Annotated in this window: 50 protein-coding genes (2 of these 50 only partly in view); 22 read left to right on the forward strand and 28 right to left on the reverse strand. The window is 74.6% G+C overall.

All coding sequences use genetic code 11. From position 1 onward, the window contains the following. Positions 1–73, reverse strand: partial view of a hemolysin family protein gene (locus ACPU2J_RS01695; protein WP_423832558.1) — the 5' portion only. Its footprint begins 1,265 nt before the window's first position; only the first 73 of its 1,338 coding nucleotides appear in the window; it begins with the start codon at positions 71–73; its stop codon lies off the left edge, out of view. A 331-nt stretch (positions 74–404) separates the two neighbouring features. Between ACPU2J_RS01695 and ACPU2J_RS01700 the strand changes: the two genes are divergently transcribed. Beyond that, positions 405–1,421 carry a sporulation protein gene (locus ACPU2J_RS01700; protein WP_423834918.1) on the forward strand — a complete coding sequence of 339 codons (1,017 nt, stop codon included), beginning with the start codon at positions 405–407 and terminating at the stop codon, positions 1,419–1,421. A 135-nt stretch (positions 1,422–1,556) separates the two neighbouring features. Beyond that, entirely contained in the window at positions 1,557–1,757 is a 201-nt protein-coding gene (locus ACPU2J_RS01705) for an antitoxin (protein ID WP_420082058.1), read from the forward strand. Positions 1,758–1,761: 4 nt separating this feature from the next. Here ACPU2J_RS01705 and ACPU2J_RS01710 read toward each other — a convergent pair whose 3' ends face one another. Continuing rightward, positions 1,762–2,694 carry a M56 family metallopeptidase gene (locus ACPU2J_RS01710; protein WP_365071923.1) on the reverse strand — a complete coding sequence of 311 codons (933 nt, stop codon included), beginning with the start codon at positions 2,692–2,694 and terminating at the stop codon, positions 1,762–1,764. 4 nt (positions 2,695–2,698) lie between these two features. Then, positions 2,699–3,103, reverse strand: a complete 405-nt coding sequence (locus tag ACPU2J_RS01715; RefSeq protein ID WP_361606422.1) for a BlaI/MecI/CopY family transcriptional regulator — start codon at positions 3,101–3,103, stop codon at positions 2,699–2,701. 232 nt (positions 3,104–3,335) lie between these two features. On the opposite strand from ACPU2J_RS01715, the gene ACPU2J_RS01720 reads away from it, so the two are divergent. Further along, entirely contained in the window at positions 3,336–4,313 is a 978-nt protein-coding gene (locus ACPU2J_RS01720) for a CorA family divalent cation transporter (protein ID WP_423832559.1), read from the forward strand. Between the two features lie 157 nt (positions 4,314–4,470). Continuing rightward, positions 4,471–4,986, forward strand: a complete 516-nt coding sequence (locus tag ACPU2J_RS01725) for a pyridoxamine 5'-phosphate oxidase family protein (RefSeq protein WP_420082056.1) — start codon at positions 4,471–4,473, stop codon at positions 4,984–4,986. A 78-nt stretch (positions 4,987–5,064) separates the two neighbouring features. Here the strand turns inward: ACPU2J_RS01725 and ACPU2J_RS01730 are convergent, their stop codons facing one another. Both ACPU2J_RS01730 and ACPU2J_RS01735 read right to left on the reverse strand, forming a co-directional pair. Continuing rightward, entirely contained in the window at positions 5,065–5,727 is a 663-nt protein-coding gene (locus tag ACPU2J_RS01730) for a hypothetical protein (protein WP_365492208.1), read from the reverse strand. A gap of 225 nt (positions 5,728–5,952) precedes the next feature. Further along, on the reverse strand, positions 5,953–6,498 hold the full coding sequence (locus ACPU2J_RS01735) for a hypothetical protein (RefSeq protein ID WP_420082054.1): 546 nt from the start codon (positions 6,496–6,498) through the stop codon (positions 5,953–5,955). Between the two features lie 301 nt (positions 6,499–6,799). Here ACPU2J_RS01735 and ACPU2J_RS01740 point away from each other — a divergent pair, with 301 nt between their 5' ends. Then, positions 6,800–7,087: a hypothetical protein gene (locus ACPU2J_RS01740; RefSeq protein WP_423832560.1), complete on the forward strand. Its 288-nt coding sequence runs from the start codon at positions 6,800–6,802 to the stop codon at positions 7,085–7,087. Positions 7,088–7,328: 241 nt separating this feature from the next. Here the strand turns inward: ACPU2J_RS01740 and ACPU2J_RS01745 are convergent, their stop codons facing one another. Together ACPU2J_RS01745 and ACPU2J_RS01750 are read right to left on the reverse strand one after the other, a co-directional pair. Next, the gene (locus tag ACPU2J_RS01745; RefSeq protein WP_423832561.1) at positions 7,329–8,018 is read right to left on the reverse strand and encodes a hypothetical protein; all 690 of its coding nucleotides are present in this window, start codon (positions 8,016–8,018) and stop codon (positions 7,329–7,331) included. Between the two features lie 319 nt (positions 8,019–8,337). Further along, positions 8,338–8,841, reverse strand: a complete 504-nt coding sequence (locus ACPU2J_RS01750; protein ID WP_399819832.1) for a CAP domain-containing protein — start codon at positions 8,839–8,841, stop codon at positions 8,338–8,340. 361 nt (positions 8,842–9,202) lie between these two features. Here ACPU2J_RS01750 and ACPU2J_RS01755 point away from each other — a divergent pair, with 361 nt between their 5' ends. From ACPU2J_RS01755 to ACPU2J_RS01775, 5 genes are all read left to right on the forward strand, one after another. Beyond that, entirely contained in the window at positions 9,203–10,807 is a 1,605-nt protein-coding gene (locus ACPU2J_RS01755; protein WP_423832562.1) for a phospholipase, read from the forward strand. 271 nt (positions 10,808–11,078) lie between these two features. Beyond that, the gene (locus ACPU2J_RS01760; RefSeq protein WP_423832563.1) at positions 11,079–11,672 is read left to right on the forward strand and encodes a WG repeat-containing protein; all 594 of its coding nucleotides are present in this window, start codon (positions 11,079–11,081) and stop codon (positions 11,670–11,672) included. Between the two features lie 81 nt (positions 11,673–11,753). Continuing rightward, positions 11,754–12,170, forward strand: a complete 417-nt coding sequence (locus ACPU2J_RS01765) for a hypothetical protein (RefSeq protein ID WP_423832564.1) — start codon at positions 11,754–11,756, stop codon at positions 12,168–12,170. Between the two features lie 42 nt (positions 12,171–12,212). Further along, positions 12,213–13,139: an endonuclease/exonuclease/phosphatase family protein gene (locus ACPU2J_RS01770; RefSeq protein WP_423832565.1), complete on the forward strand. Its 927-nt coding sequence runs from the start codon at positions 12,213–12,215 to the stop codon at positions 13,137–13,139. A 390-nt stretch (positions 13,140–13,529) separates the two neighbouring features. Then, complete coding sequence (locus tag ACPU2J_RS01775; RefSeq protein WP_423832566.1) at positions 13,530–14,195, forward strand: PP2C family protein-serine/threonine phosphatase; 666 nt, start codon at positions 13,530–13,532, stop codon at positions 14,193–14,195. Positions 14,196–14,262: 67 nt separating this feature from the next. On the opposite strand, the gene ACPU2J_RS01780 is transcribed toward ACPU2J_RS01775, so the two are convergent. Genes ACPU2J_RS01780 through ACPU2J_RS01790 form a run of 3 tightly spaced genes read right to left on the reverse strand, consistent with a single transcriptional unit; the run spans position 14,263 to position 16,813 of the window. Further along, positions 14,263–14,925 carry a methionine ABC transporter permease gene (locus tag ACPU2J_RS01780; RefSeq protein ID WP_361606458.1) on the reverse strand — a complete coding sequence of 221 codons (663 nt, stop codon included), beginning with the start codon at positions 14,923–14,925 and terminating at the stop codon, positions 14,263–14,265. Beyond that, a complete protein-coding gene (locus ACPU2J_RS01785; RefSeq protein WP_423832567.1) occupies positions 14,922–15,938 on the reverse strand; it encodes a methionine ABC transporter ATP-binding protein in 1,017 nt (338 codons plus the stop codon). The genes ACPU2J_RS01780 and ACPU2J_RS01785 overlap by 4 nt, the downstream gene beginning before the upstream one ends. Beyond that, complete coding sequence (locus ACPU2J_RS01790) at positions 15,935–16,813, reverse strand: MetQ/NlpA family ABC transporter substrate-binding protein (protein WP_423832568.1); 879 nt, start codon at positions 16,811–16,813, stop codon at positions 15,935–15,937. Before ACPU2J_RS01790 ends, ACPU2J_RS01785 begins: the two co-directional genes overlap by 4 nt. A gap of 219 nt (positions 16,814–17,032) precedes the next feature. On the opposite strand from ACPU2J_RS01790, the gene ACPU2J_RS01795 reads away from it, so the two are divergent. From ACPU2J_RS01795 to ACPU2J_RS01805, 3 genes are all read left to right on the forward strand, one after another. After that, entirely contained in the window at positions 17,033–18,550 is a 1,518-nt protein-coding gene (locus ACPU2J_RS01795) for a glutamate synthase subunit beta (RefSeq protein WP_420082047.1), read from the forward strand. A gap of 79 nt (positions 18,551–18,629) precedes the next feature. Then, positions 18,630–19,688 carry a hypothetical protein gene (locus tag ACPU2J_RS01800; RefSeq protein ID WP_423832569.1) on the forward strand — a complete coding sequence of 353 codons (1,059 nt, stop codon included), beginning with the start codon at positions 18,630–18,632 and terminating at the stop codon, positions 19,686–19,688. Positions 19,689–19,923: 235 nt separating this feature from the next. Beyond that, positions 19,924–20,295, forward strand: coding sequence for a hypothetical protein (locus ACPU2J_RS01805; RefSeq protein ID WP_361606473.1), 372 nt, complete (start codon positions 19,924–19,926; stop codon positions 20,293–20,295). 81 nt (positions 20,296–20,376) lie between these two features. Here the strand turns inward: ACPU2J_RS01805 and ACPU2J_RS01810 are convergent, their stop codons facing one another. Next, positions 20,377–20,574: a hypothetical protein gene (locus ACPU2J_RS01810; protein WP_420082045.1), complete on the reverse strand. Its 198-nt coding sequence runs from the start codon at positions 20,572–20,574 to the stop codon at positions 20,377–20,379. 214 nt (positions 20,575–20,788) lie between these two features. Here ACPU2J_RS01810 and ACPU2J_RS01815 point away from each other — a divergent pair, with 214 nt between their 5' ends. Continuing rightward, positions 20,789–21,514, forward strand: a complete 726-nt coding sequence (locus ACPU2J_RS01815) for an HD domain-containing protein (RefSeq protein WP_361606479.1) — start codon at positions 20,789–20,791, stop codon at positions 21,512–21,514. Between the two features lie 51 nt (positions 21,515–21,565). Here ACPU2J_RS01815 and ACPU2J_RS01820 read toward each other — a convergent pair whose 3' ends face one another. The 3 genes from ACPU2J_RS01820 to ACPU2J_RS01830 all read right to left on the reverse strand — a co-directional run bounded on the left by ACPU2J_RS01820 (position 21,566) and on the right by ACPU2J_RS01830 (position 26,574). Continuing rightward, positions 21,566–24,256 carry a DUF6493 family protein gene (locus ACPU2J_RS01820; protein WP_423832570.1) on the reverse strand — a complete coding sequence of 897 codons (2,691 nt, stop codon included), beginning with the start codon at positions 24,254–24,256 and terminating at the stop codon, positions 21,566–21,568. Beyond that, entirely contained in the window at positions 24,253–25,743 is a 1,491-nt protein-coding gene (locus ACPU2J_RS01825) for an SWIM zinc finger family protein (protein ID WP_423832571.1), read from the reverse strand. The genes ACPU2J_RS01820 and ACPU2J_RS01825 overlap by 4 nt, the downstream gene beginning before the upstream one ends. Positions 25,744–25,914: 171 nt before the next feature. Further along, on the reverse strand, positions 25,915–26,574 hold the full coding sequence (locus ACPU2J_RS01830) for a TetR/AcrR family transcriptional regulator (RefSeq protein WP_420082042.1): 660 nt from the start codon (positions 26,572–26,574) through the stop codon (positions 25,915–25,917). 96 nt (positions 26,575–26,670) lie between these two features. Here ACPU2J_RS01830 and ACPU2J_RS01835 point away from each other — a divergent pair, with 96 nt between their 5' ends. Beyond that, positions 26,671–27,459, forward strand: a complete 789-nt coding sequence (locus ACPU2J_RS01835) for an SDR family NAD(P)-dependent oxidoreductase (RefSeq protein WP_420082041.1) — start codon at positions 26,671–26,673, stop codon at positions 27,457–27,459. A gap of 393 nt (positions 27,460–27,852) precedes the next feature. Here ACPU2J_RS01835 and ACPU2J_RS01840 read toward each other — a convergent pair whose 3' ends face one another. Then, the gene (locus ACPU2J_RS01840) at positions 27,853–28,380 is read right to left on the reverse strand and encodes a hypothetical protein (RefSeq protein ID WP_423832572.1); all 528 of its coding nucleotides are present in this window, start codon (positions 28,378–28,380) and stop codon (positions 27,853–27,855) included. 192 nt (positions 28,381–28,572) lie between these two features. On the opposite strand from ACPU2J_RS01840, the gene ACPU2J_RS01845 reads away from it, so the two are divergent. After that, the gene (locus ACPU2J_RS01845; protein WP_423832573.1) at positions 28,573–29,988 is read left to right on the forward strand and encodes a lamin tail domain-containing protein; all 1,416 of its coding nucleotides are present in this window, start codon (positions 28,573–28,575) and stop codon (positions 29,986–29,988) included. 34 nt (positions 29,989–30,022) lie between these two features. Here the strand turns inward: ACPU2J_RS01845 and ACPU2J_RS01850 are convergent, their stop codons facing one another. Then, positions 30,023–30,784 (reverse strand): PIG-L deacetylase family protein, encoded by a 762-nt coding sequence (locus ACPU2J_RS01850; RefSeq protein WP_423832574.1) that lies wholly within the window; start codon positions 30,782–30,784, stop codon positions 30,023–30,025. A gap of 269 nt (positions 30,785–31,053) precedes the next feature. On the opposite strand from ACPU2J_RS01850, the gene ACPU2J_RS01855 reads away from it, so the two are divergent. Continuing rightward, a complete protein-coding gene (locus ACPU2J_RS01855; protein WP_423832575.1) occupies positions 31,054–31,311 on the forward strand; it encodes a hypothetical protein in 258 nt (85 codons plus the stop codon). Positions 31,312–31,352: 41 nt separating this feature from the next. Here the strand turns inward: ACPU2J_RS01855 and ACPU2J_RS01860 are convergent, their stop codons facing one another. The 3 genes from ACPU2J_RS01860 to ACPU2J_RS01870 form a co-directional block, all read right to left on the reverse strand. Next, positions 31,353–32,153, reverse strand: coding sequence for a hypothetical protein (locus ACPU2J_RS01860; protein WP_420082035.1), 801 nt, complete (start codon positions 32,151–32,153; stop codon positions 31,353–31,355). Between the two features lie 16 nt (positions 32,154–32,169). Continuing rightward, entirely contained in the window at positions 32,170–32,901 is a 732-nt protein-coding gene (locus ACPU2J_RS01865) for a hypothetical protein (protein WP_423832576.1), read from the reverse strand. A 286-nt stretch (positions 32,902–33,187) separates the two neighbouring features. Beyond that, positions 33,188–33,829 carry an ATP-binding protein gene (locus tag ACPU2J_RS01870; RefSeq protein WP_423832577.1) on the reverse strand — a complete coding sequence of 214 codons (642 nt, stop codon included), beginning with the start codon at positions 33,827–33,829 and terminating at the stop codon, positions 33,188–33,190. Between the two features lie 161 nt (positions 33,830–33,990). On the opposite strand from ACPU2J_RS01870, the gene ACPU2J_RS01875 reads away from it, so the two are divergent. Continuing rightward, positions 33,991–36,273, forward strand: a complete 2,283-nt coding sequence (locus ACPU2J_RS01875; RefSeq protein ID WP_423832578.1) for an ATP-binding protein — start codon at positions 33,991–33,993, stop codon at positions 36,271–36,273. A 104-nt stretch (positions 36,274–36,377) separates the two neighbouring features. Here the strand turns inward: ACPU2J_RS01875 and ACPU2J_RS01880 are convergent, their stop codons facing one another. From ACPU2J_RS01880 to ACPU2J_RS01890, 3 genes are all read right to left on the reverse strand, one after another. After that, positions 36,378–36,869 carry a response regulator gene (locus ACPU2J_RS01880; RefSeq protein WP_423832579.1) on the reverse strand — a complete coding sequence of 164 codons (492 nt, stop codon included), beginning with the start codon at positions 36,867–36,869 and terminating at the stop codon, positions 36,378–36,380. Further along, the gene (locus ACPU2J_RS01885; RefSeq protein ID WP_423832580.1) at positions 36,866–38,755 is read right to left on the reverse strand and encodes a PP2C family protein-serine/threonine phosphatase; all 1,890 of its coding nucleotides are present in this window, start codon (positions 38,753–38,755) and stop codon (positions 36,866–36,868) included. Before ACPU2J_RS01885 ends, ACPU2J_RS01880 begins: the two co-directional genes overlap by 4 nt. A gap of 184 nt (positions 38,756–38,939) precedes the next feature. Next, complete coding sequence (locus tag ACPU2J_RS01890) at positions 38,940–39,572, reverse strand: TetR/AcrR family transcriptional regulator (RefSeq protein WP_420082029.1); 633 nt, start codon at positions 39,570–39,572, stop codon at positions 38,940–38,942. Positions 39,573–39,699: 127 nt separating this feature from the next. On the opposite strand from ACPU2J_RS01890, the gene ACPU2J_RS01895 reads away from it, so the two are divergent. Beyond that, positions 39,700–40,659 (forward strand): alpha/beta hydrolase family protein, encoded by a 960-nt coding sequence (locus ACPU2J_RS01895; RefSeq protein ID WP_423832581.1) that lies wholly within the window; start codon positions 39,700–39,702, stop codon positions 40,657–40,659. A 58-nt stretch (positions 40,660–40,717) separates the two neighbouring features. On the opposite strand, the gene ACPU2J_RS01900 is transcribed toward ACPU2J_RS01895, so the two are convergent. Further along, entirely contained in the window at positions 40,718–41,170 is a 453-nt protein-coding gene (locus ACPU2J_RS01900; RefSeq protein ID WP_423832582.1) for a hypothetical protein, read from the reverse strand. Between the two features lie 187 nt (positions 41,171–41,357). Here ACPU2J_RS01900 and ACPU2J_RS01905 point away from each other — a divergent pair, with 187 nt between their 5' ends. From ACPU2J_RS01905 to ACPU2J_RS01915, 3 genes are all read left to right on the forward strand, one after another. Continuing rightward, positions 41,358–42,002, forward strand: coding sequence for an L-threonylcarbamoyladenylate synthase (locus ACPU2J_RS01905; RefSeq protein ID WP_420082026.1), 645 nt, complete (start codon positions 41,358–41,360; stop codon positions 42,000–42,002). Positions 42,003–42,114: 112 nt separating this feature from the next. Beyond that, positions 42,115–42,750 carry a carbonic anhydrase gene (locus ACPU2J_RS01910; protein ID WP_361606191.1) on the forward strand — a complete coding sequence of 212 codons (636 nt, stop codon included), beginning with the start codon at positions 42,115–42,117 and terminating at the stop codon, positions 42,748–42,750. A 410-nt stretch (positions 42,751–43,160) separates the two neighbouring features. Further along, a complete protein-coding gene (locus tag ACPU2J_RS01915) occupies positions 43,161–44,816 on the forward strand; it encodes a purine-cytosine permease family protein (protein ID WP_423832583.1) in 1,656 nt (551 codons plus the stop codon). A 142-nt stretch (positions 44,817–44,958) separates the two neighbouring features. Here ACPU2J_RS01915 and ACPU2J_RS01920 read toward each other — a convergent pair whose 3' ends face one another. From ACPU2J_RS01920 to ACPU2J_RS01940, 5 genes are all read right to left on the reverse strand, one after another. Further along, positions 44,959–48,030, reverse strand: a complete 3,072-nt coding sequence (locus ACPU2J_RS01920) for a condensation domain-containing protein (protein ID WP_423832584.1) — start codon at positions 48,028–48,030, stop codon at positions 44,959–44,961. Beyond that, positions 48,020–49,876, reverse strand: coding sequence for an amino acid adenylation domain-containing protein (locus ACPU2J_RS01925; RefSeq protein WP_423832585.1), 1,857 nt, complete (start codon positions 49,874–49,876; stop codon positions 48,020–48,022). The genes ACPU2J_RS01920 and ACPU2J_RS01925 overlap by 11 nt, the downstream gene beginning before the upstream one ends. A gap of 1 nt (position 49,877) precedes the next feature. Next, positions 49,878–51,797, reverse strand: coding sequence for a non-ribosomal peptide synthetase (locus tag ACPU2J_RS01930; RefSeq protein ID WP_423832586.1), 1,920 nt, complete (start codon positions 51,795–51,797; stop codon positions 49,878–49,880). Continuing rightward, positions 51,797–55,018, reverse strand: a complete 3,222-nt coding sequence (locus tag ACPU2J_RS01935; RefSeq protein ID WP_423832587.1) for a non-ribosomal peptide synthetase — start codon at positions 55,016–55,018, stop codon at positions 51,797–51,799. Before ACPU2J_RS01935 ends, ACPU2J_RS01930 begins: the two co-directional genes overlap by 1 nt. Before the next feature lie 343 nt (positions 55,019–55,361). Further along, positions 55,362–56,206: the 3' portion of a condensation domain-containing protein gene (locus ACPU2J_RS01940; RefSeq protein ID WP_420082020.1), read on the reverse strand. The gene runs 445 nt beyond the window's last position; 845 of the gene's 1,290 nt are visible here — the last part of the coding sequence; the start codon falls outside the window, past its right edge; it ends in the stop codon at positions 55,362–55,364.

Genomic DNA, 56,206 nt, shown 5'->3' on the forward strand with positions numbered 1-56,206 from the left:
ATTCGGCGGCGACGAACACCGCGCAGGCCAGCGTCAACGCCAGCGCGAGGAGCAGCAGCAGGATCTCGGTCACCGTGCCACCCCCGCTCCCGGATCAAGGTTCTTCGGGCAGGTCGCGGCACGGCAGGGACTGGGAGGTTCACCCATTGCGGGTCTGCTGCTCCGTTCTCTTCTCGGGCGGACACGGGGTCCGGACAGGTGTTTGGTTACGGACAGTATCCGCGACCGGATGGCAAAGGGCAAGTAAAGCCGGGCCCGCGGCCGGCGTACCTTTCACGCCGACCTGCGGCACGGGGCTTCGCCGCCGTCTCGCCGCTCCTATGCTTCTACATGCGTGTAGATTTTTCCAGCGCGGATCCGCACGCGCAGACCACGACCGCATGACCGAAGGAGTGAACGCCACGATGGTGTTCCAACGACTGCTCGGCTCGATGGGCATCGGCGGTCCCTCCGTCGACACCGTCCTCGACCCGGTGAGCTCCGTGCCCGGCGGGAACCTGTCCGGCGAGGTCCGCCTCACCGGCGGACGGGCCGACGCCGACATCGAGCACATCACCCTCGAACTCGTCGCCCGGGTGGAGGCCGAGACCGAACACGGCGAGCACGACGGCAGCGTCGTCTTCGAGCGGTTCACCGTGGCCGGCGGCTTCCGCCTGCGTGAGGGCGAGCAGCGCAGCGTGCCGTTCGCCGTCACCCTGCCGTGGGAGACCCCGGTCACCGAGCTCCACGGGCAGTCGCTCGGCATCGTCCTCGGCGTGCGCACCGAGCTCGGCGTCGCCGGAGCCCGGGACAAGGGCGACCTCGACGCGTTCTCCGTCCGCCCCCTCCCCGTTCAGGAAGCGGTGCTGGAGGCCTTCGGTCAGCTCGGCTTCGGCTTCGCGTCCGCCGACCTGGAGTACGGGCGGATCGGCGGAACCGGCCAGCAGCTGCCCTTCTACCAGGAGATCGAGCTCAGCCCCGCCCCGCAGTACGCGGGGCGGTTCCACGAGATCGAGATCACCTTCCTCGCCTCCCCGGGCGGAATGGAGGTGGTCCTGGAGGCCGACAAGCGCGGCGGCGTCTTCGGCGGCGGGGGCGACGCCCTCGCCCGTCACACCGTCGGCCACGACCAGGCGGCCCGCACCGACTGGAACACCGAGGTCGACGGCTGGATCCGGGCCCTGGTCGAGGCGCACGGCGCGCGGAAGGGCCACGGCTACCCGGACCACGACGCGCACGGACACGCCACGCACGGGCACTCCGGTCACGGGCACGGTGGTCACGGGCGTTCCGGTCCGGGGATGGGCACGGCCGTCGCCGCCGGTGCGGCCGGTCTGGCGGTCGGCGTGGCCGGAGGGCTGGTGGCCGCCGAGGTCGTGGACGAGGTCGGCGACTTCTTCGAGGGCGACGAGGACGAGGGCGACGGCGACGACGAGTCCTGACGCGCCGCACCGCCCGGCGCGCACCGCCCGGCGCGCACCGCACGGCGCGTGCGTGTCGTCCGCCGGGCGGCGGTCGTTCAGCCGACGTGCCCCGCGGTCACCCGCGACCGCACCCATCCGTGAGAGGAACGAAGCATGTTCGACAACCTGAAGGGCCTGGTCGGCAAGGCGGCCGAGCTCGCCACCGAGCACGGCGACACGCTGGCCCAGGGCCTGGACAAGGTCGCCGGCGTCGTCGACGACAAGACCGACGGCAAGTACAGCAGCCACATCGAGACCGGCGTGGACAAGGCGAAGGGCTTCCTCGCCGGCCTGGGAGACAAGTCTTCCGCCTGACGGCTCAGGCGGAGAACGTGGCCGCGTGCAGGATGAAGTAGAGGGTGACGGCCGCGTTCGCGGAGGACAGCGCCGAGACGGTCGCCCCGCCCGCCGCCGCCCACACGGCGAGGCCGACCGTGGTGAACGCCGGCGGCCAGGCGCGGCCCGCGGGCGCCGGCCCCAGCAGCGCGGCGACCCGGCGCGGGACCGGCCCGGCCACCGCGAACTGGGCCGCCACCGCAGGCCCGCCGCGGGAGATCAGCGCGGCCTTGCCGATCGCCCGGGCCACCGTCCGCCGGCTGCCGACGCGGGCCGCGGCCTCCTCGTCGGCCCATCGCTCGGACGTGTAGGCCACAGCGGTGCACAGCGGCCGCAGGAACGGATTGGCCCGCGCCGCCAGCCGTACGGCCAGCAGGTAGCGGTGGTGGCGGCCGTTCAGGTGGGCCCGCTCGTGCGCGAACAGGGCCCGGCGCTCACGGGAGGTGAGGGCCGCGAGCATGCCCCTGCTGACCACCACGCGGTCACCCTGCCGGCCGGGCAGGGCGTACGCGTACGGGGCGTCGTCCGGCAGCACCGCCACCGGCCCGGGCCGGTGCGTGCGCAGGGCGTCCTTCGCGGCGCGGAGCAGGCGCCGGTGGCGCAGCGCGGCGGTGGTACACGAGGCCAGCACCGTCAGCAGGGCCGGAATCGCCAGACGCCCGGCGACCTCGTCGTACGGGACGGCCTCGCGGACCTCCGGGTCCGACCAACCGTCCGGCAGCGGGTTGCCGGGCAGTTGCGCGGTGCCGACCACCATGACGAGGGCCAGGCACAGGGTGCTGCAGCAGGCCAGCACGGCCGCGATCAGGGTCAGCAGCCGAGTGGCGGTACGCGGATGGAGATGCTGCTCGGCGAGGCGTGCGATCGGCCAGGCCGTGAGCGGAAGGACGAGCGGCAGGAAGACGAAGACCCCCATGGCGTCAGTCTTCCTCCTCCTCGCCCGCCTGCGACAGCAGGTCGCGCAGCATCCGCTCGTCCCCCGGGGGCAGCGCGGTGACGAAGCTGGCCAGCACCGCGTGCCGGTTCTCCTCGCCGTCCAGCACCCGGCGCATGCGCAGGGCCGCGAGCCCCGCGCCGTCGGCGACGGGCGTCCATCGGAAGGAGCGGCCCACGCGTTCGCGTTCCACGGCTCCCTTGGCGTGCAGCCGCGTCAGGATCGTGATCACCGTGGTGTACGCCAGCTCGCCGCCGAGGCGTTCCTGCACCCAGGCGACGGTGACGGGGCCGGGTGCCTCGCCCAGGGCGCTCAGCACCGCGCCCTCGAGTTCGCCCTGGCCGCGCCGGCGCGCGTGCTGCCCCGAGCCGCCTTCGTGCCCGTCCGCCATGCCGCAGGCCTCCCGCCTTCGTACCCCCGCCCGTTCCGGGCGGTTCATCGTACCGACACCATGGTCCGCACGACCGCCCGCCGCGGGGCTCCCGCCGTCCGGCCGCACCTCACCTGTTCGAGGTGTGTTGCCGGGCCGAACGGTTCCTCGGATTGCGCCGCGCCCGGCCCCGTAGAGGCTGGGAAGCCAGGCATCCGATCGCACAGGGCGAGGGTCAATGATCGTATCGGTGATGTCCATGCCGGACGGCACCATGGCCCGCGCCCCTGTGTCCGAGGCCCGTCAGCGCCTCGCCACCTCGCCCTTCCTGCTCGTCGACGTCGAACTGCCCGAGGGCTCCACGCCCGCCGGACAGCCCCTCGCCCACCTGCTCGGCCTGGAGACCGAGGACCTGGAGTGGCTCGGCGCCGAGGGCGAATCCGCCCGGGCCGAGTTCTTCGGGGACAGCGCCGCGTTCGTGGTGCCGGCGATCGAGGCGGGCGAGGTGGTCCACGTCCACCTGGTCGTCACCGAGAGGTACCTCCTCACAGTCCACCGCGGGGCGGCCCGGCTGGTCGAGAACCTCGTGGCCCGCTTCCCGAACGAACACCCTGCCGACGCCGTGGCCATGCTGTTCCTGCTGCTGGACGAGGCCCTGGAAACCTACCGCGAGTCCGCCGTCCAGGCCCTGCTGGACGTGGAGGACCTGGAGGACGAGGTGTTCCGCCGAAGGCAGCCGGAGCAGGTCTACCGGCTGGCACGGCTGCGGCGCACGGCGGCGCGGCTGCACCACACGCTCCTGCCCTACCACCGGGTGACGGAGGAGACGGTCACCCGGCGGATGATGAGCGGCAACTTCCCCGAGGAGCGCCAGCGGCTTGTGCGCGAGCACCAGCGCACGGCGCGGCTGGTGCTCACGGACATCGAGTCGCTCCAGGAAGCGGCCCGGCGGGCGTTCGGCACGTACTCCTCCCTGGTCTCCGGCGACCAGAACGGAGTCATCAACCGCCTCGCGATCGTGTCGACGATCTTCCTGCCGCTGACCTTCCTGACCGGCTTCTTCGGCATGAACTTCGCCTACCTGACGGACGAGCTGGAGAGCGGGGCGGTCTTCTGGCTGCTCGCCGTCGGCCTGCAGGTGGCCTTCCTGGCCGTCGCGCTCTACGTACTGCACCGCACCGGCCTGTGGCGCAGGCTCAGGGACGACGACGGCCAGACGGACGACGGCTAGGACGGAGGCCCGCGTTCTTCGGCAGGAGCCCGGGTCCGGCCAGGAGGACCCGGCGCCACCGCCTGCGCCACCGTCACCGGACGGGCTTCCGACCGGCGCCGATGCGCCGACTCCTCGCGGCCGTCGCCGTCGTCAACCGACGGGCTACTGTGGACCGATGCGTGAGACGCCCGAAGAACTCGACGAGCTCCAGGCCCTGCTCGACGCCTCCCTGTCCCGCTCCACCGATCACCTCCGTGCGATCGTCGCCGAGCGGACCGTGACCGCCGAGCAGCTCACCCGGATCCTGGCCGGCATGTGCACCCTGGCGCTGTCCACCGTGACGGCGAAGGGCGAGCCGCGGATCAGCGGCGTGGACGGGCACTTCCTGCACGGCCGGTGGTACTTCGGTACGGCACGCGGCGCCGCCAAGGCCCGCCACCTCGCGGCCCGCCCCGCCGCCAGCGTCGCCCATATGCGCGGCGAGGACCTGGGGGTGTTCACGCACGGCACGGTGGAGATCCTCAACCCCGAGGACGACGAGCCGGCCGCGGACTGGCCGGACCTGCTCGCCTACCTCAAGGACTTCTACGGCGACCACTCCGACTGGGACAAGGACGTGATCTACTACCGGCTGCGTCCGCACTGGATGACCGTCTACGCCCCCGACGCCGCGAAGCTCCTCGCCACATGACCGCCGGCTGACGGAACAGGCCCTCCGGGCGCCCCTGTCACGGTGTTCCCCGGGCCCCGGTGGGGCCCGGGGAACGGCTCAGCCGACGCGTTCGATGCGCGCGCGGCGGATGAGGTTCTTGCCGGGCTCCCGCACCTTCTCGAACGCCGCGTTGTTCAAGAGCACACAGCTGCCGGACGGACCGTTCACCGTCACCGTCGTCGCCTGACCGTTGTCCAGGTTCGTCACCTTCAGCTTCGTCCCCACCGGGAACGTCCCGCTGCTCGCCGCCGGCGGACCCGCCTCACCCGACAACGTCACCGTCGACCCCTGACAGACCACCTCGCCGGTGGCGGGCGGTGCCTGCACCGCCGTCGGGCCGGCGGCACCCGCCGCCGGAGGCGGTGCCTGGCCGGCGCCCGCGACCCGTTCGACACGGGCACGGCGGATGAGGTTCTTCCCCGGCTCCCGCACCTTCTCGAACGCCGCGTTGTTCAACAGGACACAGCTGCCGGACGGACCGTTCACCGTCACCGTCGTCGCCTGACCGTTGTCCAGGTTCGTCACCTTCAGCTTCGTCCCCACCGGGAACGTCCCACTGCTCGCCGCCGGCGGACCCGCCTCACCCGACAGCGTCACCGTCGACCCCTTGCAGACGACGTCGGGGGCGGCCGCGTTGCCGGTCGCCATCGTGGCGACGACCCCACCGGCCACGAGGGCTCCCGAGACGACAGAGAGCACGAGCTTCTTCTTCAGACTCATCGTTCGTTTCCTGGACACCGGCACTCCTCGATCCACTGGACGTTGTCCCCCGTCATGTCCCGCACACGTCCGGCGGCGAGGCCCGCGTTCAGTTCTGTCACCTCCGGACAAATTCGGCGGCGCGGGGCGGCGCGGAGACGCTCCGTGAAGCACGGAACGGGCCACCACCGCGTGCGGTGGTGGCCCGTGGAGGGGTGTCGGGCGGGGCGTCCTGCCCCGGACCGGCTAGACCGGGGTGTCCGGCAGGGCGGAGAAGCCCGGGGCGCAGGCCGTGGGCGTGTTCGACGGGGTGAAGGGGGCGGCGCTGGTGGTGTTGCAGCGGGCCTGGTAGAGCGTCCCGGTGCGGTCGAGGAGGGTGATGAAGAGGTGGCCGGGGTCCTCCTCCGTCACCGCGACGCTCGTGTCGTAGATGCAGGAGGGCGCACCCGCGACGAGGCCGAGGTTGATCCACACGCCGGGGTTGCGGCTGTCGTTGAGGAAGGCGTGTCCCTGACGGTCCGTCGCCGTGCGGAAGACGGTCTCGAACAGGCCGGAGGAGGAGTAGTCGACCACGGCGGAACTCACGTCACGGCTGGTCTGACACTCCCTGGCCGCGTCGGTGTCCGTGGTAGTGGACGGCGCGGCCGGGGCAGGCTTGGCCGGGGCGGGCTTGGCGGCTGGCTTCGGGTCGGGGCCGGCGAAGGCGGTCGCCGACGGCACGACCAGCGCTCCGGCGAGCACGGCCCCCGATACTGCGGCGATCGACCGTGCTGCCCACGTGAGCGTCCTCATGGTGTTCTCTCCTTGACGGTTCGGGCCCGCCCCCGGTGGCGGTGGGCCCGTCGGTTTCCGGTGCGGCGGCCCGCGCACGGCACGCGCACCCGCCGGCCCCGCGCCCGAGGACTTCGCACGCGGGACCGGTACCTGACGGTCCGACACGGTTCGCCGCGGTCGAACCTGGCACGACGACCGGGAGAAATACGGACACCATTCCGAATGGTCACCCGTGTGAGGGTCCGCACCGCAGCGAATGGCAGCACGCCCCCGGCGCAGCCCACCCCGTGCGACGATGCGTCGGCCGACAGGAAGAGCCGTGAACGTGCCGGCGAACCTGCGACGGGGGAACGCGCACCTGGTCCTGGAGCGGGTGGACGAGGAGCGACCCGGCAGTTGGCACGTCCAGGTCCTGCTCCGCGAGGACAACACCTTCCGGCTCGAACACCGGGACGGTGTGGCCGAACACCACTACCAGACGCAGACGGTCTCCCGGGAGAAGGTCCTCGGGGCTCTGCTCGGGTGGGCCCGTGGCGCGGCCGGTCGGCGGGACGGGTTCATGTGGAACAACATCTCCGGGCAGTTCGGCCCGAGTGGCCGGTACTGAGCCGTCGGTCGGCGGAGGTACCACCCGACCGGGCGGTATCGCCCGTCCCGCACGTGTCGGTCGCCGGAAGCGGGGCATCCGGCAGGCATGACACTCACCCTGTTGTTCCTTCTGCCTCTGGGGCTCGCCCTCGTGCTGCTGGCAACCGGCGAGTCTCACCACCGTGGCCGGCACCGGAGCCGCCACTGACGACGCACGCCGTGGCCGGCCCGGACGTCCGGGCCGGCCACGGTGCTGCGGGTCACTTCGTACAGGTGAAGGTCACCGCGCCTCTCCGCGCGGTCATCTTCTGGTCGGGCAGGTGCAGGGTGGCGTAGACCGTCACCGTGGTGGCACCGGCCGCGGCGGGCGGCACCTCGGCCACGTGCAGCAGGGTCTGCGTGCTGCTCCCGGCGGGGAAGTCGGCCGTGCCCGGTGAGGTCGGCGCCGGGCTGGTGCTGAGGGTCCAGTGGAAGCGGACCTTGCCCGGGCCGGTGGCGGTGATCTTCCCGTCGAACTCGGCCGTGGTCGGCTTGGTGCAGTCGACCGCGGTGCCCGCCGGGGTCAGGACGACCACCTCGGCCTTGGTCACCTTCACGCTGCCGGTGCCGGGCTTCTGCGCCGGCGGCACCACGCACACCACGCGCTTGTTCTGATACGTGACGGTGTACGCGCCGTGGCGCAGGCCCGCGCGGTCCAGCTCGCCCTTGGCGTTCACCGCCGCCCGGAAGCTCGTCCTGGGCCCGTCGACCCGGACGGCCTGCTTCGCGGGGAACCCGCCCAGGTGGAGCTTGTAGCCCGCGTCTCCCGCCGGCTTCGCGCCGCTGCCCGCGAGGAGACGGCACGAGGGCGCCGCGGGCACGGCCTCCGGCCCGGCGGGGACGACGGCCGCGGAGGCCGAGGAGGCCGCGGCGGGAGCGATGCCCATGGAGGCCGCGAGGAGTGCGGCCACGCCGAGCCCGAGACGCCGGCGCCGGCGTCGGCTCCGGATCGCGCCTCCACCCACGGGCTCGTTCGCACAACGGTTCGGGTTCCGTTCCATCGCGGTTCCCTTCGTGAGGAGGGTGAGGGTCCCCGAGGGAGTGAGGGGGAACGCGGATCCGCCGGGAGCCCGGCGCCCGGCTCGCGGCGCCCGGCTCGCAGGCACCGCACCGCGGATCGCGGTGCGGTGCCTGCCCCGCGCGGGGCGCGGCGGGAAGCCCGGGGGTGCCGGGGCGTGCGGTCCGGTCCGTGCGCGACTCGGTCGGCGCGCAACTCGGGCCGTGCGGAACTCAGTCCGTGAAGACCTGCACGATGCGGTCACCGGACACGGCGACGCCCGTCCGCTTGAAGTTGCAGTTCTTGATGGCGCCGGCGTGCGAAGCGCTCTTCAGCCAGCCGTCCACGTGGACCTTCTCGTCACCGGAACCCCACGCTATGTTCTCGGATCCGGTCGTGAAGCCGGTCGCTCCCGCCTTCTTGATGCGGTCCTGGATGCTGGACCCGTCCGACCCGACGTGGTTGGTGGTCGTGTCGTTGGCGTACTCCTGTGCCGCCTTGGTGAGGGCGGGGTCCACGGTGAGCGGCGCGCAACCTGCTTGTGCGCGTGCCTGGTTGACCAGTTCGAGGACCTTGTTCGGGTCGTTCTGCGCCGGAAGCACCGCGTGTGCCCCGGAGTTCGCGGAAGGTGCAGCGGCGGCCACGGCCGTCGTTCCGACGGTGCCCGCCATCACCAGCAGGGAGGACGCGCAGGCGAGGACGCACCGGCGCCGGGTTCGGCCAGTTCCGTGTCCCATGGGGTACCTCTTTCCTTCGGCTGAAGCGGCGGACGCAGCAGCGCCGCCGTCGGAGCCCCAAGTCCCGATTCTGCGCCGGGCCCACCCGGCCCGCATCTCTCGACGGCATCGCCGCAGGTGGGAGGCCGTATGACGGACCTTCGGGAGACCCGTTCCGCACCGCGCCCGGGCCTGCGGCCAACCGCCGTGCCCCCGCCCGGCGTGGGCTTGCGGGGTGTCCGCATCCATGCGTTCCACCCGAGGAAGGACGGGCTGGCCGGATCTGTTCCCCGCGACCCCGGACGTCTCGTACGGACTGGTAACTTCCGCAAGTCGATCTTGCTTCACCCGCAGTTCACCTGCGCTGCACGAAGGAACCACCGTGATACGTCCGCGCCACGCGGCAGTACCCGCCCTCGCTCTCGCCGTCAGCCTGCTGCCCGCCTCCGGCGCACTCGCCGCCCCCGCGGACGGCGGCACGCCCCACCTCGACGCCGTCGAGCAGACCCTGCGCCAGGTGTCCCCCGGTCTCGAGGGCAGCGTGTGGGAGCGCACCGCCGGCAACCGGCTCGACGCGTCCGTCCCGGGCGGTGCCGACTGGCTCCTGCAGACCCCGGGCTGCTGGGGCGACGCCACCTGCGCCGACCGGCCCGGCACCCGCCGCCTGCTGGAGAAGACGACGGAGAACATCGCGGCCGCCCGCCGCAGCGTGGACATCTCCACGCTCGCGCCGTTCCCCGAAGGCGGTTTCCAGGACGCCATCGTCGCGGGACTGAAGCGGTCGGCCGACGCGGGCAACCGGCTCGACGTACGGATCATGGTCGGCGCCGCGCCCATCTACCACTCCACGGTCGTCCCCTCGAAGTACCGCGACGAGCTCGTGGCGAAGCTCGGGCCGTCCGCGCGCAACATCACGCTCAACGTCGCCTCGATGACCACCTCGAAGACAGCCTTCTCCTGGAACCACTCCAAGCTGCTCGTCGTCGACGGCACCTCCGTGGTCACCGGCGGCATCAACAGCTGGAAGGGCGACTACCTCGACACCGCCCATCCCGTCTCGGACGTCGACCTCGCCCTGACCGGACCGGCCGCCGCCTCGGCCGGCGCCTACCTGGACACCCTGTGGGACTGGACCTGCCGCAACAAGTCGGCCTGGACCAGCGTGTGGTTCGCCTCCTCCAACGGCGCCGGCTGCATGACGACCCTGCCGCGCGACACCGCCGCCCCGGCGACCGGGCCGGGCGCGGGAGTGCCGGTGCTGGCCGTCGGCGGCCTCGGCGTCGGCATCAAGGACCGGGACCCCGCCTCCCGGTTCGCGCCCGTCCTGCCGACCGCGGCCGACACCAAGTGCCTGGTGGGCGTGCACGACAACACCAACGCCGACCGGGACTACGACACCGTCAACCCGGAGGAGAGCGCCCTGCGCTCCCTCGTCGGGTCCGCCACCCGGCACATCGAGATCTCGCAGCAGGACATGAACGCCACCTGCCCGCCGCTGCCCCGCTACAACATCCGCCTCTACGACGCGCTGGCGGCCAAGCTCGCGAGCGGCGTCAAGGTGCGCATCGTCGTCAGCGACCCGGCCAACCGCGGCACGGTGGGCAGCGGCGGCTACTCGCAGATCAAGTCCCTGAACGAGGTCAGTGACGTCCTGCGCGGACGCCTGACCGCGCTCACCGGGGACGCCGGGAAGGCGCGCACCGCCATGTGCTCGAACCTCCAGCTCGCGACGTTCCGCAGCTCCGACCGGCCGACCTGGGCCGACGGCCACCCGTACGCCCAGCACCACAAGCTGGTCTCCGTCGACGGCTCCGCCTTCTACATCGGCTCCAAGAACCTGTACCCGTCCTGGCTCCAGGACTTCGGCTACATCGTGGAGAGCCCGGCGGCGGCCGGCCAGCTGGACGCCTCCCTGCTGGCCCCGCAGTGGCGCTACTCGCAGGCCACCGCCACCTTCGACCACGAACGCGGCATCTGCCAGGGCTGACGGCCGGCGCACGCCCCCGTCAAGCCCGGCGCACTCCCCCGGCGCGGGCCCGGCGCACGCCTCCGCGGCCCGCTGTCGGCTCCCCCGCCTACGCTGTGCACCTGCCCCCGCGCGCACCTGCGTCACCGCTCGTGCCCCTGCGTACGGCGGGGCCCCGAAGGAGAGTCGGCACCGTGTCCAGCAGCGCCCCGTCCGTCCCCCGCGCCGTCCCCGTCGACGGGCCCGAGCCCTTCGGCACGCGCCTCGCCCTCGTCGATGCCGGCGGGGGGGGGTGGTCCGCCCGCCGGAGCTGAGCGCGGTCGGAGCGTTCCGGCCGGACGGGCAGGGCGGCCTGGTGGCGCCCGCGGCGGACCTCGACGGCCGCTGGGGGTACCTAGACGGGGACGGGCGCCGGATGTCCGGTCCCGCGCTTGGGCACGCCACCGGATTCGACGGCGAGGGCCTGTCCCGTTTCCGTGCGGACGGCGCGTGGGGCTACGCGGGGACGGACGGGGCGCCGGTGGTGCCCGCCCGGTTCACGGAGGCCGGGCCGTTCTCGTACGGGCTGGCCGTCGTCCGCACCCCGGAGGGCGTGGGCTGCGCCGACACCGCCGGAACGGTGGTGGTCGGCGGTGCGTACCGGGACGCCGGGCGCTTCGGGGTGAACGGGCTGGGCGGCGTGATGCTGCCCGACGGCCGCTGCGGGAACGAGTGGACGCGCGGGTTCCTCGACGTCACAGGGGCTCCGGCGATCGGGACGTGTACGAGTGGGCCGACGCCTTCGACCCCGGCGGTGCCTCCGTGGGCCGTGCGGCGGGTGCGCGGGCCTGGGGGGTGCTGCGGACGGACGGCTCGTACTCCCCCGTCCCCCACCGGGAACCGGTAGCGGCCCGCCCCCTTCCTCGGCCCCGACGGCCGGGACCACGTCGACGAGCCCGCGGTCACGGAGGGCGACCCCGGCGCGGCCGTGCGGGAGCTGCTCGACCTGCCCGCCCGTGAGTTCCGGCCCAGCTCCCTCCTGGAGCGCAACGAGGACCCGTACGACCTCGACGAGCTGGACGACCACGACCTGGAGCGCACCCACTTCGGCGCGGTCCGTGTCGTGGCGAGCAGCCGGCTCGACGCCGCGTGGCTGACCGAGTACCCCTTCCTCCTGGAGGAGACCCAGGAGCGCTTCGCGGAGGTCCTCGACACCTGCGAGCGGCGGCTGCGCGAACGGTTCGGCGAACCCCTCGCGCACCCCGGCACGCTCCTGCGTACGGGGGACGGCGAATGGGCCGTGGCGTGGGAGGCCGACGGCCGGCGGCTGGTGCTGCAGCTCTTCGAGCTGGTCGGGGACGGAGACCACGAGCTGCAGATCTGGCTGGCCGTCACCGACTTCTGAGCGATGTGAGGGTGACGGTCCGGCAGGGCAGGCATCACCGGTGTGCGCCGACACCCTGCCGTCCTCGCCCTCCCCGGCCTCGTCTCCGTCCTCAGCCTCCTCGCCGCCACCACTCCACCGGCTCCGTCCTTCGCCGCGCCCGCGGCCACGGCCGTCTCCGCGGCGGCCGGGACGGTCCGGCTGTCCAGCTACAACATCTGCGGCAACATGTGCTCCGGTCCCCCGTACGACCGGGAGCGCCGGATCGCGGCGGTCGTCGCCGAAGCGGATCCCTCGGGCGGCTGGGGAGCCGACCAGCTCTTCCTCCAGGAGGTGTGCGAGCACCAGTACGAGGAGCTGCTCGACCGGCTCGGCCCCGCCGGGTACAGCGGTGTGCACTCGGCCACCCTTCCCGCGGGCAATCCGGCCATCTGCGAGGGCCACGCCTACGGCAACGCCGTCATCGTCCGCGGGCCGCTGTCGGGAACGGCCGAGCTGGACCTGACGGTCGGGGGCGAGCGCGAGCCGATCACGGTCCCGTGCGCCCTGGCCCTGCTCGCGGACCGGCCCACCTGGTCCTGCTCGGTCCACCTCTACTGGGACGACGGCACCCTGGCCGTGCCCGAGGCGGACCGGCTGGCGGAGCAGGCCGGGCGGTGGCTGGCGGAGGGCTTCTCCGTCGTCCTCGGCGGGGACTTCAACCACTCCCCCCGCACGGACACCCTGTCGCGCTTCTACCTGCCCGAGCGCGGGGACGGCGCCATCGGGTCCTTCCTCGAAGCCGACGAGACCGACCGGGAGTTCTTCGATGCGGCCGGGTGCCCGCCCGCCGCGTCCGCATGCCGTTCGGGCGAGCCGACGTTCGGTGCGAAGAAGCTCGACTACGTCTTCCTGGACTCCCCCGGCTTCCGGACGGCCGACGCGGACGCCCTGCCCCTGGATCCCGCCGTCTCCGACCACGACCTGGTGCGCGTCACGGCCACCGGCTGACCACCGGGAGGGCGCGGAGCCACAGGGCTGCGGGGCTGCGGGGCTGCGGGCAACACGCTGCGTTCGGCGCAATGGCCCGATCGGGGCGCCCCGCTACGCAGGCTGTGACGGTCGGTGGAACTCTGGTCCGGAGGCCCGTGTGAAGGGGAGCCGCGCGCGCGAGCCCCGCGCCGTCGACGCGGACCTGGAGGGCTTCGCCCCGGCTGACGGTGTTCGCGATCCTCCTGGAGGGGTTGCTCGCCGCGGGCGCCCGGCACCTCGGGGAGACCCACCGTGTGACGGCCGACATCGCCACCGCCGTCGTGGGCGTCCTCGCCACGGCCCTCGCCCTGCACCGCCGGCGGCAGGAACGTCATCCGGTGCACGCCAACTCCGTTGCGGGGGGCCCTGATGCGGACCCTGCTGCAGCCGGTCCCGCACCAGGTCGGGCAGGTGCTGGCGGCCGGTCTGTACCGGCCGAGCGAGGCGGGCACCATGGTGGGCGGCGACCTGTTCGACATCCGGTCCACCCCGTCCGGGGAACGGGCCGTCATCGGCGACGTACGGGGCAAGGGCCTCCAGGCGGTGCACGCGGTCGCGGCGGTCCTCGGCAGTTTCCGCGAGGCGGCCCACGAGGGCGTGGGCCTGGAGGTGGTCGCGGCCCGGCTGGAACGCCGGCTGGCCCGCGAGGCGAAGGAGATCCCGGACGAGGAGCTGTGCTCGACGGCGCTGCTGGTCGAGTACGACAGCGGGGCGCAGCGCGTGCGGCTGTCCAACCACGGGCACGTGGAACCCGTGCTGATCTCCGGGGGCGAGGTGCGCGTGCCGGACGACCCGCCGGGCCTGCCGCTGGGCCTGGGCAGCCTGGCGGAGTCCGACGGGCGGGCGGTGTGGAGCCACCCGCTCGCCCCGGGCGACGTGCTGCTGCTGGAGCGGCTGGCGCACCGGTTAGGGGGCCGGGCGGCCCCGGGCCCGGCGGAGGTGGTCGACTTCCTCGACACCGACCTGCCCCGCCACGCCCGGAGCCTGCACGACGACGTGGCGATCCTGGCGATCTCGCCGAACGCCGCCGGCTGAGGGCTCCCGGGCCCGGTCCGGCTCCGGTTCCGGTTCCGGTTCCCGGCCCGGCCGGGTCCGGCTCCGGTCAGCGGCGCAGGACCTTGCGGGAGACCGCGTTGCCGAGGAACTGGGCCGACTGGACGAGGACGATGAGGACGAGGACCGTCACCACCATCACCGAGGTGTCGAAGCGCAGGTAGCCGTAGGTCATGGCCAGGTTCCCGACGCCTCCGCCGCCGACCGTGCCGGCGACCGCCGAGAAGTCGATCAGTGCGACCAGCATGAAGGTCAGGCCGAGGACCAGGGGGCCCAGTGCCTCGGGGACGAGGACGGTGAGCAGGATCCGCAACGGGCTCGCGCCCATCGAGCGGGCCGCCTCGATCACCCCGGGTTCGACGGAGAGCAGGTTGGACTCGACGATCCGGGCAATGCCGAAGGTGGCGACCACCGTCATCGGGAAGATCGCGGCATTGGTGCCGATCATGGTGCCGACGACCCCGCGGGTGACCGGGGCGAGCGCGACGATCGCGATGATGAAGGGGACGGGCCGGATCACGTTGATGAGCGAGCCGAGGACGGCGTGCACGAACCGGTTGGGCAGGATGCCGCCCTTGCGGGTCGCGTAGAGGGTGAGGCCCACGGCGAGGCCCCCGACCGTCGACAGGGCCAGGGTGACCAGCACCATGTAGACGGTCTCTCCGGTGGCGTCGAGGACCTTGGGCCAGAAGGTGCTCCAGTCGGCCTTCATCGCGCACCCGCTTCCACGCGGCCGGGCTCGGTGAGTCCGTCGACGACGGCCTGGACCGCGGCGGCCTCGCCGCGCAGTTCCACGGTGACGCTGCCCAGGGGTCGTCCGCGTACCTCGCCCACGCCGCCGTGGACGAGGGTGAAGTCGACGTCGTGGGCGTGCAGGAGCTTCGACAGGCCGTCGAGTCCGGGGCGGCCGTCGGCGACGGGCAGGGTGAGCAGCCGGCCGGGGTGGCGGGCGCGGAGCCGTTCCAGGAGGCCGGGGTCGGGCTCGCTGTGCCGGGCGGAGCGGACGAACGCGGCGGTGGTCGCGTGGCGGGGCCGCGCGAAGACCTCGTAGACCTCGCCGTTCTCGACGATCCGGCCGTCCTCCATCACGGCGACGCGGTCGCACAGGGTGCGGACGACGTCCATCTCGTGGGTGATGAGCAGGATGGTGACGCCCAGCTCGCGGTTGACGCGGTGCAGGAGTGCCAGGACCTCTTCGGTGGTCTGCGGGTCGAGGGCGGAGGTGGCTTCGTCGCAGAGGAGCACCTTGGGGCGGGTGGCGAGCGCGCGGGCGATCCCTACGCGCTGACGCTGGCCGCCCGAGAGCTGTTCGGGGTGGCGCGCGCCATGCCCGGCGAGGCCCACGAAGTCCAGCGTCTCCTCGGCGCGGGCGCGGGCGGCCGCCCGGCCGAGTCCGGCGAGGCGCAGCGGGTAGAGGACGTTGCCGAGGACGGTGCGCGAGCGGAAGAGGTTGAACTGCTGGAAGATCATGCCGATGTCGCGGCGGATGGGGCGCAGGCGGCGTTCCCCGAGGGCGCCGATGTCCTGGCCGTCCAGCAGGACGCTTCCCGAGGTCGGCTCCTCCAGGCCGTTGACCAGGCGCAGGAGAGTGGACTTGCCGGCGCCGCTGTGGCCGACGACTCCGCAGACCGTGCCGGCTTCGACGGTGAGGCCGACGCCGTCGACGGCGCGTGCTCCGTTCGGGAACTCCTTGGTGACGTCGCGGAGTTCGATGGCGGCGGTCATCGTCGCAGCTGCTTCTGGATGCGCTCGACCTCGGCCTGGAGGTCGGCGGCGGGCAGCTCGACGTGGTGGGCGGTGCCGTTGCTGGTGCGGCGCACCTCGTCCTGCACGGCCCGGGAGGCGTAGAGCCTGACGACCTTCTGGTAGTCGGCGTTGTCCTTCTGGTCGGCGCGGGCGGCGATGACGTTGAGGTACGGGACGGACGCGGGGGCGGCGGGGTCGTCCTTGAACAGGGCGGTGTCGGCCTTGATGCCGGCGAGTTCGGCGACTCCGTCGTTGATGACGGCGGCGTCGGCGTCCTGGAGGGTGCGGGGAGTCTGCTGGGCGTTGACCGGGGTGAGCTTGAGGTGCTTGGGGTCGGCGGTGATGTCGTCGGGGGTGGCGAACAGGCCGGCGTCCTCGCGCAGCCGGATCAGCTGGGCCTGTTCCAGGACGCGCAGTGCGCGGCCCTGGTTGGCGGGGTCGTTGGGGAGGGCGATCTCGGCCCGGTCGGGGAGGTCGGCGAGTTGCCGGTGCTTGCGGGAGTAGAGGCCGAGGGGGACGACGGTGGTCGCCGCGATGGGGGCGATGTCGGTCTTGTTCTCGGTGTTGGACTGGGCGAGGAACACCAGGTGCTGGAAGGCGTTGAGCTCGATGTCGCCCGCGCTGAGGGCCTTGTTGGGGAGCGAGTAGTCGTCGAAGACGACCGTCTCGACGGTCAGGCCCTCCTTCTTGGCCTCCGCGGCGAGGACGTCCCACTCCGGGGAGTCGCCGGAGACGCCGACCCTGATGCGGTGGTCGTCCGCGCCGCCCGCACCGCAGCCGGACACCAGGAGGGCGAGGGCGGTGGCGGTGGACGCGGCGAGCAGGGCGCGCCGGCGCGGCAGTGCAGAAGTCATTGTGTGATCCATGTGCGGAGGAGGGTCAACGAAGCGGTGAATGGATCGTAGATCGAATAAGGCATCAAGCCTTCGAATGAAAGGTTCTCTTCATGAATCTGAAACGATTACAAGAAGCATCGGGGCTCTGACTTCTGCCTTACGCCGCAGACTCGTGCGGCGTAACCTGGTCGAACCGGCACAGAGCGCGCGTACGCGAACGATCCAGGGAGGCGGCGCGTGACCGATCCGTTCGGCTTCCTCAGGATCCCCCGCGAGCCCGTCCCGGCCCGGCCCGTCGGGGAACGGCTCCACGACTGGCACGAGGTGTACGCGGGACAGGCGCTGCTGCCCCTCGTCGCCCGTCAGGCCGACCGCTGCATGGACTGCGGGATCCCCTTCTGCCACACGGGCTGCCCCCTGGGGAACCTGATCCCCGAGTGGAACGCGTACGCCGCACACGCCGACTGGCCCGCGGCCTACGAACGCCTGCTCGCCACCAACAACTTCCCGGAGGCCACGGGACGGCTCTGCCCGGCCCCCTGTGAGGACGCCTGCGTCCTCGCCATCAACGCCGACCCGGTGACCATCAAGAACGTCGAGCAGGCCATCGCGGACGAGGGCCTGCGCAGCGGCCGCATGGTGCCCCGGCCTCCGGAGCGCAGCAGCGGCCGGACGGTGGCCGTCATCGGGTCCGGCCCCGCCGGGCTGGCCGCGGCGCAGCAGCTCACCCGGGCCGGACACGCGGTCACGGTCCACGAGCGCGCCGACCGGATCGGCGGCCTGCTGCGGTACGGCATACCGGAGTTCAAGATGGAGAAGGCCGGCCTGGACCGCCGCATCGAGCAGATGCGGGCCGAGGGCACGGTCTTCGTCACGGGTGCGGACGTGGGCGGCTCCACCGACGCCGGCCCGGCCGCCGGACTGCGGGGCCGGTGCGACGCCCTCGTGGTCGCGGTCGGCGCCGGCGAGCGCCGCGAGCTGCCCGTCCCGGGCCGCGCGCTCCGGGGCATCCACCAGGCCATGGAGTACCTGACCTGCGCCAACCGGGTGCAGGAGGGGGACTGCGCCGCACCGGACATCACCGCCGAGGGCCGGCACGTGGTCATCGTGGGCGGCGGCGACACCGGCTCCGACTGCCTGGGGACCGCCCTGCGGCAGGGGGCGCTGTCCGTCGTCCAGATCGACATCAACCCCGAGCCGGGCACCGGCCGCCCGGAGGCCGACCCCTGGCCCGTGTATCCGCGGACGTACCGGATCTCCCACGCCCACGAGGAGGCGCGCGGGCACGCCGGCCGGGACCCCCGGCTGTTCGCCCGCGCCACCCTCCGCTTCGACGGGGACACCACGGGCCGGGTGCGGGGGCTGCGGCTGACCGCCGTCGAGCCGGTCTCGCGCAGCGCGCTGGCCGGCACCGAACACGTCGTCCCGGCCGGACTGGTCCTGCTCGCCCTCGGGTTCTCGGGCCCGGAACGCGCCGGCGGACTGCGGGAGCAGCTGGGGCTCGAGCTCGACGAGCGCGGCAACTTCGCGCGCGACGCCGGCTTCGCCGCGGCCGGCGGACGGGCCCCCGGGGTGTTCGTGGCGGGCGACGCGGGCCGCGGCCAGTCCCTGGTGGTGTGGGCCATCGCCGAAGGCCGGGCCGCGGCCGCGGCCGTGGACCGCTACCTGACCGGCTCCACCTGCCTCCCCGCCCCCATCGCCGCCCACGACCGGCCGATGACGGCCCTGGGCCGCATGCGCTACGGCGAGTTCTGAACGGGCGTCGACCCGCGCGGCCGCACCGGCCCGCGTAACCGGCCGGCACGCGCCCTACCCCGGCTGCGATCATGGAGCCATGCACACAACGGGGGACGAACGGATCGGCGTCGTGGCACGCGGTACGACGAGGACACCGGGCGGCGTCGAGCCGCTCCCGGGCGGGCGGCTCCTCGTCCGCACACCCGGACGCGCGGAGGTGCACGACCGCGAGGACTTCCTCGCGGGCCGGACCGACCGTCCCGCGCACGTCCTGCGCACCGGGGAGGGCGAGCGGGCGGCCCCGACGGCCGACGGCGGCTTCGTGGTGGCCGGGCCCGCGTCGGTGCGCGCCGTAAGCCCCGACGGCAGCACCCGCTGGACCCGTCCGCACGACCCCTGGCACGGGACGGGCGGGGCGCCCGCTGCCCCGTCGGTCAGCCCGGACGGACGGCTGGTGAGCGTCGTCGTACCCACCGTCGAACCCGAACGGGACAAGGCGGCGCTCGTCCACGACCAGGGGCCCCGGCCCGACTACACCTGGGACGCGCTGCTGCTCCTCGACGCGGGGACGGGCGCGGTGATCGACCGCAAGCAGCTCCGCTCGCTGACCTCGGGAACCGTCCAGGCCTGGCGTGCGGACGGCACCGCCCTGGGGGTGTCGTGCTGGACCGCCTGGCACAGCTGGTCGACCTGGTGGGCGCAGCCGTCGGCCGACGGGCTCCGGTTCCTCGGCGGCACGTGGATGCACTCCGTCGCCGGGTTCCTCCCGGGCGGCGGGGCACTCACCCAGCGGTTCGCCGAGCACGTCTTCCCCGACGACGACCGCGACGAGCTGGCGGTGTACGACCTCGCCTCGGCGGAACGGACGGCCCTGCTCGACCTGACGGAACTGGGGGTCGATCCGGAGAACGACGAGTTCTCCTGCGCCGAGGTCCTGGACGGGCGGCACGTCCTGGTGCCGGGCCGGGTGTACCCCGAGAACGCGCCGCCCGAACACCGCCACTGGCTCGTACGGGCGGAGGGGCTGCGCCCGCTGGGCCGGCTGGACTACCCGGTCCCGGCCGGCGAGGAGGTCACCCCGCTGGGAGACGGCACCTGGCTGACCCGGGACGGCGACCTGCTGCACCGCTGGTCGCTCGCGGACGCCTCCGCCTGAGCCGGTACGCCGCGGTCCCGCCCGGGGCGCGGCGGACCGACGGCAGGGCCAACCGACGGCCGGGCGGGCCGAACGGGGGGTCCCGCCGGGCCAGGCGGGTGACCTTCCGCACCGGTTGGCCCACCCCCGGTCGGCGTGGCGGCCGCGCCGTGGTGCGTTCCGGCCGAAGGTGGGGGAACCGTCCGCAACTCGCTGTGGGCCGCCTTCGCCGGGAGTGTGAGTGATGCGCCGCTTGATGTCCGTCCTGCCAGCCGCCGCCGTCCTGACCGGAGCACTCGCCGTTCCCGCGGCGGCCGCCGCGGCGGACCCGATGCCGATCACCTCGCCCTACGTCCAGGCCGCGGCGGACGTCAGCGCCTCCGGGGCGCTGCGGCGGGCGAAGAACATCGACTGGGTGCGGCACGTCAACACCGGCCGCTACTGCGTGAACGTCAGCGAAGAGGTCAACCTGGCCTTCAGCGTGGTCCAGGTCGAGCTGCCGAACACCAACCGCCGCAGCTTCAGCACGGCCCCCAACGGCGTCTGCGGCCCGGACGCCATCACCGTCTACACGTACGACCTGCGCGGCAACTACGTGGACAACGCCTTCACGGTCGCCGTGCTGTGATCGTGCCGCACGTGTGAGGACGGGGCCCGCCGGTGTCGGCGGGCCCCGTTCCGCATCACCGCGGTCCCGCCGTCCCCCGGGTCACTCGCTGCCCCGTCCGCCCCCGAAGTTCAGCGCGTGTTCGAGCACGTCCTCCAGAGGGTCGTCGATCTGGCCGGTGCTGATCAGCGCCACCACCGGTGCGTTGTGGGAGTCGCGGTGGACTTCGTCGGCGGCGGCGGGACCGGCCGCCAGGAGGGTCAGGGCCACCGCGAGAGCGGCTTTCACGATCTTCGACATGGCCTGCCCAACGAGCCGCGCGCCCACCGGACACGGGGCCGCACCACGGCGTACGGACCCGGCGTGCGGGCCGCGCCGCACGCCGTCCACCTTTCCCGGTGAATTACCGGCGTGCGCTCCGCCGTACGGGTGAAGACGGCGCGGCGCGTCGTGATCATGCTGCTGAGATCGGGCCACCGGCGCCCCGCCGGTCCCCCGATCTGGAAGGCAGTACGTGTCCCACGGCCAGCAGGAGTACGTCCGAGTCATCTGCCCGCCGGCGGCCGCCACGCTCGGCACCGACGGACACCACCCCGGAGACCGGCTGCTGGCCGCGCTCGGCCCGGGTGAGGTGTTCATGATGGGCGACAACCACACCCTGCCCGCGATGCCCGAACGCCCCACCCTCGCCGACTACTTCCGGCTGCGGCTCGCCCTGGACCCGTTCACCGTACGGCACATGCTGCAGAGCGCCCGGCGGGCCCGCGAACAGGGGCTGGACGACAAGGTGGTGCTGGCCTGCCTGCTGCACGACATCTCCGTGGCGGGGCTGCTGCGCAGCCATCACGGGCACTGGGGCGCCCAGCTCGTGGAGCCGTACGTGGACGAGGAGGTGGCCTGGGCGATCCGCCAGCACGAGGTCCTGCGGTACTTCCCGGACGACAGCGTCGGGTACGGCTACCCGCAGGCCTACGAAGGGTTCTTCGGCGCCGAGTACGAGCCCCCGGAGCACACCAGGGAGGCCTACGCGACGGCGCGCCGGCACCGCTGGTACATGTCCGCCCGCATGATCACCCTGAACGACGTGTACACCTTCGACCCGGCCGCGGAGGTGGAGTTCGCGGAGTTCGAGGACGTCGTGGGCCGTCACTTCCGGCAGCCGGAACAGGGGCTGGGCTTCGACGGGTCGCCCGTGGCCCACATGTGGCGCACGATGATCTGGCCCAACAACTTCCTGTGACGGCCCGGGCGCCCCCGCAGGCGGGTGCGCCCGGCGTCGGACCGCCGCCGCTCAGCAGGCCCGCGCAGCAAGGCCGTCGATCTCCAGGGCCGCGCGCAGTCGGCGCGCCTGGGTCACCAGCTGGGAGGTGCCCGTGCGGGCGGCGGCCGCTTCCAGGCCCCCCGGCAGCGGCCCCGCCGCCCCGCATTGTTCGACGCAGTCGGCGGCGACGGCCAGCAGCTCGCCCGCGCCCCGTGCCGCGCCGTCCGCGAGGGCCGCGGGCAGCGCCTCCGACAGCACCGCCCAGGTGGTGGCGTACGCCCCGGTGGCGGCAGCCGTCCGGGCCGCGTCGGCCAGCCGGTTCGGCTTGACGGTGCCCAGGGCGAGGAGTTCGGCGAGGTCCCGCCCGACCAGCGCCGGGTCCAGCTCCCCCCGGCCGGCGAGGCCGAGCAGCGCGTCCACCGCGGCGAGCCGGTCCTCGGTGTGCCGGGCACCCAGCCCCGTCGCCACGGCCAGGTGCAGCGCGGGCCCGGCCGGACCGCCCAGTTCCGCCAGGCGGGAGAGGAGTTCACCGGCGCCGCGCTCCTCGAAGGAGGCGCAGCCGGTCAGGTGCGGCAGGAGCCACACGGCGTGCGTCTCGCGGTCCTCGGGCATGACCGCGAGGAGCGGGAGCGTCCAGCCGCGCCAGTGCCAGCAGCGGTTCGCGCTCCCGGTGTACGGCCGTCCGAGCATGTGGAAGACGGCGGGGAACTGCTTCTGGATCACCAGGCGTTCGGCGCTCTCCAGGATGACGCGCGGGACGGTCTCGCGGTCGCCGCCCCACCAGAAGCGCGGGCGCGTGTCGGCGTCCTTGACGGTCCGGGTGGGTACGGCCGGGGCCCCGTCGCCGGTGAGCCAGGCCGCGAGGCGGTGGCCTTCGGGGGTGCCGAGGCCGGCCGCGGGCGCGGCGGCGGACGGGTCGCGGCGGACGCGCAGCAGGGCCTGGGCGAAGTCGACGGGGCCCGGCGCGACACCCAGGCTGCGGTAAGCGGCGAGGCGCTCGACGAGGTCCAGCGGTTCCAGCGTGCCCGACTCCCAGGTGGGCGTGGCGAGGAGGAAGGGCAGCGGATCGGTCAGGATCCGCAGGGCGGCTTCGCGCAGCCGGGCGACCGTGATCCGGTGCAGGGCGTCGTGCACGCAGTCCTGGCCGAATCCGGCGCCGCCGATCATGCGGTCGGGCGACAGGTCGGCCGCCCTCACCCGCCCGAGGACGGCCGCGGCGACCACCTCGAGGCCCGGCAGCGCGTCGGGGTCCACGCAGTGGCTGGTCGCCGTGTCCGCCCAGTAGCGGTCGGCGAGGGCCGGGAGGAGACCCGCGGCCAGGGCGGCCCGGTCCCGGTGGGCGTGGCGGACCAGGAGGTCGAGGGCCGTTTCGGTCTCCGTCATGGCCGCGTCGGAGGACTGCACGAGGGCCGCCACGCGTTCGACGGTCTCGGCGGGCGACGGCGTCCCGCCGGTGGTCAGGGGGCGCCGGTCCGGCGCGGGCGGCAGGGTCTCCGCGTAGGCGGCGGGGGCGGGGGCGTCGACGGGGCTGCCGAGCAGTTCCGCGGCGGTGCGGCGCAGCACCGGGCCGAGCTGTTCGGCCTCGGGGGCCAGCTCGGCGCGCAGGGCGTCGTCACCGGCACGCAGGTGGGTGGTGACGAGTCGCAGGGCGCGTTCCTGGAGGGCCGAGTCGGCGTGCCCGAAGGCGGCGGTGACGGCCGGCAGGAGGACGTGGCGGTCGTCGGGGGCACGGCGCAGTGCCTTGCCCAGCAGCACCAGCTGCGCGCGGACCAGCTTCTTCTCGGGGCGGAAGAGCACGGCGCCGGACATCTCGGCGAGCCGGTCGGCGGGCAGGCGCCCTTCGGCGGACAGTCCGGCGAGGATCTGCTGGGCGCGGCCGGCCACGGGGGACGGCGCGTCGGCGGCGAGGGCGGTCCAGTCCGCGGTGCGCTCCTGCCGCTCCTCCGGGCCGAGGTCGAGGACGTCGAGCAGGTCGGTGCAGAAGCCGAGCCCGTTCGCGCGGCCGCCGCGCAGCAGCCGGGCGACGGCGCCGTCCACGAGGACCCGGCGTTCCACGAGGCCCTCGGCGGCCAGGTGGGCCAGTTCGGCGGGCCAGGTGCCGGGTCGGCGGGGGTCGTCGTAGCGGTCGAGGGCGGGGGCAGGCTCGGCCGTCTCGAAGAGCAGCGCGACGAGCTCGCCCAGGTACGGCTCCTCGCGCAGGGCCGTGCGCAGGGTGCGGCGCGGGACGCGCCCCGCCCTGCGGCCGCCGTGCGTCCGGTCGACGGTGAGCTGCTCCGTCCAGGCGTGCACGAACCCCTCGGCGGTGGGAGCGGGGGATTCGGTGCCCCCCAGCAGCGCCCGGATGAGCGGGTAGTCGTCGTGGACGGTGGTGGCGCGGGCGGCGAGGCGGTGTGCGACGTCGGCGCGCCACGCGGGATCCCGGTCGGCGAGCAGCGGGGCGAGGAACGCCGTGTCGCGGTCGCGCCCGTCGCGCAGCTCGCGGGCGCCGATCCAGGAGGCGGCGGCCGCGGCGCCCGTGTGGCAGAGCGCTCCGGCGAGGAGCAGGGCCCGCAGGGTGCGCGCCTCGTCCCAGCGGCGGCTCCATCCCCAGCCCCGTATCTCCTTGCGCAGGGCGGCCAGTTCGGGGATCCGGGCGCGGCGCTCGGCGGGGTCGAGGCCGTTGACCAGGCCGGCGACCAGGTAGATGCGGCCGCCGCGGACGGCGTCGAGCAGGGTGTTCACAGGATCTCTCCGGAGGCGGACGGGGCGTTCACGGACGCGGTGTTCAGCGGGGCGGGTGCCGTGGCGGTCGGGACGGCCGCGGACGGGGACGGTGACGGGGCGGTTCCGGCAAGGGCGGCGCTGTCGCGCGCGGCCATGCGGACGGCCAGGGCGTGCTTGCAGGGGCCGCGGCGGCCCCGGTGGTCGGCCCACCAGCGGCAGGTGCAGCTGAGCACCCCGCCGGGAGCCTCGCGGACCTGGTAGCGGCGCTCGCCGGAGCGCACGGTGGCGGTGGAGTCCTCGTGCCGGACGACCGCACCGTCGGCGAGGAGGGCCCGGGCCGCGACGAGGCGGGGGTTGTGGCGTTCGGCGCGGCCCGCGTCGTAGGGCAGTTCGCGGTGGAAGTAGCCGGCCTCCGCGGTGTCGTACCCGACGCGGCCCGCGGTGCCGAGCCGGACGAGGGCGGCGCGGACCCGTTCGGTACTCAGCCCGCTCTGGTCGGCGAGGTCGGTGACGTCGACGCGCGGCTCCCAGGCGAGCAGGACGCCCACCAGGTCGGCGTCGGCGGCCGCCTCGTCGGTGGCCAGCGCCTCCAGGACGCCGCCCTCGCCGGAGAACCCGCGGGACGCGTCCGGGGAGAGCGTGAGGGTCAGGCGCATGCCCGGCAGCATGACCTCCCAGGCGGCGGCCGTCGCCGCGCCGTCGTGGCCGGCCGGCCCGTACACGCGCAGTCCGGTGGCGTGCCGCAGGACCCGCTGGAGGGCCGCGAGCCGCTCGGGGCCGGGCAGGCAGACGGCGCCGGGGACGGGCCGGGTGGTGGGGCGCAGGGTGCGCCCGGCGGGCACCACCCACAGCGGGGCCCGCCGGCCTCCGCCGGCCGTGCCGGCGGCGCGCGGGAGGGACCGCAGGAAGCGGACGGCCTCGGCCGCGGACAGCTCGGCGCGCAGGTCGAACCCGGCGGTGACCACCTGGGCTTCGGCGAAGCCGCGCAGCCAGCGGTCGGGCAGCGGCACCTTCTTCTCCACCACGGGACCGTCGAGCGTGGTGACGGCCAGCTCGTCGGGGCCGACGCGCAGGTGCAGCGGTTCGTCGCCGGTCAGCCGGGAAAGGGCCTCGCGCAGCGGGTTGTTGACGTCGACGTTGGTGGTGCCGTGACCGGTGTCGGCGCCGTCGAGGCCGTCGGGGAGCACGTCGAGCCGGGCGTACACCCCACAGCATCCGGAGAAGGACTCGAAGCGCAGCCGGTCGCCGTTGGCCGTGACGACAGGGTCCAGGGAGGCCCGCAGGGTGCGCTGGTAGTAGCGGGCGGCGGCGACGTCCGCGACGGCGAGCAGGCCGCGGGCCGCTGCCTGGGGGGCGCTCAGGAATCCGGCGAAGAACTGCGGGTGGGCCTCGGGGCCGACCGGGGTCAGCCCGCCGGAGGTCTCCAGTCCGAGGAGGTGGCCGCCGCGGTGGTCGGTCAGGGCGGACGGGCGTGCGTAGGCGAGTGCCTGGAGGGATCGGCTCATGGACGTCAACGTAGGGGCCACCACCGACAACGCTGACGGACCGTCATCTGCGGTGGCCGTACCGGCGCCTGTCAGCCGCACTCCGACGGGCTCCGGCGGGCGCCCGGGCGATACGGCGTCGGGGCCCGCCGTGGGGCCCGGCCGTGCGCCCGGGCGGTGCGCCCCGCCGGGTCAGTTCCCGGCCGGGGCGTCCGGGTGCGGCGGGGCCGGGGCGTCCGTGACGTCCGGGGTCGACGGGCCGGCGGCGAGGCCGGTCAGCAGGACGTCCAGGGCCAGCTCGGTGGCCTCGGGCAGCGGGGTGTCCTCCAGGAGCGAGCCGACCGCTAGGAGTGCGAGGCCGTGCAGGGTGGAGAACGCCACCTGCGCGAGGCGGCCCGGATCGCCCGCCCGTACGGCACCTTCCCGCTGGGCGTCGGCGATCAGCCCGGCGGCGATCTCCAGGCTCCGGTGGCCGAGCTCGCGGAGCTCGGGAGTGGACTCGTCGGCGTGCTTGGCGGTGAACATCAGGCTCAGCAGGGGCGCGTGGGCGACGGCGAAGTCGACGTAGGCGCGCCCGAGGCCGGCCAGCCGGTCGGTGACGGGGCCGGGGGCCTCGGCCTCGGCGTGCATCCGCTCGTTCAGCCGGTGGAAGCCGGTGACGGCCAGGGCGTCGAGCAGCGCCCGGCGGTCCCGGAAGTGCCGGCCCGGCGCCGCGTGGCTGACGCCGAGGTCGCGCGCGAGGCCCCGCAGGGAGAGGCTGTCGGCCCCCTGGGACGCCAGGACGGCCTCGGCGCGCTCCAGCAGTGCCGCGCGCAGGTTGCCGTGGTGGTAGGGGGTTTCGGCGTGGACCAAGACCATCCCCTCTCATGTTGTCATTGACTACAATGTTTACTCTGTCTACATTCGATGGACCAGGTGTCACCGAAGTCTCGAAACGGAGTACCTACGATGTCTATGACATACCGCGGGACCACCGCTCTGATCACCGGGGCCAGTTCCGGCCTCGGTGTCGAGTTCGCACGCCAGTGGGCCGGGCGCGGAGCGGACGTCGTGCTCGTCGCCCGGCGCCTCGACAGGCTGGAGCGGCTGGCCGAGGACCTGGAGGCCCGCTACGGGACCCGCGCGCACGTGGTGGCCGCGGACCTCTCGGCACCGGGCGCCGCGGCCGCGCTGCACGCGGAGCTGGATACCCGCGGCATCCGGGTGCAGACGCTGGTCAACAACGCGGGATTCGGCAGCCACGGCGCGTTCGCCGGCCAGGAGCCCGCGCGGATCAACGAGATGATCCAGCTGAACGTGATCGCGCTGACCGAGCTGACCAGGCAGTTCCTGCCGCAGATGACCGCCGACGGACGGGGCGCCCTGGTGACGGTCGCCAGCGCCGCCGCCTATCAGCCCACCCCCTCGATGGCCGTCTACGGGGCGACCAAGGCCTTCGTGCTGAACTTCACCGAAGCCGTCGCCTACGAGACCCGGGCGTCCTCGCTGCGCGTCCTGGCGGTCTCCCCCGGGCCGGTGCGGACGGAGTTCTTCGACGTCGTGGGCAGCGACGACGCGGCCGTGGGGCGGATGGCCACCCCGGAACAGGTCGTGACGGCGACCCTGCGGGCCCTGGACCGGCGCAGCAGCCCGCCGAGCATCGTCGCCGGCCTGGGCAACAGGCTGTCCGCGGTGGCGGCGGGCCTGGCTCCCCGCCGCCTCACCCTGGCCATCGCGGGCCGGGCCCTGAAGGCCTGACGCGCCGCTGCGACCTGCGGGTACGCTCGGGTCCGCGGCGGCCGTCGCCGCACCCCACCGCGCCCGAGGAGGCCCGGCCCGTGCTGGTGAACTGCGACGGGGTCACCCCGCTCGCCCGCATGCTGCCGATCGACTGGTTCCTGCTGCGCCCCGATTTCCGGTTCAGCTGGACGCTCCGGTGTTCGCCGCCGCCGGCGACCGGCTCTCGTACGAGGACGACACCCTGGTGGTGACCCGCCCCGACGGGGAGCGGCGCCGGCACGCGATCCGCGACAGCCACTGGATCTGCCGCTGAGCGGACGGGGCCCGGGGCGGGCCGGGGCGGAACGGCGACGCGCCGGAGGCGCCGGGTGCCCGTCATGGGTCACGGGGGCGCGGGTCATGAGTCACCGGTCACCGGTCATGGGGAGGCCGGTCGTCGGGTGCCTCGAACCCGGCCGTGCAGAACACGCACGCCTCCCAGAACGGCAGTGCCTCCAGCACCCGGTGACGTACGCACGAGGCCATCGCCGCCTCCTCCGGGCCGGGCAGGACCCCCGCGCCGGTCCGCGCGGTGGCGGGCTCGAAGGCCTCCACCATGTCCCGGTACGCCCTCAGGTGCCCCTCGGCCCGCGGGGCCTCGTAGGCCAGTTCCTCCCACCGGTGGCGGGACAGCGCCAGGTCGAGGACGCTCAGCAGGAACTCCTTCGCCGCGGCCCGCTCCTCGGGCCCGTCCCCCCAGTCGAGGTCCGCGAGGCCGAAACCGACCACCCCGCGTCCCATCACGTTCTGGTTCTGGAGCGTCAGCAGGGCCGCGAAGCGGAAGTGCCACGGCTCGCGGGCCAGCGCCGCCACCGCGAGCGACAGCACGTCCACGAACACCGCCGTGCCGCTGTTCGTCATCTCCAGGGACCGGCCGTCACCACCGCGGAACACGTTCATCCGATCAGGGTAGGGGCACGGGGCCGACCGGTGTTCCACCGGCGACCGCGGGCCCGGGCCGGGCCCTCGGTCGTCCCGCCCCGCGAACTTCGGCCATCGTTCACGAGCCGTCCGCCCCACGGGAGTCGTCCCGTCCGGTCCGCGCCCGACTGTCGGGGCGCCCGACTTCCCCGAACCCTGGACGGACCCACCGTGACCGCATCACGCGCGCCCCGCCGGCACCTCCGACCCGCTCTCCTGCTCGCCCTCGGATCGGCGCTGGCCGGCGTGCTCACCGCAGCCCCCGCCCAGGCCGCGCCCTCCGACGACGTCCGTATCAACGAGGTGGTCACCACCGGAAGCGTCGAGGACTCGATCGAGCTGTACAACAAGGGCGGATCGGCGGTCGACCTCTCCGGCTGGGTCCTCAAGGACGACAAGGACGGCTCGTCCTACACGATCGCGTCCGGGACCACCCTGGCCCCGGGTGCCGCGCGCTCCTTCGACGTCCACGGCGCGTTCGGCCTCGGCTCGGACGACACGGCACGCCTCTACCTGCCCGGCGGCGGGACCCTGGTCGACAGCTTCGCCTGGAGCACCCACTCGGCCCCGTCCTGGTCGCGCTGCCCCGATGGCACCGGCCCGTTCAAGGCGGCCACGGTGACCCTGGGCTCCGCGAACTCCTGCTCGGGCGGCGGCGGGGGCACCGCACCGACCGCCTGGCCCGGCGGCGGCACCGTCGCGACCGCCGACGCCTCCGGCGTCTTCGGGCAGGACCTGAGCGGGCTCCACCAGGAGGGCGGCGTGCTGTGGGCCGCCCAGAACAGCGGGAGGCTCTGGCGCCTGGTCCGCGACGGCTCCGGCGGCTGGACCCCCGACACCGCCGGCGGCTGGAGCTCCGGCAAGACCCTGCGCTACCCGGGTGGTTCGGGCAGCCCGGACGGTGAGGGCGTCACCCTCACGGACGGCGGATCGGCGGCCGGCGTGTACATCGCCACCGAGCGCAACGGCGACACCTCCGGGAGCAGCCGCCTGTCCGTCCTGAAGTACGACGTCTCCGGCACCGGGGGCACGCTGACCGCCGCCAAGGAGTGGAACCTGACCTCCGACCTGCCGGCGGTCGGCCCCAACCTCGGTTTCGAGGGCATCACCTGGGTCCCGGACACCCACCTCGCCGCAGCCGGCTTCAAGGACTCCTCGACGGGGGCCGCGTACGATCCGGCGCGCTACGGATCCCACGGCGCGGGCGTGTTCTTCGTCGGTGTCGAGGGCACCGGCACGATCCACGGCTATGTCCTCGCCGACTCCGGGGCCTTCACCCGGGTCGCGTCCTTCGGCAGCGGCATGGGCGCGGTGATGGAGCTGCAGTGGGAACCGCAGGCCGGACGCCTGTGGGCGGTCTGCGACAACACCTGCGACGGGCAGCACCGCACGTTCCGGGTGGACGCCTCCGGGGCCTTCGCGACGGCCGCCGTCCACAACCGGCCCGCAGGCATGCCGAACCTCAACAACGAGGGGTTCACCCTGGCGGGCGCCGACGAGTGCACCGCCGGGAGCAAGCCCGTGTACTGGTCCGACGACAGCAACAGCGGCGGCCACGCACTGCGCCGGGGCACCATCGCCTGCTGACGCCCGCCCCTGCGGCCGTCCCTTCGTCCGCCCGTCAGGGCGTCAGTTCCCGCAGGCCGCCGACCGAGGGAAGGAGATCGCGGCGGACGAAGTACTCCGTGCCGATGACGTCCTCCCGGTCGGCGGGCGACAGCCCGCTCAGCAGGGCCGGGAGCGAACGGGCGCGGGCCGTCTCCGAGCGGTGTGCCCGGACCGCCGCCCACTTCCGGTCCATCCAGGGACGGACGTCCACCGCCGCGGTGACCGTCGCGTCCGGGACCGTGTGCAGCCGCTTGCCCACCCCCGCGAGCAGAGCGGCCAGGCCCGAACCGGCGGTCTCCGGGTGGGCGGAGAGGTACAGGGCCGTGGGCTGCCACGGCGGACCGGCCTGCGGGTAGGCGGTCGGGTGGCCGGCCGCGTGCGCCGCGAGCAGCGTGACGTGGTGGGTGTGGACGTGGTCGGGGTGCCCCGAAGAGCCGTGCACGTCGTGCGTGAGGACCACGTCCGGCCGGAAGTCGCGCAGGTGGGCGACGACCCGCTCCACGGCCTCCTCCAGCGGGGCGTCGAGGAACCGGGCCCGGCCGGGGGCGGAGCCGGGGACACGCAGGTCGGCGTATCCGAGCATGCGCGGCTCCCCCGCGCCGAGGACGGCGAGCGCCTCGGCGAGTTCGGCGGCCCGGTGGCTGTCCGGTGCCCAGGTGGCCGTGACGACGGCGGTGCGGGCACCGGCAGCCGCGTGCCGGGCGAGCACTCCCCCGGCCACGAGGGACTCGTCGTCCGGATGCGCGTAGACGGCGAGGACGTTCGGTACGGGCACGGACACTCCGTTCGCCGAGCGGTGGCCGGACCACTCCGGCACGACGACCCGCCGACGACGGGCCCGCACGCACCGTACGCGACCCCGGTGACGGGCTCGGGGCGACCGGAGGCCCCGAGGCCGTCAAGCACTGCGCCAAGGAGACGGGGACGGCCTGCACCGGGCTGATCGCCGTCGGCGGCAAGGACACCGAAGGGCGTGGGTCCAACGGGACGCGGGCGGAGTTCCGCCTCTTCTCCTTCGAGACGGCCGAGCAGGCGCGCACCGCCATGAAGGGGCTGGCCGACGAGCGGCGGAAGGGCGCCGCCCGCTACAAGGACCCTTCCAAGCCAGTGACGTTGGTCTCGGGCGCCGACGAGACCGACGCGTTCATGGACGACGCCGTGGGGGACGCGGTCATGCGCGTCGGCACGGTGGTCGCGCACGTCAAGATCAGCGAGACCGAGCTCGAGTTCCTCGCCCATGTCGCGGGGCTCCAGGTCGACCGCGTCCGCGCCGTGGCCGCAGGCCGCGACCCCCGGGCCTGAACCCCGCGAGCGCCTTCGGGCCGAGGACGCGGACGGCCGCCTCAGAACGGCGGTGACTGGCTGTAGCCCCCTCCCGGCCAGTCGCCGGCCGTGGCCGCGCGTGCGGCTGCGCGGGCCGCGTACCGCCGGCGGGCTTCGACGTCGGCCGCGTTCTCCAGGCCGCCCGTATCGCGCCCCCAGGACCGCAGCGCGTCCAGGACCCGGTCACGGCGCAGGCGATCGCCTTCGGTGGCGAGGAGCCGCCGGGCGTGGCCGGCCAACTCACTGCGGTGGACGGTGAGGGCAGGATGCTCGGCGAGCGGGAGGGCGGCGGTGAGCGCCGTATGACGCACGTCCACGTCGTCGTGATCGAGGAACGCGCGGACGGCGTGGAAGAGAGCCGGCCTCACGTCCCGGAACGCGTGCATGTCCTCGCACCCGCCGATGAGTTCCTCACTGTCGTCGAGTTCGCACAGCGCCAGGCATTGGTCGTCGGCGTCGTACGCGGTGTCGCCGAGCCAGTCGAGCAGCGACAGGAGGGTCGGTCGCCCGGTCGCCCTCCGCCGGTCACTCCGGGGCGCGTCCGGCGCGAGAGCCGGATGGCCCAGGATCGCCGCCACGTAGAGCGCGATCGGTGTGGTGGCCGGGTAGATGCTGTTCTGGTGGCTCACCGGCCGCAACGCATCCGCGAGGGCCGCCTGCCGCACCAGCGGGTCCGGATCGACGAGTCGTACCAGTGCCGTCGGCAGGTGCTCTCCCGTCCCGGAGGCGGTGGCGACGGACGCCCAGTCGGTCCCGTGCAGTACCGCGTGGTGGTCAGGCAGCTCCCCGGAGCCGTGCGTCCGGTCGGTTTCTTCGGTCACGGGCGCAGGCTAGCTGCTAGCGGCCCAGGGCCGTGCGGAGGGTGATTCCGTGGTGGGTGCGCAGTCGGCGGAGTTCCCAGAAGGACAGGCCTGTCACGGACAGCGGCGCGCCCGCGAGGAAGAGGAACCACACGCTGTGCGGGGCGTTGACCGGTGGCCCGTCGATGGCCTGGAGGACCGACATCGCCACGACGACGACCGGGGAGAGCAGAGGCGGCAGCACCTCGTGGATGTCGGCGGTCCGGAAGGCGTGGTGGACGCACAGCACCGAGGACGTCAGGACGAAGGGCACCAGGAAGAGTGCCGTCAGACTGATGAGCAGGGTCAGGAGCAAGCCCGCGTCGCCGACTCCTCCGAACAGCCGGTCGTGCAGGTCGCGTCTGAAGGCGAAGGCCAGCAGGGCCGCCGCGACGAGGAGGACGCCGAACGCGGTCAGCGGCCCCGGCAGCCGTCGGCGGTAGACGCTGCGCAGCGACGGCCGGGCCGCGGCCACGAAGGCGCCGACGACCAACGGTCCGACGACCATCAGCACGGCGGCGGCGATCAGCATCTCGGTGATCTTGTCGTTGATCACGTCCTCGGCCCCCTGGCGCAGCGAGTACGCGTAGAACAGCCAGGCCGTGGCGCCCAGGCCGATTCCGGTACGGGCCACCTGGGCCCCGGCTATGGCCGGGTCGGCCAGCCGGTCTGCGCGGCCGGGCCGCTGGAAGCGGGCGGCCGTGACGAAGGGAGCGATCAGTACCGTCACGCAGCCGTGGCGCGGCGTCCGTTCCCGGTCCGCCGGCGGCGTCCCATACGGTCGGGCCCCGTCGGCGCGCCCTACCGGTGACCACCCCTCCGGCTGCCGCCCGTACCCGTCCCGCCGTGCCATGAAGTGCCCCGTCCCCCGGAGTTCGATCAAGATCGAGAGGGGACTGTACCCGCCACCCGCCCCCGGGTACGAGCCGGACCCGGGGGCGGGTGGCAGGCTGACGCGGTGTCCGACTCATCGCCCCCCCGGATCCCGAGGTGCGTGCCCGGGTGGCGGCCAGGGGTCACGGCTGCGGCCGCGTGCCGTCGTCGCGGTGGTCTTCTACGTGGACGGTGAGGGCGGGCCAGTGGGCGGACCAGGTCGCCGGCTCGCCCTCGGCCGGCGACCAGGGCGTGCGCAGGCCTGCGTCGGGCAGGAAGCGGACGCAGGTCCCCGTGGTCCCGTCGGCCGCCACGGGCAGCAGGTCGGTCACCGGGACGCCGTGCTCGTAGCGACGACTCCAGGAGCCGTCGAGCCGGCGGTTGGTGTGGACGAGCCACTCGCTGAGCGCGGAGACGACGGACATGCCGCGGCGCGGGTGTCCGTCCGGGAGCCGTTCCGTCGGGTGGTCGAAGAAGCGGAGGTCCTTGGTGGCCATGACGGGTTTCCTCACCACCTCGCCGTGCTCGTCGACCCGGGTGTCGGTGCCGCGGCCGTCGTCGTCCACGGACACCGAGCCGTCGGCGTGCAGTGTGACCGTGCATCGTCCGCCGCCCCGGCCCTCGGCCTCGTCGGCGGCGTAGGCGAGGACTTCGAGGACGAGGTGTCCGGGGCCGCCGGGCGCGAACTCCGCGGGCGCGCGGCGGATCCGGCGGAGGTGGTCGGTGTCCACGGTGGCGGCCCAGTCGTGCGTGGTGTTGACCCAGGAGGCCCTTGATCCGTTCATCCGACGAGTATCGGCCGTCGGGGGCGGATCCGTCGCTCCCGCCGGTCCGGGCCAGGAGGCCTGGTCCCGGCGGCACGCGGGACGCGAGGGAGCGCCCGTACGATGGCGGCGAGGGCGTGGCCGGCCGGGGCCCACCGTGCCTCGGCGAACGGGGACGTGTGATGGACGACGAGTGGCTTTCGGACCGGCTGGTGGAGGCCGAGTCCGCGATCGGCGGGTTCGACCTCTCCGAGTGCGTGAGGGAGCCGATCCACCTCCTCGGCGGGATCCAGACGCACGGCACGCTGCTGGCCGCCGATCCCCGTACCGGTGTGATCGCCGTGGCGGCGGAGAACTGCGCCGAACTCCTCGGGGCCGGCCCGCGGGAGCTCGTCGGCGGCCCGGTGGGCGCCGTGCTCGGGGCGCCGTCCTGGGCCGAGGTGCTGGAGGCGACGGCCGAGGCCGGTAACGGCCAGGTGATGCTGCCGGTGGACGCTCCGGCGGGGGCGGCCCCCGGGCGCAGGCTGGCCCTCTCCGCGCACCGCCTGGACGAGCTGGTCGTGCTGGAGTTCGAGGCGTTCCGCGGAGGGGCGCCGTTCGAGTTCTCGCCGTTCTACCAGCGGGTGCGCCGGGCCCTGGCGCGGCTGCGGTCCGCGTCCACGGTGGGCGAGTGCTGCGATCTGGCCGTACGGGAGATGCGGGCGCTCACCGGGTTCGACCGGGTGGTGGTCTACCGCTTCGACGGTGCGGACGGGCCGGGCGAGGTGATCGCGGAGGACCTCGCCCCGGGGCGCGAACCGTGGCTCGGCCTGTGGTTCCCCGCGACCGACATCCCGCCCCAGGCACGGCGCCTGTACACGGAGAACTGGATCCGGCTGATCGCGGACGTGGAGGACCCGAGCGCCGGGCTGTTCCCTCCCCTGCTCGCGAAGACCGGCGCGCCCCTGGACCTGTCCCAGGCGACGCTGCGGACCGTGTCCGGTTTCCACCTGGAGTACCTGCGCAACATCGGCGTCTCCTCGTCGATGTCCGTCAGCGTGCTCCGCGAGGACGCGCTGTGGGGGCTGATCGCCTGCCACGGGGACGCCCCCGTCCATCTGAGTCCCGAACTGCGGTCGGCCTGCGAGTTCTTCGGCGTCGCCTTCTCCCTGCAGCTGACCGCGCTGGAGGAACGCGAGCACCGCGACGCGCTGCTGGAGTCGCGCCGGCGCATGTCGCTCCTGCTGCACGCCGTCTCGCCGGACCTCGCCGGCTCGGTGGAGGCCCACGGGGACGAGCTGCGCACCCTGCTGGACGCGGACGCGGCGCTCGTCCTGCGCGACGGCCGGGTCACCGTGTCCGGTGCCGCGGTGCCGGACGCAACGGTGGCCCTGCTCAGGGACCGGGCGGCCGGCATGGCACCGGGCTCGGTGTGGAGCACGGACCGGCTCGCGGAGGCGACCGGTGCGCAGGACCTGCCGGCCGGGATTGCCGGAGCACTGCTGATCGCCCTCGACGCCACGGGGGACTTCCTCGCCTGGGTGCGCGGGGAGCGGACCACCACGCGCAGCTGGGCCGCCGATCCGGCCCTGCCCGTACGGCTGGGCCCCCGGGGGGAGCGGCTCACGCCGCGCGGTTCCAGTGCCGTGTTCCGCGCGGAGATGTGGGGCCGAAGCCTGCCCTGGACGGCGGCGGACGAGGCGACGGCGGAGGAGTTCTGGCGCGCCGTCAGCGGTCTGCTGCTGCGGCACGCCGACGGGCTGGCCGCCCTGAACGAGGAGCTGCGCGCCGTCAACCTGGACCTGGACTCCTTCGCGCACGCGGCGGCGCACGACCTGAAGGAGCCGCTGCGCGGGATCTCGAACGCGGCGACCTTCGCCCTGGAGGACGCCGGGGACTCCCTGGACCCGGTCACGGTGCGCCGTCTGGCGACGACGCGGCGCCTGGCCGAGCGGATGGACGAGCTGCTGAACTCCCTGCTCCACTACGCCCGCCTGGGCCGGGCCGGCCTGCGGCGGGAGCCGGTGGATCTGGGCTCCGTACTCGACGGGGCGCTCGAGGTCGCCGGCGAGCGGCTGGCCGAGGCCGGGGTCCGGGTGGAGCGGGCGGAGGTCCTTCCGGTCGTCGACGCCGACCCGCACCGGCTGTACGAGGTGCTGGTGAACCTGCTCGTCAACGCCGCCAAGTACGCCGGGGACCACGAGGACCGGTGGGTACGGGTGTACACGCTCCCGGCGGTTCCGCCCTCTGGAGGGCCTGAGGTGCTCAGCGTGGTCGTCGAGGACAACGGGATCGGGATTCCCGTCGAACGGCACGGCGAGGTCTTCCAGTTGTTCCGGCGGCTCCATCAGGTGGGCGAGCGCGGCGGGGGCACGGGCGTGGGACTCGCGGTGGTGAAGCGGATCGTGGAGCGGCACGGCGGGGAGCTGTGGCTGACCGGCGAGCCGGGGCGGGGCACGGCCTTCCGCTTCACCCTGGGCGAGTAGGAGGAGCGGGCGGCCCGGCGCGGGCGGACGTTCCTGCGCGGGCGGGCGGCCCGGTGCCCTGGTGCCCCGGTGCCCCGGTGCCCCGGTGCCCCGGTGCCCCGGCGTCAGCTTCGCGGGACCTGCCGCTGCCAGTAGTCCACCGCGCCCTTGAGGACCGTACGGAACAGTTCGAAGTTGACCGGCTTGTAGATGTAGCTGTCGGCTCCGGCCGCGTAGCAGGCGTCGACCTCGGCGGACGCCGTGGACGAGGTGAACACGACCACGGTGATCCCGGCGAGGGCCGGTGCGGCCTTCAGCGAGGCGAGGACCTCGTGCCCGCTCACCCCCGGCATGTTGAGGTCGAGGAGGATCAGCCCCGGCAGCCGGTCCGCGGCCGCCAGCCGGTCGGCGAGCCCGGCGCCGTCGGCCGTGAACTCCAGGCGCAGGTGCGGGTGGGTCCGGCCGAGGGCGCGTTCTATCGCTTCCGCGTCCTCGGCGGAGTCCTCCACGACGAGCACCGCGTGGGGGTCCGGCCGTCCGCCGGGCAGGGCGCTGCCGCCGGGGCGGTGCTCCGCTGGCCTCGCCACGGCCGCGGGCCCGTCCGTCGTTCCGTTCATCGTTCCCCTTCCACGCCGGCCACCAGCACGGCCATGTCGTCGGCTCCGACGTGCCGGAACGCCGTGGCCGCCCCGACGAGTCCTTCCGCCAGCCGGGCGGCTCCCCCGCCGCCGGGCGGCACCGCGGCGGCGATGCGGGACGGCATGAGCGTCTCGAAGAACGTCCCGTCCTGGGTACGCGCCTCGGTCAGCCCGTCGGTGTACAGGACCAGCATCTCCCCCGGTGCGAGCCGGCGGGTGACCGGCCTGCACACGGCGTCGTCGAACACTCCGAGCATCAGGCCGCCGACCGCGACCTCTTCCACGGTTCCGCCGGCCCTTCGGATCAGCGGCACCGGATGGCCCGCCGAGGCGATGCGGACCCGCAGGGCCCCGCTGCCGTCCTCGTCGGGCACGCAGCTCGCGACGGTCGCCGTCAGGAAGCGGGACGCCTTCTGCTGCCGCAGTACGGTGTTCAGCCGGGCCAGGGCGCGTTCGGGCGGGCAGCCGTCCTCCAGGAGGACGCGCAGGGTGTGGCGGGCCAGGCCGGTCAGGGCCGCGGCCTCGGCACCGCGGCCGCAGACGTCACCGACGAAGAGGGCGAACTCCCCGTCGCGGGCGCGGATCACGTCGTAGAAGTCGCCGCCGACCTCCAGGCTGGCGTCCGCGACCCCGTAGGCCGCTCCGAGGTCGACGCCCGGCACCTCGGGCAGGCCGGAGGGCAGCAGGTGCCTCTGGAGGGAGACCACGTCCTGGCGGCGCTGCTCGTACAGCAGGCAGGTGTCGATGGCCAGGGCCGCCCTACGGGCCAGGTCGGTCAGGAACCAGGCGGACATGGCGTCCGGCCGGTCGCTCTGGTGGAGGAAGGTGAGCGTGCCCAGGAGCCGGCCGCGGGCGCGCAGCGGGCTGACGCTGAGCGACCGGACGTCCAGTGCGGCGCCGCGGCCTCCGGGGCCGAAGGGGCCGCCCTCCAGGTCCGTGCTGTCCAGGACCAGGGGCTGTTCGCTCTTCATGACCCTGCGGAGCAGGTCCTGGAACCACGGGTCGCCAGTCAGCCCGGTCAGCCCGCGCTCCTCGCCCGCCGCGACGTGGGTGGTCGCCACGGGCTCCAGCCGCCGGTTGCGCAGGAGGTGCAGGACGCAGCCCTCGGCGATCGCGGGGACGGCGAGGCGGGCCACCCTGCGCAGGGTCTCCTCGGCGTCGAGGGTTGCGTCCATCTGGAGGGAGGCCTCGGCGAGGAAGGCGTCGATGGTCTGGCGCCGCTCCGTCTCGCGCTGGGCCAGCAGGCGGCGCTGACAGGCGATGACGATCTCGCAGGCCTGGCGGAGGGCGGTGCGCAGGAAGGTGTCCCGGGCGGTGTCGTGCGGGGCGTCGGGTGCCGCGTCCTTTGGGGCGTCGGGTGCCGCGTCCTGTGGGGCGTCGGGTGCCGCGTCCTGTGGGGCTTGGGGTGCGGCGAGGCCGAGCGTGAGGCGGGCCCATTCCTGCGAGTCGAGCCGGAAGGAGCAGACGAGGGCCGACCGCGCGCCCGCCTCCGCCAGGGGGGCGGCCTCGGGCCAGCCGGGATCCGACAGCGTGGACGCCGGTACGCCGGTGATCTCGGTGGTGTCGCCGGGGGTCCGGTGGGCGGGCGCGGCCTCCTCGCCGTCGCGGCCAGCACGCCGGTGCGGGCCCGGGCTGCGGAGGGTCCCCCAGCGCAGGTAGGCGAGCCGGGTCCCCTCCCACCGACTGCCCGACACGGCCACGACGCCGGGCAGCCCGAGCAGGATGTCGTACAGCCGGTCGGCCAGGGCCGTGACGTCCTTCGCCGAGTCGGCCAGGGACCACAGCTCGTGCAGGCCCGCCGACCAGCTCGGCTCCGCCGCGCGCGCCGGGGTCCGTTCCTCGTCCACCGTGGGGTCCTCGCTCACGTCGTGCCCTCCCCCTGTCGGGCTGTCCCCCCGATGCCGGCTGCCCGCCCGCGACCAGGCACGCTACACGAACGGGCCGGTGCGTCCGTGGCCCGTGTCCGGCTCCGGGCGGGGACGGTCGGCCCGGCCGGTGCCGGCGCCCCGCGGCCGCGCCGGGCCCGCGACGGCCCGTTCCGCCACGGGGTCACGGTCGGCGCAGCCCGGCGAGGAGCACCGCGACGGGGCGGCGCGGGTCGTAGCGGGGGTCGCCGTCCGCGCCGATGCAGAGGTTTCCGACGCCCCGCATGAGGTGGTACGCGTCGAGGTCGGCCCGGATCTCGCCGGCGTCGGCAGCGGCGTCGAGGAGGCCGGTGCACACGGGAAGGAGGCTGTCGAGGAAGTAGGCGTGCAGTGCCTCGGCCCCGGGGCCGTCGGCCTGCATCGCCGCGGCCAGCCCGTGTTTGGTGACCAGGAAGTCCACGAACAGCTCGACCCACTGCTCGAGCGCGGCGAACGGCGTCGGGCCGGCGGCCAGCAGGTCGGGGCCGGCCTCGGCGCAGGTGTCGACCTGATGGCGGTACACGGCGATGACGAGGTCGGCCCGTTGGGGGAAGTGGCGGTAGATCGTGCCGAGGCCGACGCCCGCCTTGGCGGCGATCTCGCGTACGGGCGCGTCCACGCCCGAGGTGACGAAGACGGCGGCCGCGGCCTCCAGCAGGGTCTGCTGGTTGCGCCGCGCGTCCTTGCGCCGGGATGCGGCCGAACTTCCCTGGCGGGGGCTGCCCTCGTTCACCGCGGCCCGTCCTTCCCTCGTCTTCTTCGCTTCGTCTGCCGTCATCTTCCCTCATCACCCTTGCAATACGGAACGGCGTTCCGTATTGTTCCGGAACAAGGTTCCGCTTCATTCATGATGCCGGACACCCGCCGGACCCGTACGCAGAAGCAGCCCAGTGAAAGGCACCGCCATGTCCGATTCCCAGCGCTCGCACTCCCACGCCCCGCACCCGCACCCGCCGCAGGACGCGCCCACTGCGGTGGTGTCCGTGAAGCCGGTGGTGCTGCCCGCTTCCGACGGGCGCGGCGAGGACCTCCACGTCCGCGTCTCCGCACCGGTGTCCGGCCGCGATCTGCCCGTGATCGTCTTCTCGCACGGCTTCGGCTGGTCGATGGACGGCTACGCGCCGCTGGCCGACCACTGGGCCGCGCACGGCTTCGTCGTCGTCCAGCCCACCCACCTGGACTCCCGGACGCTCTCTCTCGACGCCGACGACCCCCGCACCCCACGGATCTGGCGCCACCGGATCCGGGACGTCACGGCGGTGCTGGACTCGCTCGCCGTCCTGGAGTCCTCCGTACCGGACCTCGCCGGGCGGGTGGACCGCACCCGCATAGCCGTGGCCGGCCACTCCTGGGGGGCACAGACGGTCAGCACGCTGCTCGGCGCCCGCGTCCTGGACGCCGACGGGACACCCGGCGAGGACATGTCCGACCCCCGGGTGACGGCAGGCGTGCTGCTGGCCCTGACCGGGCTCGGCGACGACCTGACCCCGTTCGGCGCCGAGCACTTCCCCTTCATGCGGCCGTCGTTCGACGCCATGACCGCCCCGGCCCTGGTCGTCGCCGGCGACCGGGACCAGTCCCACCTGTCCACCCGCGGGCCGGACTGGTTCACCGACCCCTACGAGCTCAGCCCCGCCCCCAAGAGCCTGCTGACCCTGTTCGGGGCCGAGCACTCGCTCGGCGGGATCCCCGCCCACCGTGCCGCCGAGACCACCGACGAACACCCCGGCCGCGTGGCGCTGCTCCAGCAGCTCACCACGGCCTACCTGCGCGGGGTGCTGCTCGGCGACGAAGCAGGCTGGAAGGCGGCAGCCACCGCCCTGGAGGAGACCCCGGAGCCACTGGGGAGCCTGCGCAGCAAGTGATCCCGCTCTTCGGAGCGTGCCGGCCGTCGCGGGCCCGGCACGACCCGGCAGCCGGACCCTAGGGCAGGTCGGGCCGGCCCAGCCAGGACGGGCGGAGCGGCACGCCGTCCTCGTCACGCGGTTCACCGGGTGCGGTCTCCGGGGTGGGCTCCGGCGGGGACTGCCGTGCCCCGGGGCCGGGATCGGTGCCGGTGCCGGGCCCGATCTCCCGTTCGTCCCGGGCGGGCGGGAGCGGGCGGTCGGAGTCCTCCAGCAACTCGGCCACGCTGAAACGGGTGGCGTGCGACTGCCAGGTGCCGTCGACGACCAGCAGGAACCCGTCGGCGGTGCGCAGGAGTCGGCGGCGCCTGGGGTTCCTGGGGTGCTCCGGGAGATGGGTCCTGGCCCGCTGCTCCAGGACCGCCAGTGCCTCTTCCCGGGTGCCCTCGACGTGTGTCAGTACGTGGGCCTCCGTGTGCTTGCGCTCCCCCAGTCCCACCGTCGCCTCGGCCACCAGACCCCATATCGCCATCGACGTCCCCCTCTTCACTCGCGTCACCGCCCAACGGGCCTGTCCACCAGCATGCTTCATGGCCCGGCGGGCGGGTCCGGGGTCCGCGTGCCGGTGCGACGGCACGGGCGGGCCTCTCGGGGCCGGTACCCTGCAGGGGGTAATGCGGCAGGTACGGGCCGGGTGCCCGGCGGGATGGAGAGCGACGATGGCCGTTCGGTATGACTGCACCACGGACGAGGGCCTGGCCGAAGGGCTGCGCGCGGCCGGCCTCGCGGTGGGCCGGGGCGAGCTGGTGGTGCTCCCGACCGACACCGTCTACGGCGTCGGCGCGGACGCCTTCCGCCCGGACTCGGTGGACCGGCTGCTGGCGGCGAAGGGCCGGGGCCGGGCCATGCCCTCGCCGGTCCTCGTGGCCTCCCCCGACGCCCTCGACGACCTGGTGGCCGATCTCCCCGAGCAGGGGTGGGCCCTGGTGAAGGCCTTCTGGCCGGGCGGGCTGACCCTCGTCGCCCGCCACCTGCCCTCGCTGACCTGGGACCTCGGGGAGACCAACGGCACCGTCGCGGTGAGGATGCCGTCGGACCCGGTGGCCCTCGCGCTGCTGGCCGAGACCGGCCCGCTGGCCGTCTCCAGCGCCAACCTGACCGGCCGGCCCTCCCCGCAGGACTGCGACGCGGCCCAGGACATGCTGGGTGACTCGGTCGCCGTCTACCTCGACGGAGGGGCCACCGAGGCGGCCGTCGCCTCGTCCATCGTGGACGTCACCGGACCGGTGCCCGTCCTCCGACGGGCCGGCGCGATCGGCGCCGACCTCCTGCGCGGCATCGTGCCCGACCTGGTGGAGCAGTGACGGCCGACGCGTGACGGCCGCGGCCCGGTGGCGGGGGCGCGCGCCGCCGCCCCGCTCCCCCTCCGTGGGACCTCGCGGTGTGGCGGGCCGGTCGGGGCCGTAGCCTGCGGTCATGAGTACTTCTCCCACACCCACCCCGTCCGAGGCCTTCGAGCTGCTGCTCTCCGGTAACCAGCGCTTCATCGCGGGCGCTCCCGAGCACCCGAACCAGGACGCCGCCCGCCGTGCCGAGACCGCGCCGGCGCAGCGTCCCTTCGCCGCCTTCTTCGGCTGCTCCGACTCCCGCCTCGCCGCCGAGATCATCTTCGACCGCGGTCTGGGTGACCTCTTCGTCGTCCGTACCGCGGGCCACGTGGCGGGCCCCGAGGTCCTGGGCAGCATCGAGTACGCGGTGAGCGTGCTGGACTGCCCGCTGGTCGTCGTGCTGGGCCACGACAAGTGCGGCGCCGTCGCCGCCACCCGCGCCGCCCTGACCGACGGGGTCGGCGCCACGGGATACGTGCGCGACGTCATCGAACGGGTCACCCCGAGCGTGCTGGCCGCCCGCGCCGCCGGACTGACGGAGGAGGACGACATCATCGCCGAGCACATACGTCACACCGTCGACCTGCTCATGGACCGCTCCCGGGTGATCGCTGACCAGGTCGCCGCGGGACGCACCGCGGTGGTGGGCCTGTCCTACCGGCTGTCCGACGGGAGCGCCCAGGTCGTGACCACGCGCGGCCTGCCCAGCGAAGTCGCCGCCTGACCCGCACCCGTCCCCGCCCGCCCTGCCCGCCCTGCCCGCCCTGCCCGCCGCCGGGCCCGGACCACCGACCACCGGGCCGGGCGGCGGCGCGCCGCCCTTACGCCTTCCCGCCCGTACGCCTCCCGCCGGGACGACCGCGCCGCCGCACCCGCCCTCACCCGAACGCAGCAACCGCCCGACCCGGAACCCACCGGCGCACCCGCCCGGCGTCTGCTCCCGTACGCGGCAACACGGTGTTCACGGCCGTGCGCATCCGGGGTAACACCTGCCGCCTAGCGTGACCGACCGTGGGCCCGGCCCGTAAGAGGGGTGCGGGAGACCGTACCTGACGGTCCCTCACCCCCGTGCCGTCGACGGCGCCGCGCCGGGGCTCCGCAGCAGGTGCACCCAGGCCCACCGGGAGGCGTGGCATGACCACCACCGAGTCACGACAGGCCGCCGCAGAGGGGCCGGAGGACGCGGCCGGGCAGGCGGTGAAGGAGACGCTGGAGGACTACACCCTCCGGTTCGCGCCCCGGAGCTACCGCCGCTGGAGCCCCATGGTGGTGGCCACCACCGCCCTCGGCGGCATCGCGTACATGGCCGACTTCTCCATCGGCGCCGGCATCGGCCTGGCCCACGGCACCGGCAACGCGCTCGTGGCCATCGCGGTCGCCGCCGTCGTCATCTTCGTCACCGGCTTCCCGCTGGCCTACTACGGTGCCCGCTACAACATCGACCTCGACCTGATCACCCGCGGTTCCGGCTTCGGCTACTACGGGTCCGTCCTCACCAGCGTCATCTTCGCCAGCTTCACCTTCATCTTCTTCGCCCTCGAGGGCTCCATCATGGCGCAGGGCCTCGAACTGGGCTTCGGGCTGCCCCTCTGGCTCGGCTACGCCGTGTCCACCCTGCTGGTGATCCCCCTGGTCGTCTACGGCATGAAGGCCCTGACCCGGCTCCAGGTGTGGACCACCCCGATCTGGCTGCTGCTGATGGTCGCCCCGCTCGTCCACCTCGTCGTCACCGACCCGGGCAGCGTCGACCGCTTCCTCGCCCACCCCGGCACCGACGGCGAGGGCGCGCTCAGCACCGCTTCGGTCATGCTCGGGGCGGGGGTCTGCCTGTCGTTGATCGCGCAGATCGGCGAGCAGATCGACTACCTGCGCTTCATGCCGCCCAGGACCGCGGCGAACCGGCGCGGCTGGTGGACGGCCGTGGTCATGGCCGGACCGGGGTGGGTGGTGCTCGGGGCGCTCAAGCAGGCCATCGGCGTCTTCCTCGCCGTCCGCATCCTCGCCGAGGTCGGACCGGCCGCGGCGCCCGAACCGATCCGGCAGTTCCGCGGCGCCTTCGAGGAGATGATGCCGTCCTGGCTGGTGATCCCGCTGGCCGTGGTCCTGGTGGTGATCAGCCAGATCAAGATCAACGTGACCAACGCGTACTCCGGCTCGCTGGCCTGGACGAACTCCTTCACCCGAGTCACCGGGCGCTATCCCGGCCGCATGGTCTTCGTCCTCGTCAACCTGGCGTTTGCGCTCGCCCTGATGGAGGCCGACATGTTCAGCTTCCTGAACGGCATCCTGGGCTTCTACTCGAACTGCGCGATCGCCTGGGTGGTCACCGTGGCCACCGACATCGGCGTCAACAAGTACCTGCTGAAGCTGTCCCCGCTCCGGCCGGAGTTCCGTCGCGGCATGCTGTACGCGGTCAACCCGGTCGGCGTGGTGTCCTTCGTCGCCGCGTCCGGGCTTTCGATCGCCCTGTACTTCGGGCTCCTGGGCGACACCCTCCAGCCGTACTCGCCGGTGGCCGCCGCCGTCATCGCCTTCGTGCTGACCCCGCTGACGGCCGTGGCGACCCGGGGGCGTTACTACCTGCGCCGCCAGGACGACGGAATCGACGCGCCGCTGCTGGATCCCGAGGGGAACCCGAGCGGGCTGCTCCTGGACTGCCACGTGTGCGGCCTGGCGTACGAGCGCCCCGACCTCACCGCGTGCGCCGCCCACGGGGCGGCCGTCTGCTCGCTGTGCCTGAGCACCGACAGGACGGGCACCCACGTCCTGCCGGCCACCGTACGGCCCTGAGCCTGCCCTGGCCGGGTCGCCCTGGGCAGGCCCTCCGGAGGATGCGGCCCCGGCGGGCCGCTCCGGGCCGCCGGGTGCCTGACGTGGGCGGGCCGCCGCCGTGTCCGGAGTACCCGCGGGTGTTCCGGACACGGCGGGCGGGTCAGGCCCGGGCCCCGGCCGCCGGGCCGGTCATCTCCGCGAGCACGGTCCTGCGGTCCTCTCCGGGCCGGGCCCGCAGCGGGCGGGCCAGCCGGACGCTGTCGTAGTGCCAGCGGTGGTCGAGGTCCTGCGGGACGGTCCCGGTCAGGTGGACGGCCGAGCCGGTGCCGAGCAGTTCCGTGAGGTCCTGTGCGAGGTCGCGCCAGGAGACGTGGCCGCTGCACGCGTTGGCGACCCCGTGCACGGGCCGGTCCAGGCACTCGGCGACCGCCCGGGCCAGGGCGGCGGCGTGCACCCAGGCGGCCCCGTACCAGGCGTGGCCGCCGGTCCCCGGAGCCGGCAGCTCGATGGGCAGGCCCTGGCGGGCCGCCTGGTAGAGCGAGCCGAGGGCGCCCCAGCGCAGCTGTTCGCGCAGCCGGTCGTGCGCGCCCCAGACGATCGGCGACCGCACGGCGCTCGCGCCCCCGCGTCCGCCGGTCCCCGCGGCCCGCAGGACCATGTCCTCGCAGTCGAGCTTGGCCCGGCCGTACGGGCTGACCTGCCCCTGGGGCGGGGCCTCCTCGACGACGCGGTCGGTGGCGGGGTGCCCGTAGGCGTCCACGCTGCTGACGAACACGAACGGGCCGCGCCGCCAGGCGTCGACCATCGCCTCGGTCGCCGCGAGGTCCACCTCGTGACGGGTGAACGTGCAGGCGGCGTGCACGACCGCGTCCGCGCGGGCGACGGCGTCGCGCAGACCGGCCAGGTCGGCGAGGTCGCCCTCGACGACCTCGATGCCCTCCCCCGCGACCAGGTGGGCGGACTCGGGCCGGGCCAGCGCCAGCACGGGACGCCCCGCGGCGGCGAGTTCGCGTACGACGAACGCGCCCACGCCGCCCGTCGCACCCGTGACCAGGACCGTGCCCGGACGGACCTCCCGGGAGCGGGCCGCCGGCCGCCGCGCGGCCTTGGCCTCGCTCTGCCGTGCCGCCCGCTCGTCGAGGAGCGCGGTCAGCTCCCGGGGCGTGCGGGCCTGGAGGACGTCCAGGCCCGTGAGCGGCAGGCCGAGGTGCGTGCGGAGCCGCTCCGCGAGCTGTACGGCCTTCAGGGAGTGGCCGCCCAGGGCGAAGAAGTCGTCGTCCGGCGCGGGGCGCGCCCCGAGCACGGCGGAAAACGCCTCCGTGACCGCCTGGCCCCGGGGCCCGCCGGGCGCGTCCTGCGGGGACGGCCCGGGCAGCCGTGCGGAGTCGGGCGGTCCGTCGGCGGTACGGGGCAGTGCGTCGAGGAGCGTGACCGCGGCCGGCACCACCCCGGGGGCGAGGGTGCGGCGCAGCAGGCCGAGCAGTTCGACACCGGAGGGTCCGGCGCTGTCGCGGAGCACCGCGTAGGCCACGGCCGGCCCCTGTGCCGGCCGGACCACCGTGGCGTCGGCCACCTCCGGGTGGGCGCGCAGGGCCCGGGCCGCCGGGTGCCGGTCGCCCTCCGCCCCGGATCCGTCCGGCTCCGCCGGGTCGGGCCCGGCGGGGTCGGGCCCGGCGGGGTCGGGCCCGGCTTCCTCGGGGGCTGCTGCCCTCTCGGGGAGGGGCAGCGCGCTCAGGGCGAGGTCCGGGTCGGCCGCCACCGCGTGGAGCAGGGCGGCGTAGTCCCGTACGGCCGCCTGCGCCGCGGCGGCGTCGAGCGCCTTCGCGTCGTACTGGACGAGCACCCGGGGGCTGCCGTTGTCACCGGCCGGCTCCAGGCCGTACGACAGCGTGAACTTCGCGCCGTCGGAGGGGACGTCGACGTACGTGGCGGAGGTGCCCGGCAGCCGGAGCACGGTCGGCTCGCCGAGGACGTCGCTGGTGACGCCGACCAGCGCGGTGCCGTCGGTGCCCCGCGCGCCGGCTCCGAGGCGTTCGAGGACCAGGTCGAACGGGATGTGCCGGTGGCTCTGGGCCTTCAGGAGCGCGTCGTTCACGCGGCGCAGCAGCCGGGCGAAGGACGGGTCGCCGGAGAGGTCCACCCGGACGGGCAGGGTGTTCACGCACAGGCCGACCAGGCCGCGCATGGCGGTTCCGCGGCGGTGGGTGCCGGCCACTCCGATGACGAGGTCGTCGTCGCCGGTGAGCCGGTGCAGCGCGGCGAAGGCCGCGGTGAGCGACACGGCGAACAGGGTGGCCTGCCGCTGGGCGCCCAGGGCCCGCAGGGCGTCGGGGACGCCCGGTTCGAGGGGCGCGTCGTGCACGGCCGCGGCCGGTGAGCCGGTCCGCGCGGGGGTCGCCGGGCGGGGCAGCCGCGGTGGGGCGGCGTCGGCCAGCAGGGCGGTCCAGTCGTCCAGTTCGCCGTCGAGGCCGGGCAGGCCGTCGTGCTCGCGGCGGGCGTGGTCGGCGTACTGCGGTGCCTCGGCGAGGGGCTGCGGGCCCGGGGCGCCGGTGGCCGCCGCGTAGAGGACGGCGAGTTCACCGGCCACGGTCTCCAGCGAGGCGCCGTCCATGCCGATGTGGTGGAACGTCAGCAGCACCGTGTGGTCCTGCGGCCCGTGGCGCAGGACCAGGGCCCGCACGCCGTCGCCGGCCGTCAGGTCGAAGGGCCGCGCCGCCTCGCGCCGCAGCAGCCCGGGGGCGTCGTCCGGCTCGCTGTCGACGACGTGGACGGGGACCGTCCGCGGGGTGGGGAGCACCTCCTGGAAGGGCTCGCCGTCGTGCTCCGCGTAGCGGGTGCGCAGGATGGTGTGCCGGGCGACCAGGGAGGTGAGGGCCGTGGCGAACGCGGCCACGTCGAACGGTCCGCCCACCCGGGTGGCGAACGGGACGTGGTACGAGTCGCCCGCGCCGCCCAGCCGTTCCATCAGCCACATCCGCTGCTGGGCCCGGGAGAGCGGGGCGCGAACGCCCTGTGGGTCCGCGGTGGTCGCTGTCGCGGTGGCGGCGGGCGTGGCGTCCTGCGGTGCCCGCTCGTCCGGCCCGGTCTCCGGACCGGTGTCCCGGGCGGTGTCCGGTCCGGTGCCGGACCCGGCGGTCGCGCGCCGGGCGGTGCCGGCGCGGGCCCGGCGCAGCAGCTCCTGCTGGAGCTGTCGGCGGCGGTCTCCGGCCGCGGCGTCGGCGTCAGTGGACATCGCTGTGCTCCGGGGTCTCGGGGTGCAGGTCCTGGTGGGCGGCCAGCAGGGCGCGTTCCACCAGCGCCGCCTGTTCGGCGACGCTCGGGGTGGCGAAGAAGTCGGCGAGGGAGATCTCCACGCCCAGTTCCTCGCGCAGGTCCTCGGTGACGGCGAGGGCGAGCAGCGAGTGTCCGCCGAGCAGGAGGAACTCCGCGTCGGGGTGGGTGACCTCGACCCCGAGCGCCTGGCCCCACACGTCGGCGACGGCCTGTTCCAGCGGGGTCATCGGGGTCGCCGGGCCGTCGGCGGTCGGGCCGCCGCCGGTGGCCGGGCCCGCGGTGAGCGCGCGCCGGTCGACCTTGCCGGCCGGGGTGAGGGGGAGCCGCTCCCGCAGGGTCACCACGTCGGGGACCAGGTGGGCGGGGAGGAGCGCGGTGAGCCGTTCGCGCAGCGCCGCGCCGGACGGCACGGGCCCGGGGGCGGCGACCACGTGCGCGACCAGGCGGGCTTCGGGGGTCCCGGAGCCCTCGACGGTGACGGCGGCGTCGTCCACGTCCGGCTGCTCGCGCAGGGCGTGTTCGACCTCGGCCGGTTCGATGCGGAAGCCGCGGACCTTCACCTGGTCGTCGTTGCGGCCGTGGAAGCGCAGGATGCCGTCGGGCCGGAGGGAGACGACGTCGCCCGTGCGGTACAGGCGCTCCCCGGCGGCGGCCGGGTGGTCGACGAACCGTTCGGCGGTCAGCTCCTGAAGGCCCGTGTAGCCGAGGGCGAGCCTGCTGCCGCCGATCCACAGTTCGCCGCGCCCGCCGTCGGTGACGGGCCTGCCGTCGGCGTCCAGGACGTGCGCGGTGGCGCCGGCGACGGGCCTGCCGATCGGGATCTGCTCCGCGCAGTCCTCCGCGGTGACCCGGTGGGCGGTGGCGAAGGTGGTCGTCTCGGTCGGTCCGTAGCCGTTGACGAGCTCCAGCCAGGGGAAGGCGGTGAGCACCTCGCGGGCCTGGGCGGCGGCCATCGCCTCGCCTCCCACGACGACCGAGCGGAGCTGGGAGAAGACGCGGGAGCGGCGGGCCGCGAGCTGGTGGAAGAGGGCGGTGGTGAAGAAGGCCACCGTCACGCCGTGCCGTTCGACGTGCCGGGCCAGGTCCTCCAGGGAGGGCCGCTGTTCGGTGCACACGACGACCGCGGCGCCGTTGGCGAGCGCGACCCACACCTCGAAGGTGGAGGCGTCGAAGGTCATGGGCGAGTGGAACAGGACCCGGTCGCGGCCGGTGACGGTGACGTAGTCGGGGGCGGTGACCAGTTCGGCGACGGCCCGGTGCGGCACCAGGACGCCCTTGGGGCGTCCGGTGGAGCCGGAGGTGAACATGATGAACGCCGTGCCGTCCGGGTCGGCTCCGTCCACCGGGCCGCTGTCGGCGAGGGGCTCCTCGGGCAGGGCGAGGACGGGACCGGGGAGCGGGGTGGCGTCCAGCAGCTTGGCGTCGCCGACGGTGAGCGTCACCCGTGCGTCGGCGATGACCGCCTCGGTGCGCGGCCGGGGCTGGGCGGGGTCGAGCGGTACGCAGACGGCTCCCGCGAGCCAGAGTCCGAGCTGCGCCACGACCGTCCGGTGGGAGCGCGCCGTGAGCAGCGCGACCCGGTCGCCGCGGGTCACACCGTGCGCGCGCAGCCGAGCGGCGAGGGCGTGCCCGGCCCGGAGCAGGCTGCCGTAGGTGAGGGTGGTGTCGCCGTCCACGACGGCGAGGGCGTCGGGGGTGAGGGCGGCGTGCCGTGCGACGAGGGCCGGCAGGGACGCGGGCCCGGTGGTCGCCGCGGGCGCGGCGGCGTACGGCGCGTCCGCGGTCGGCAGTGCGGTGGCGGTCATGTCAGGCTCCTTCCGGGCGCGGGGTCAGGCGCTGTTCGAGGACGGCGGCGAAGGCCCGCAGGTCGGTGCTGCGCAGCAGTTGGGGGGCGCGCAGGCGCACGCCGGCCTCGCGTTCGAGGGTCTCCAGCAGCCGCGCGGCGACGATGGAGGTGCCTCCGGCGTCCGAGAAGTGGTCGCCGAGGCCGGTTTCGGGCCTTCCGAGGAGGTCGCGGACGGTGGTCAGGACGAGCCGCTCGGTGGCGGTGGCGGAGGCGAGGTCGTCGGCGCCGCCGGCCGGGCCCGGCGCGGTCTCCGGGGCCTGGGCCAGGGCGGCCAGGGCGGGCCGGTCCACCTTGCCGTTGGCGTCGAGGAGGAAGTTCTCGACGATCCGGACGGCGGCGGGGACGGCCTGCTCGGGGAGCCAGGGCCGGACCGCGTCGAGGAGCTCGCCCGGCTCGGGGGCGGCGTCGGCGGCGGGCCGGACGTGCGCGACCAGGCGGGCGTGGCCGGCGCCGTCGCGCAGCACGGTGACGACGGCGGCGAGCACGCGGGGGTCCTGCTCGAAGGCGGCCTCCACCTCGGCCGGTTCGATCCGCACCCCGCTGATCTTGACCTGGTCGTCGAGGCGGCCCAGGAAGTCCAGGCTGTCGTCGGCGTTCATCCGGACGCGGTCGCCGGTGCGGTAGAGGCGGTCGGCCTCGGGCAGGCCGGTCTCCGGCGCGGGCGCGGTGAAGCGGCTCGCCGTGAGGTCGGGGTCGAGGTAGCCGAGGGCCAGGCAGTGGCCTCCGACGCGCAGTTCGCCTTCCTCGCCGCGGGCCACGGGGCGTCCCTCGTCGTCCGTGACGACCAGGGTGACGCCGGGCAGCGCGGTGCCGATGGGCGGCGGCGCGGTGTCTCCGGCCTCCGGGTCGGTGGCGCGCATGGCGTGGGTGGTGGTCACGACGGTGGCCTCGGCGGGGCCGTAGGCGTTGTGGACGGTGGCGGTGACGTCGCTGCCGGGGCGGCGGCGCATGCGGTCGCCGCCCACGACGAGGTGGCGCAGGGCCAGGTCCTGCGGCCACGGCCGGGCCAGGAGGGGTTCGACGGTGGGGGTGGCCGCGACGGCGTGGGTCAGCCCGGTGTCACGCCACCAGTCGGTGAGGACGCGGGAGTCCCAGCGGGTGTCGTCCGGGGCGGGGACGAGGGCGGCTCCCGAGGTCAGGCCGGCCCACAGTTCCAGCAGGTGCGGGTCGAACGCGACGCCGATGAGCAGGGACTGCCGGTCGCCCGGGGCGATCCCGGTCTCGGCCCGGTACCAGTCCAGGGCGACGGAGAGCGAGGCCTCGCCCACGGCGACCGCCTTGGGGCGGCCGGTGGACCCTGAGGTGAGCACGGCGTACAGGGCGGCTTCGGGCGCGCGGCGGCTGCCGCCGGGGGCCGCGGTGAAGGCCGCGACGGCGGTGGCGGGGGCGTTGACCCCGTGGACGGGCAGCGGCAGCGGGACGTGCTCGCCCTCGCGGTGCTGCTCGGGCAGGACGCCGGGGTCGCCGATGAGGCAGGCGACGTCGAGGTCCTCGGTGACGGCGCGGGTGCGGCGTTCGCCGGGGCGGGGTCCGAGCGGGAGGTAGACGGCGCCGATCCGGGCGAGGGCGACGGCGGTGACCACGAGGGCGGCCGACCGGTCGAGGCAGACGCCGACCAGGTCGCCGGGCCGGACGCGGTCGCCCAGGGCGGCGGCGAGCTCTCCGGCGGCCTCGTCGAGGTCCTGGTAGGTCCAGGTGCGGGCGGAGTCGATCACCGCGGGGGCCTGCGGGGTGCTGCTGACCCAGTCCTCGAAGCGGGCGAGCACGCGGGTCGGCTCGGCGGCGGGGCCGTGGGCAACGCTGGGCGCTCCGGCCTCGTGGGACACGGCGGCGTCGTGGGATGCGGCGGACGGGGCGGGTGCGGTCGGGGACTGGATCATCACGACTCCGTGGAGGGGGCGGTGGCGGCGAGGGCTTCGGCCTGGTCGGCGAGGACGGGGTTGCGGAAGAGCACCCTCAGCGGCGGGCGGGTGCCCAGCCGGGGCTCCAGCCAGGCGGCCAGCTCGGCGGCCAGCAGGGAGTGGCCCCCGCTGTGGAAGAAGTGGGAGCGGGCGTCGAACCGGCCGTGGCCGAGGACGGTGCGCCAGCCTTCGGCGAGGAGGTCCGTCATGGGGTCGCCGGACGCGGCGGACCCGGCTTCGGCTCCGTCGGCGGCTTCCGGAGCGGTGGCACCGTCCGCGACGACGGTGCCGTCCGCGGCGGGCACGGCTTCCGGGCCGGACACGGACTCGGTCGTCGCGGTGTCCTCGGCGTCGAGGGCCGCCGCGCGGCGGGACAGTGCCGCGCGGTCGGGCTTCCCGCCCGCGAGGGTCGGCATGGTCTCCAGTCGCGCCCAGCGGGCGGGCACGAGCGGGCCGGGCAGCCGGCGGCTCAGCTCGGCGTGCAGCGCCTTCTCGTCGAAGGCGCTGTCGTCGTCGCCCTCTTCGAGGAAGGCGACGAGCCGGGGCGCGCCAGCGCCCTCCCGGTCCAGGACGACGGCGCAGGACCGGCCGCCCAGCACAGCGGACGCCGCGGCCTCGATCTCCTCCAGCTCGATGCGGTGGCCGCGGAGCTTGATCTGGTTGTCGCGTCGGCCGAGGAAGTAGAGCAGGCCGTCGAGGCCGCGGTAGCCGAGGTCCCCGGTGAGGTAGACGCGCTGCCCGTCGAGTGCGTCGACGGTGACGAACCGGGCGGCCGTCGCCTCCGGGTTTCCGGCGTAGCCCGCGGCCAGGCCGGGCCCGGCGACGGCGAGCTCGCCGACCGCGCCGGAGGGCAGCGGGCGGTGGTGCGCGTCGAGGACGTGGATCCGCTCGCCCGGCAGCTCGGTGCCGAGGGGGATCTCGGTGCCGTCGGCGAGGGCCTCGCGGGAGATCTCGTGGACGGTCGAGCTGATGGCCGCCTCCGTGACGCCGTACGCGTTGAGGACGGTGGCGTCGGTGTCGGCGAGGAAGTCGCGCAGGGCCTGCGCGGGCAGGCGTTCGCCGCCGAGGACGAGGAGGCGCGGCGTCCAGCTGGCGTCGCGCAGCGCGGGGCGCAGGTCCTCGCGGGTGGCGAGGAAGTAGCTGGTGGGGAGGTTGGCGACGGTCACCCGGGCGGCGGCGAGCTGTCCGGCGAGCTCCGTGCCGGTGGGAACCTCGTGCTCGGGCAGGACCAGGCAGGCGCCGGCGTGCAGGGTCGGCAGGACCTCTTCCAGCGCGACGTCGAAGGACGGCTGGGCGAACATCAGGACCCGGTCGGAGCTGACGAGGCCGAACCGGTCGGCGGCGGCCGTCATGTGGTGCACCAGGGCGGCGTGGCCGACGGCGACCGGCTTCGGGGTGCCGGTCGATCCCGAGGTGTGGATGACGTACGCGGTGCCCGGCAGTTCGGTGGTGCCCCGCGCGGACGGCAGTTCGGGGGCGTCGAGACGGGCGGCGGGCAGTCCGTCCGGCAGGGCGGGGGTGCCGTCGCCGGTGAGGACCAGGGCCGGAGCGAGCCGTTCCAGCAGCAGGGCGAGGCGGGCGGGCGGGTCGGACGGCGACAGCGGGCAGTAGACGGCGCCGGTGCGCAGGCACGCGAGCAGGGCGACGACGGAGTCGGTCCCCCGGGGCAGGACCACGGCCACGGGGCGGCCCGGTGTCACCCCGGCGGTGCGCAGCTTCTCGGCGAGTGCGCCGACGCGGGCGTCGAGTTCGCCGTAGGTGAGCCGGCGGGCGCCGTAGAGCAGGGCGGGCAGTGAGGGGTGGTGCGCGGCGACGGGGTCCAGCGGGTCGCGGTCGGCCGGTACGGGGAGGGATTCGGCGGCCTGCTCCACGGGGGCCGGTGCCAGGTCCGCGAGCGGGGTCCCGGGGCTGTCGAGGTAGGCGCGCAGCAGGTCGAGGAAGCGGCCGGAGACCATCCGGGCGACGTCCTCGCCGAAGAGGTCCATGTCGTAGTCCCAGACCAGCGTCATGCCGGGCGCGCCGTGGCGGACGGTGACGCCGCGCCGGTCGTCCGGGAGCAGGACCACGTCGAGGTCGAAGCGGGTGGTGCCGGTGTTGAAGCCCTCGAAGAGGGTGATGTCGAGGCCGGGTACGTCGATCTCGGGCAGGGGCGCGTCGTGGGCGCTGAACATGACGGAGAACAGAGGGTTGTCGGCGCCGGAGGTGTGCATGCCGAGCGCCCGGGTCAGCTCCTGGACCGGCACGTCCTGGTGGGGCAGGGCGCGGATGAGGGTGTCGGTGACCTCGTCCATGGTGTCCTGCGCGGGGGCGGCGGCGTCCAGGTCGAGCGGGAGCGGGATGGTGTTGACGAACATGCCGACGGCGTCCTCGTAGCCGCGGGGGCGGTTGCCGACGGCGGTCCCGACCACCATCCGGGAGCGCCCGCTGTGCCGGCGCAGCAGCTCGGCGAACAGTCCGAGGAGGGTGCTGAAGGGGGTGAGGCCGCGTTCGCGGGCGTGTCCGCGCAGGCGTTCGGCGAGGTCGGCGCCGATGGTCTGGCGCAGCTGGCCGCCGTGGTGCCTGCGGCGGGCGCCGGGGCGGGTCAGGCCGGGCAGCGGCAGGTCGTACTGCCGGTCCTGGAGTTCGTTGCGCCAGAATGCGAGCGATGCGGGGGCGTACGCGGCGCCGGCCTGGTCGCGGACGTGGTCCGCGTAGGAGGAGGCGGGCGGGAGTTCGGGGTTCTCGCCGAGCACGTGGGCGCGGTACACGCGGAAGACGTCGTCGAGCAGGATCGCGAAGGAGTGCCCGTCGTGGATCAGGTGGTGCTCGACGTGGACCAGCCGGTGGTGGTGCTCGGCGAGCCGGACGAGGGTCCAGCGGATCAGCGGCGCCTCGAAGGTGTCGAGCGGTGTCTCGGCCTCGGTGCGCAGGAGCCGGGCGAAGGCCGCCTCGGGGTCCTCCTCCGTGCTGAGGTCGGCCTCGTGCAGCCGCGGCGCGCACTGCGGTGCGACCCGCTGGCCGGGTACGGCCCCGGCGGAGGCGACGAGTTCGAGCCGGAGTCCGGGGTGGCGGGCGAGGGTGGCCGCGAGGCCGCGGCGCAGTGCCTCGGTGTCGAGGGTGCCCCACAGGTCCAGTGAGCCGGTGAAGTTGTAGGCGCGACTGCCGGGCTGCATCTGCTCGTGCAGCCAGACGATCTCCTGCGAGGAGGAGAGGGGGAGCATGGGCGATCCCTGAGGTTGTCGGGTCGGTCTGCGGTGCCGGTCACGGTCGTGGCCGGCGTCGTGCGGACGGCGTCGCGGGTCGCGCGGTGCCGTTTCGTGCATGCGGGGGGGGATGCCGTGGGGGGAGGTTCGGGGCGCGCGGCGGGCGGGGCCGGGCTGGGCCGGGCGGCCGGCGGGGCCGCCTGCGCGGGGCGCGTGGGGACGCGCGGTGGGTGGGGTCCGGTGGACGCCGGGGAAAGCGCCGTGGTGTGACCGGACCGGCAGGAGGTGCGGGTGGTTCCGGTGAGGTGCGGGCGGTCGGGCCGCCGGGTGGGGCTGCTGCCGCGGTTGCGCGGCAGCGTGCTCAGTCCATGGCGTGGTCCGAGGGGCGCAGCGCGTGGGTGAGCGCGTCGAACGCCCGGTGCGCGGTCGCGTCGTCGAGCACGGCCCGGTCCCACACCATGCGCAGGCGGATCTCGGCCCCCTGGGTGACGGACACGGCGAAGGGGCCGCGGACGGGTCTGCCGTCGACGTGGACCTCGCGGCCCTCGACGCCGGCCAGCCGGAGGGGCGGGCGGCGGGAGTCGTCGTCGACGGTGAGCAGTCCGTCGAGGCCTCCGGTCCAGTCGGCGCCGGCGGCCCGTACGGCCGCCACGACGGCGTCGAACGGTACGTCGGCCCGGTCGAGGTCGTCCCACCAGGCGTCGGCGGTGACGGCCGAGCCGGGCCCGTCGCCGGTGTCCGCGGGGAACACGAGGGTGTTGAGGAAGCAGCCGACGACCGGATCGGCGCCGGCGGGACGGCCGCCCCACGGGTAGCCGAGCGGGACGGCGAGGCCGGGGCCGTAGAGTTCGCGGGCCGCGGCGCGGCAGGCGTCGAGGAGACCGGGGAAGGACACGCCGCCGTCGTGGGCGGGCAGCCGGGCCTGCGCGGCGCCGCTGGGCCGCGTCCCTTCGGGTACGCGGGCCGCGAGGGGGGCCGGGGCGTGGGCCCGCAGGGCGCGCAGCCGGTCCGCCCAGTACGCGGCCGCGGCGGGCGTCTCCGCGCGTTCCTCGGCGGCGAGCTGGCGCAGGACGGCGTCGTGGTAGGCGGCGAGTTCGGCCTTCGTCTCCTCCGGTTCGGGCGGGGCCGCGAGGGCCTCCTCGCCGTAGGCGGCGCCGAGTTCGTCGACGATCCGCGCCAGCGAACGGCCGTCGCAGACGGCGTGGT

This window comes from Streptomyces manipurensis (assembly GCF_049570255.1).
Lineage (GTDB): Bacteria > Actinomycetota > Actinomycetes > Streptomycetales > Streptomycetaceae > Streptomyces > Streptomyces manipurensis.

Bases quoted from the DNA above. Each gene is read 5' to 3' on its own strand.
- ACPU2J_RS01730 (WP_365492208.1), bottom strand. From the start codon at position 5,727: ATGAGTCTGAAGAAGAAGCTCGTGCTCTCTGTCGTCTCGGGAGCCCTC.
- ACPU2J_RS01840 (WP_423832572.1), bottom strand. From the start codon at position 28,380: ATGAACGTGTTCCGCGGTGGTGACGGCCGGTCCCTGGAGATGACGAAC.
- ACPU2J_RS01935 (WP_423832587.1), bottom strand. From the start codon at position 55,018: ATGCTCCCCCTCTCCTCCTCGCAGGAGATCGTCTGGCTGCACGAGCAG.
- ACPU2J_RS01710 (WP_365071923.1), bottom strand. From the start codon at position 2,694: ATGGGGGTCTTCGTCTTCCTGCCGCTCGTCCTTCCGCTCACGGCCTGG.
- ACPU2J_RS01910 (WP_361606191.1), top strand. From the start codon at position 42,115: ATGAGTACTTCTCCCACACCCACCCCGTCCGAGGCCTTCGAGCTGCTG.
- ACPU2J_RS01825 (WP_423832571.1), bottom strand. From the start codon at position 25,743: ATGAGCCGATCCCTCCAGGCACTCGCCTACGCACGCCCGTCCGCCCTG.
- ACPU2J_RS01725 (WP_420082056.1), top strand. From the start codon at position 4,471: ATGCGTGAGACGCCCGAAGAACTCGACGAGCTCCAGGCCCTGCTCGAC.
- ACPU2J_RS01920 (WP_423832584.1), bottom strand. From the start codon at position 48,030: ATGTCCACTGACGCCGACGCCGCGGCCGGAGACCGCCGCCGACAGCTC.
- ACPU2J_RS01915 (WP_423832583.1), top strand. From the start codon at position 43,161: ATGACCACCACCGAGTCACGACAGGCCGCCGCAGAGGGGCCGGAGGAC.
- ACPU2J_RS01805 (WP_361606473.1), top strand. From the start codon at position 19,924: ATGTCCGTCCTGCCAGCCGCCGCCGTCCTGACCGGAGCACTCGCCGTT.
- ACPU2J_RS01735 (WP_420082054.1), bottom strand. From the start codon at position 6,498: ATGAGGACGCTCACGTGGGCAGCACGGTCGATCGCCGCAGTATCGGGG.
- ACPU2J_RS01925 (WP_423832585.1), bottom strand. From the start codon at position 49,876: ATGACCGCCACCGCACTGCCGACCGCGGACGCGCCGTACGCCGCCGCG.
- ACPU2J_RS01890 (WP_420082029.1), bottom strand. From the start codon at position 39,572: ATGACGGCAGACGAAGCGAAGAAGACGAGGGAAGGACGGGCCGCGGTG.
- ACPU2J_RS01780 (WP_361606458.1), bottom strand. From the start codon at position 14,925: ATGAAGGCCGACTGGAGCACCTTCTGGCCCAAGGTCCTCGACGCCACC.
- ACPU2J_RS01720 (WP_423832559.1), top strand. From the start codon at position 3,336: ATGTCCATGCCGGACGGCACCATGGCCCGCGCCCCTGTGTCCGAGGCC.
- ACPU2J_RS01750 (WP_399819832.1), bottom strand. From the start codon at position 8,841: ATGGGACACGGAACTGGCCGAACCCGGCGCCGGTGCGTCCTCGCCTGC.
- ACPU2J_RS01810 (WP_420082045.1), bottom strand. From the start codon at position 20,574: ATGTCGAAGATCGTGAAAGCCGCTCTCGCGGTGGCCCTGACCCTCCTG.
- ACPU2J_RS01855 (WP_423832575.1), top strand. From the start codon at position 31,054: ATGAAGGGGCTGGCCGACGAGCGGCGGAAGGGCGCCGCCCGCTACAAG.
- ACPU2J_RS01930 (WP_423832586.1), bottom strand. From the start codon at position 51,797: ATGATCCAGTCCCCGACCGCACCCGCCCCGTCCGCCGCATCCCACGAC.
- ACPU2J_RS01880 (WP_423832579.1), bottom strand. From the start codon at position 36,869: ATGAACGGAACGACGGACGGGCCCGCGGCCGTGGCGAGGCCAGCGGAG.
- ACPU2J_RS01900 (WP_423832582.1), bottom strand. From the start codon at position 41,170: ATGGCGATATGGGGTCTGGTGGCCGAGGCGACGGTGGGACTGGGGGAG.
- ACPU2J_RS01875 (WP_423832578.1), top strand. From the start codon at position 33,991: ATGGACGACGAGTGGCTTTCGGACCGGCTGGTGGAGGCCGAGTCCGCG.
- ACPU2J_RS01700 (WP_423834918.1), top strand. From the start codon at position 405: ATGGTGTTCCAACGACTGCTCGGCTCGATGGGCATCGGCGGTCCCTCC.
- ACPU2J_RS01775 (WP_423832566.1), top strand. From the start codon at position 13,530: ATGCGGACCCTGCTGCAGCCGGTCCCGCACCAGGTCGGGCAGGTGCTG.
- ACPU2J_RS01715 (WP_361606422.1), bottom strand. From the start codon at position 3,103: ATGGCGGACGGGCACGAAGGCGGCTCGGGGCAGCACGCGCGCCGGCGC.
- ACPU2J_RS01835 (WP_420082041.1), top strand. From the start codon at position 26,671: ATGTCTATGACATACCGCGGGACCACCGCTCTGATCACCGGGGCCAGT.
- ACPU2J_RS01790 (WP_423832568.1), bottom strand. From the start codon at position 16,813: ATGACTTCTGCACTGCCGCGCCGGCGCGCCCTGCTCGCCGCGTCCACC.
- ACPU2J_RS01785 (WP_423832567.1), bottom strand. From the start codon at position 15,938: ATGACCGCCGCCATCGAACTCCGCGACGTCACCAAGGAGTTCCCGAAC.
- ACPU2J_RS01870 (WP_423832577.1), bottom strand. From the start codon at position 33,829: ATGAACGGATCAAGGGCCTCCTGGGTCAACACCACGCACGACTGGGCC.
- ACPU2J_RS01800 (WP_423832569.1), top strand. From the start codon at position 18,630: ATGCACACAACGGGGGACGAACGGATCGGCGTCGTGGCACGCGGTACG.
- ACPU2J_RS01905 (WP_420082026.1), top strand. From the start codon at position 41,358: ATGGCCGTTCGGTATGACTGCACCACGGACGAGGGCCTGGCCGAAGGG.
- ACPU2J_RS01895 (WP_423832581.1), top strand. From the start codon at position 39,700: ATGTCCGATTCCCAGCGCTCGCACTCCCACGCCCCGCACCCGCACCCG.
- ACPU2J_RS01705 (WP_420082058.1), top strand. From the start codon at position 1,557: ATGTTCGACAACCTGAAGGGCCTGGTCGGCAAGGCGGCCGAGCTCGCC.